Here is a 57,671-nt window from a genome sequence, read left to right as displayed (position 1 = left end):
TCAGTATGTTTCATCGTCTCAGAAGGTTTCAATGAGTTGGTAGAATGTTTGTTGTCCATGATTCACCTTTACATGACTGGCCACTACGCACAATTGCAAATGATATGGCCTACTTCAATACTGTTTTTTGGTCGCCAACACCGTTTATCGATCATGTCACAATATGCAGATTAGCTATTATTGGCTAAAGCCAACTCTGCGCGCATCTCATCAATAGCCGCTTTATAGTCTTTTTGGTTGAATATCGCAGAACCCGCGACAAACATGTCAGCCCCTGCTTCAGCAATCGCACGAATGTTGCTGGCTTTGACACCGCCATCTACTTCTAATCTGATATCTCGACCACTGGTGATGATACGCTGACGTACCTGACGTATTTTGTCCAATGTGTTATCGATAAACGACTGACCACCAAAACCAGGGTTAACACTCATCAATAAAATTTGATCCACTTTATCCATCACACAATCTAGATGGTGTAATGATGTGGCAGGATTGAGTACCAAACCGCACTCTGCCCCACCATCTTTGATAAGCTGAAGAGAGCGATCAACGTGATGACTGGCTTCTGGATGAAAGGTGATGATACTCGCCCCCGCTTCCAAAAACTGCTCAATCATACTATCGACAGGTGATACCATCAAATGGACATCAATTGGCGCTTCCACACCATAGTCACGCAATGCCTTACAAATCATGCTACCAAACGTCAAATTAGGTACGTAATGGTTGTCCATTACATCAAAATGAATCACATCAGCACCCGACTCTAATACCCTCTCCACTTCTTCGCCCAACCGCGCAAAGTCAGCTGAGAGTATCGATGGGGCAATAAGATAAGGTTTAGCAGGACTGTTCATAATTGGGCTACCTAATTCATGTTTATATAAGATATGGATAGATTAAAAGAAAATTCTAATTGGCTCACATATGCTGCGAGCCTTTGACATATTGGTACTAAATACTTAGTTGTTTAGCGCTGCTTGTATTGGGTCTTACAATAAGCACGGCCAATTTCGAAAGAGCGCTTTGCTTCATGCTTGGTGGCACGGTTACTCACGCGCTTGCGCCATAAACGAAAAGACGATGGCTTTAACGTTTGGCGCATGAGTTTGATAACTCCAGTCTCATCGAGACCATAGCTATGCTCTATCGCACCGAATGGCGTTCTGTCTTCCCATGCCATCTCTATCACGCGAGATATTTGCGCTTCATCAAGTAAGGTTTCGCCCGCATCGTTGACGGTTTTTGCGATACACTCTTTTGCTTTCGCTTCGGATACGTGGTCACTATCGACATCATGTTGCTTTTTTGCCAAAGCAGCGTCCATATCGGCTTGCATCGTTACCTTTGTAGAGCGTGCATCTACTGATTTATCTTTCACATTGGAAGCTGTCAAATCTTGATAACTTGCCATAAAAATCACCTTTTGAGCAGGAATGAGATAGCGAAAAACATATCACGGCCACCTGTATGGCAGCTTAGCTCATCTGAGCCATGTGCCAATGATGCTCGATATGATCATTAATCACTGTCTGAATAAAATAATAGCTGTGGTCATGCCCTGCCTGATAACGCAATGTTAAGGGCTGTTTGGCTTTTACACAAGCGTCTTGTAGTTTAGCGGTTTGTAGTTGCCCTTCTGCTAAGAAATTATCAGCAGCGCCTTGGTCAACCAAAATACTGGCATACTGCTGTCCCACTTTTTCGATCATCTGCGCCGCATCGGCTTGTGCCCATAATGAGTGATCATCGCCAAAATACTCTGTATAGGCAGCTTGTCCCCAAGCAGACTCACTGGCGGCACACACTGGCGACAACGCCGACACACTGACAAACTTACTCGGATACTTAAATCCTAGTAATAAGGCCCCGTGCCCACCCATCGAGTGCCCTGTTATACCAATGCTATCGATAGGAAACTCTGAGCGTAACAAATCATATAGCTCCTCAACGATATAGCTTTGCATGTTGAAATTGTCTGACCAAGGCGCTTGAGTCGCATCAACATAATAGCTTGCGCCTTGACCAACAAAATAACGCTCATCGTTTGGTACCTCAACATCGTCACTGCTGCGAGGCGAGGTATCAGGTGCAATCAGTATCATACCAAGCTCACTGCATTTCTGTTGGAAATGCGCTTTGTGAGTGACATTATCAGCGTTACAGGTCAGACCCGATAGATACAGTATCGCAGGACAGCGTCGTCCGGCCAACGCTTCATCAGGCAGATAAACACTAAAAGTCATGGTGGTCTTGGTCGATGTCGACTCGTGACTATAATAATGCTGCTCACCGTTGAAGCAGCGATTCACACTTTTTTGGGTAAGCTGTTTATGGTTAGACAAACTATGACTATAAGAATGATGCATGAGTGATATCCTTTTTATCTAAAATAAATCAATAATGATCGTTAATAAATACCCATAATATGATAGTAGTATTTGCAATAGATTAAATCATATTTCGTATTTACTCAGCGGCTATATTGACGTCTACTGGCAAGTCGGTAGAGTCATCCGATAAGACATTGACGGTTGTTGAAGCCGCATTATTTGTAATACTCGCTACCGATGGGCGCGACTTATTAAATAGTACTTGCTCAAAAGCAGGTAGCGCGGTTTCCATCAAACTACCGATCGCCATCTGCGGCTCTGATGGCTCAAATCCCATTGCGCTTTCACGCTCCGTCACTCGTATGCTGGCATCCTCAAAAGCATCCTCAAAACTGGTGTTGCCTCGCAAGCTTTCGGCAAAAAATGCTTGACCAAAATACGTCATCTCAGCGGTATTGGTGCAGCCAAATGAGGGCTTGTCAGCAGCCGATGCCGTAATCACTACCGTGGTTGGAGAAGCCAGCTCATCGATAAATGAGCCTGAGTAACAAGCCGAGAGCACAATCACGCGCCAGCGAATACCAGAGGCATCTAGCGCCTCACGAAGCCATGCAGCATCGATATTATCCATCGCAATCGGTGGATTGGCCAACTGAATAATATCTTGGTTACCATGGGAGGACAATGTGAGAAACAATACGTCTTCATCAGCATTCATCTGCTGACCAATCTTCTTTAGTCCACGTAGGATGCTGGTTTTGGTTGCGATTGGCTCATCCATCCAGCTATAAGTATTATTAATTAGCGATAGCGAGTGCCCACTGGTACCAAAGCGCACGTCAAACAGCTCACGTACCTTATTGATCTCAGAACGGAAAACGTTTTGACCCGAGAACCCTGCCACTCCCATAAAGTACCAGTCGGTTTTGCCATCGATACTTGGGTCTATACTATTTAATGCTTGCTGCAATAACCGTGGCTGCTCATATAGTGCCGCCTCCTCCAATACAGGCTCTATCGGAATTTGCTTAAAGATAGGCTGATCAGCGACATTGCGTTGCCAAATAGTCAATAACGCCACCGCCCCAACCAATATGATGATTCGCTCCCACCATGGTAGACGCAGACGACGAGAAAAAATCCATAGTAAAGCGAGCGTCTGCCATAAAAACAGAACCAAAAACAATATCGGTAAAAACGAATAGCTCCAATCAGGCAACCAACCATAACTACCAAAAAATTGCACCAAGCTTTGTAGTAGCGCTGACAATGTATCAGCCACTAACCATAGGACGACTGGTACAAATACCAACGACTGATTGCTGGCCCGCCGTGCCAAAATAATACCGCTTAACAAAATGATCATCGGCCAGATCAAATAGCTGACCAGCCCCTGCTCATTGAATATGCTGCCACTCTCAGCAGCCAACCACGAAAACAGGACATTACTGCCAAGTGCTAATAGTGAAAATACAGCAAACTGTATAAAAGTGGGCTTTACCCAAGAAAACGCTCGCGTTGAGCCGACTAGCATCCACAAGGTTGCAATAATATTGGCAGCGAAGTTGAGCGAAAAACGCTGAAGCGATACGGTTTTTAACGACGTAAGTGACAAAGACTTAGACCTCTAGCCAGTCGAGAAAAATAAAATGACCCAATGATAATTGTCTGGATATAACCGCCACTTGATGCAATCGACGTACGATTTCCTCACAGCTCTAGACATCTATTTATATTGAATTCACGACGGAATGTTTATAGAAGATGATTAACCATGCCTAATAGTCTAGCTCGCTAATCTATCGCGATTGTAACGGATTGTCAGTCAAGACGATAAGTATGATTTGTAAAATTCATTCAAATACGACCATAAATCTAAATAAAAAAAGGAGACCTTACACACAAGGCTTCCTTTTATATCAATAATCAGACATTATCTCATCAATAGCTCATTAACGCGTTTTAGATAAGCGGCTGGATCGTCTAACTGACCGCCATCTGCTAACAATGCTTGATCAAAAATCACTTGTGCCAAGTCGTCAAATTGCTCACTGCTCTCAAGCTTTTTAATCAGCGGATGATCTGGATTGACCTCTAGTGTTGGCTTACTCGCTGGTACATCTTGACCCATTTGCTGGAGCATCTGAATCATTTGTGGCGATAACTCACCTTCACCAACAACCAAGCACGCAGGGCTATCAACCAAACGCGTCGAGACTTTGACATCTTTAGCACGATCACCCAGTGCAGTTTTGAGCTTATCAACGACAGGCTTTAGAGTTTCTTCAGCTTTTTCGGCTTCGGCTTTTTCGGCTTCATCCTGCAAGTCACCCAAATCTACCGCGCCTTTTGCGATGTTTTGTAGCGGTGTCTCATCGAATGAGGTCAAGAAATTCATTGCCCATTCATCGACACGGCTGGTCATCAAAATAACTTCGATGCCTTTTTTCTTGAATAGCTCGAGCTGCGGGCTGTTTTTTGCCGCGGCTAAGTTATCAGCCGTTAGATAATAGATCGCTTTTTGCCCTTCTTTCATACGAGCTTTGTAATCTTCAAAGCTGGTCTCAAGACCGTCTTGCGTGCTGGTTGCATAACGTAATAGCTTAGCAATACGTTCTTTATTGCCGGCATCTTCGCCCAGACCTTCTTTGATGACATCGCCAAACTCTGCATAGAACTGCGCAAATTTTTCTTGCTTATCGCTGTCTTCGCTATTGGCAAGGCTTGCCAGCAAAGTCAAGATACGGCGCGCGTTACCATCACGGATAGATTTTACATCACGTGACTCTTGTAGTAGCTCGCGGCTCACGTTCAGTGGTAAGTCGGCAGAATCGATCACCCCTTTCACAAAGCGTAAGTACATCGGTAATAGCTGCTCAGCATCATCCATAATAAAGACGCGCTTTACATAAAGCTTTAGACCGTGCTGCTGCTCGCGAGTGTATAGATCCATCGGGGCTTTTTTAGGGATATATAAAAGCTGGGTATACTGTACGCGGCCCTCGACACGGTTGTGCGTCCACGTAAGCGGCGCGTCCATGTCATAAGTGATGTTTTTATAAAAATCGACATACTCATCATCTTCGATTTCAGAGCTTGAGCGTGTCCATAGCGCACTGGCTTTATTAATGGTTTCCCACTCATCCGTCAGTACCATCTCACCGCCAGCAGGTGTGTCGTCGCTTTCGTCTTCTTTTACATCTTCTTGCCAGATCTCTTTACGCATCTGAATGGGCAGACTGATATGGTCAGAGTATTTATTAACCAAACGCTTTATCTTGCTGCGATCTAGATAGTTGTCTTCACCCTCGCTATACTCTTCTTTTAGGTGCAAAGTGATCGCGGTACCGCGCGTGTCTTTGGTAATTGGCTCAACCGTAAAGCTGCCTGTACCATCTGATACCCAGCGTACGCCTTTATCCGCAGGCTCGCCCGCTTTACGTGATTCAACACTGATGGTGTCTGCTACGATAAAGCCAGAGTAAAAACCAACACCGAATTGACCAATTAATTGTCCGTCTTGTTTTTGTGATTCAGACAATTTATCCAAAAAGGCTTTGGTACCTGATTTTGCAATCGTACCTAAGTTTTCGATGGCATCGGTCTCATTCATCCCAATACCGTTATCAGTAAAGGTAAGGGTTTTGGCGTCTTCATCGACAGCAATGCGGATCTTTAATTCGCCATCATCTTCATAAAGGCTATCATCATTGGTGGCTTCAAAGCGCAACTTATCGCAAGCATCCGACGCGTTAGAGACGAGCTCACGGACGAAAATATCAGCGTTAGAATATAGTGAATGCGTGACCAAATGCAGCAACTGCGCCACTTCCGCTTCAAACGTATGTTTTTTTAATTCTGGATTCAGACCTTCAGCTTGAGTTGCTTCACTCATAAAAACTCCTTTAAATTCTATGAAAGACCTATTATAAGATAACGATATACTCACTAAGGCCGCTCTCATAATGTTAGAGACCCCGCCGTATGTGATACCGTTAAACTGTCTATACTAATAGGGGCATCCAAAAAAAATTCAAGCTCAAAAGTCTTATTCCATAAAAAACACCGCGCTTGTTTACCAAGGCGGCGTTCTGGTATCAGTCATTTTTTAGCGCAAGAACAAAAGCTAACCACTATTCTGAATAAACCTCTATTAATAACTCCCAAATAGTCGTCAGTTTTTTGGAAAATTGAGTATATGCTTTCATAGTAACCTCTATGTCGATTGATATCGCCTTGTTGGCAATATCGTCTTATTAGTTACTATTAAAACCATTTCTCCAATATTTGTACAATTAATCGATTACAACATATGGTTTCGTTTTCCAAAATTACTAGATAGTTGATTCTTTCTCTTTTAACGTGGCATCGGACGAATGGTTAGGATTTGCTCGCTACGGCCAAAGGGTCCATATACGTCATGTAGTACCGCACTGGTCAATCCAATGCCATCATTGCCATATTGTTGTACGGCTTCAAGACCCAACCAGCGCCCTTTGGGTGCGCGGTGCATGTGGATTTGCAAATCGGTATTGGGAAACATCCATTCTAACTTAGATAAACCAAGGCCCAAGCGGGGTACCACGCCATTGGCCGTATCGACCATCCCTAATAAATGTACCAGATCATCCGTTGGTATGCCTTCTATCATCTCAACGTCATTGGTGATCCATACCATACCTCGACCAGGACGACGATCCTCTGTCGCTACCAAACGCACGCTTTCGATAAAACCGCCCGGCCAGCCTTTCATCTCGTCCCAAACAGGCAGATCATCAGGCTGATAAATGGCCTTTTGGTCCTCAAGCCCTGCAATCTCACTGGTATCTTGCGTAATGAGTCGCCATGCTCTTGCAATAATGGCATCACGGCCACGGCTACTCATAACCGCTTCAATCAGCTCAATCGTCTTGCCAGGACGAATACAGCGAGTACTAATGGTAAAGTCATCGAGCGGTATCAGGCCTAAAATATCAAGACCGACACGAGCAATACGGGTATTGGCTTGTGGCGCAAAGTTATTAATCTCAGCTGTCAGAAGACCTGTCGCTGGTGCCATATGCTGCTCATGCTCATTCCAAGCGCCTTGTGCATGCTTGGTTGGCTGGTAATGCGCCACACTGACGCCATCGTCTTGCTGTTCACGTTTGATAAATTTGTAATAAGCAGTCATAACTATTCTCTATTTCCTATATTTGGCACTTTCACCTGTATTTTTTATTTATGCTTGTATTTTCTATTTATGGGTAAGCTCTTGTTTTCTTAGTATGAGAATACCGCGAGCTTTTTGTATAAAGAACAGTAAGCAAATCATTATGATTGCGAGTACAGCGTAAAGAACGCTTTTTTCTGCCATAAACTTCATGATATTCATAAATAGTACAAAGACCACTGCCACCATGACAAGCATATTGAGTTTCAGTTGCTTATTCACTTCAGCGAGCGTGGCTTCTGCCAATACAAATCTGGCTTTTGGTTCTTTCATGCGAGCTTATCCATATAAATGATGATTCATACAAATACGAGGGCGTATCCTAATTACTTACCAACTTGGGTGACAGGAATCCGCAAGGCTTTCGGCAGACTAAATATGACGTTTTCCTCAATACCAGAGAGCTCGCTTGGCAAATCACCGCCCCAATCTTGTAGCTGCTGCAAGACTTCTTGGATTAGTACCTCAGGCGCCGATGCTCCAGCAGTCACGCCAATACTCTGCACGCCATCAAGCCAGCCTTGCTCCATCTCACTGGCGTTATCAATCAAATACGCGCGGCAATTCATACGCTCAGCAAGCTCACGCAGGCGATTAGAGTTTGATGAGTTTGGTGAGCCGACCACCAAAACCACTTCACAGCGACTGGCCAAGTCTTTGACTGCATCTTGGCGGTTTTGGGTGGCATAACAAATGTCATCTTTGCGAGGGCCCTGAATATTAGGGAATTTCTCACGTAATGCATCAATAACGCGCGCGGTATCATCCATTGATAGTGTTGTTTGGGTCACAAAAGCCAAACGCTCGGCATCTTGTACCGTCAATGCTGCAACATCACTTTCATCTTCAACCAGATGAATCTGTCCACCATGACGACGATTGAAGCGTCCCATTGTACCTTCGACTTCTGGATGACCTGCGTGCCCTATCAGCACCGCATCCATACCATCTTGGGCAAATTTTGCCACTTCGATATGTACTTTGGTGACCAAAGGACAAGTCGCATCAAACACTGTCAAATCACGGCGCTCAGCCTCATCTTCAACCGCTTTGGAGACGCCATGGGCAGAAAAGATAACAATGGATCCATCTGGCACTTCATGAAGCTCTTCAACAAATACTGCACCGCGATTTGCCAAATCTGACACCACAAATTTATTATGGACAACTTCGTGACGGACATAAATGGGTGGCTCGAAACGTGTCAATGCTTCGTTAACAATCGCTATCGCACGGTCCACGCCAGCACAAAATCCGCGGGGATTGGCAAGATAAATTTGCATAAGAACGCCTATCGTTGGATAATTTATATATAAAGCTTATGCCTAACAGCTTTGATGTAAAATGTGGGGCAAAATCGATGCTCTACTTTAGCATAATTTACTTTTATTGCCCTCAAAAATAGCAGCACACGCATCGCAATATGCTACATACACATATCAAGATATCAATACCGTATTGCAAAACTCGCTTCTACTCGCATAAAAGCAGTTTATAATGTGCACCTACTATGATTTCTATCGCCATACATGATGGCGTTTTTTGTTTTTTCCAGTCTGTGTCTCTGACTGATACGTCTTTTGGTTCGTTATTAGGACATACTTTACTCGCACATATTCCATTAGGATACTTTGTATGACAGGTTCATTATTTATTATCACCGCCGCGTCTGGCACTGGTAAAACCTCATTGGTCAAGCAGTTGCTAGTCACCACCAATGATCTTTCAGTGAGCATCTCACATACCACTCGTGCGCCTCGTCCAGGTGAGATCGATGGTCAGCACTACCACTTCACAGACATCGACACTTTTACCCATGGTATCAATGCAGGCCAGTTTTTAGAGCATGCAGAAGTGTTTGGCAATTATTATGGCACCTCAGAGCAAAGCGTACGCGCTCAGCTTGCAGCAGGCATTGATGTGATTTTGGAGATTGATTGGCAAGGGGCCACACAAATCAGAGAAATCTTTGCCGATGCTATCATGATTTTTATTTTGCCACCCAGCTTGACCACCCTACGCCAACGCCTCTCAACCCGCGCTCAAGACAGTCTAGAAGTCATCGAGCGCCGTCTAGCTGGCGCGGTCACCGAAATGGCACAATACGTAAATGCCGATTATGTGGTTATCAATGACAACTTTGATGTGGCACTCGCTGAGCTAAAAGCCATTATTGTGGCAGATAGACAAACCCTTGCTCGCCAGCAGCAACGTTACCAACGCACGATCAGCAACTTGTTGAACGATCAGGTAGAAGAATAAGAAGTAAAAGAATAAGAAATGGCGATTGACCCTTAGCTGATATTTATCCGATAGGCTGCAAAAAAAGCAACGACGCAACTCGGCAAAAAATGCTATAATGTCTGGCTATTCCCTTTTATGTATTTGATATTATTTTTATTATGTGGCGGGCACGGTCGGTCACAAATAAAACAACCGAGGTAGCTATTTATGGCACGAGTGACGATTGAAGATTGTTTGGGTAATGTGGATAATCGCTTTGAGCTAATTTTGGTCGCAAGTAAGCGCGCCCGTCAACTGGCCAAAGGTATCGCTGAGCCAATGGTTGACGTCGACAATGACAAGCCTACTGTATTGGCCTTGCGTGAAATTGCTGCTGGCAAAATCGGACACGACATCCTAAGCCAACCAGAACACAATTTTGCAACAAGTTCATTAGATTTAGCATTGTCAGGTGATCACAGTTTTTAACAGCCGATTTCAGGGAAACTTGTATCTTTAAATTCTCAAAGCTGATCATGGCTTTGTGATCAAGAACAAGCTTCTAACTGACAATAGAGACCACAGCATAGGCTGTGGTTTTTTGGTTGTAACTGTATTGTATTTGCTGTTTTGATAGCCATTTATCTATCAAAATAGCCCACTGAGTCAAATTTTTTCATCGCCTACTCGCTTATCAGTTGACATTGAATGCGATTTGCGATTAATTAGAGAATGGCCTATCCCTACTTAAGTTTCGTATGGTTGGTCAATATTCAGTCACCATTTACTGCTTACTTCAATCCATAATCAAGTCAGTCAGTCATGGAAAATAGGATCGTCATTTATGAGTCAAACCCTACCCAAACTCAGTCATCATCTCGTCGATGACGCTCAATATAACTTGCTGCGTTCAGTCGGTTATCTCACTGCTGCTGAGCGCCGTGACATTGTTGATGCCTGTGAGTTCGGTGATATTGCGCACATTAAAGACAAGCGTAAATCAGGGGAACCTTATATCACTCACCCTATCGCAGTGGCTGAGATACTGGCGGGCTTTCGCTTAGATCGAGATACAATTATTGCAGCGATTTTGCATGATACGGTCGAAGACACCGACGTGAGTGACGAGCAGCTCGAGCAGCGCTACGGCAAGATAGTGGCTAGGCTGGTCGATGGTGTGACAAAACTAAAATCCTCCTCTCACAATAAGCAGCAAAATAAAGCCGCGACCTTTCACAAAATTTTGACCGCCACACTCGCAGATCCACGGGTACTCATTATTAAGCTTGCGGACCGCCTGCATAATATGTCCACGCTTGATGCCGTGCGCCCTGAAAAACAACGTACGACAGCACAAGAAACGTTAGATTTTTATGTGCCATTTGCACGCTTGATGGGTCTTAATGATATCGCCGATTATATTGAGGTGCTGTGTTATCGTAACCTTGATTCTGATATGTACAACAAGATATCTGACAAACTGCTACAGCATGGACTTGGGCGTAATTTCCAAAGAGAAGCCATTCATCGTTATCTGAGCATTGTGCTCAATAATTTGGGGCTCAACGGACTGGTCAAAGTGTTAGACAATCGCGTGGTCATTTACCGTCAGTTTTTCCGCAATCGCGGAGAAATTAACACGCTGCTACGTCACTATGCATTTGAGATTGTCCTCGATAATATCGAAGCTTGTGACAAGTTGGCGTATTATCTTATTAAAAAGTATCAAATTGATGATACCCATATCGCGGATAATATTCGCAGGCCGTTACCAGGTGGCAATCAATCACTCACGCTCATTTATGAGCGCGACAACGATGTCGTAAAAGTGACGATTTTGACCAAGCAAATGCAAAGTGCCGCAAGACTGGGCGTTATCGGTGCAGAGCACGCCTCTGAAGTCAGTCAATCCGTTATCCAAGCCTCGCTGCGCAATATGAAAGATTTGGTCGATGAAGACAACCTCAACGAAAATAGCCCGAACTTTTCTGCAGCAGTCTCTACCATTAATGACCTAATGGATTATCTACATTCAAGTAAAATCATTTGCTACAGTCCAAAAGGTCGAGCTTACGAATTATCACAAGGGGCAACGGCACTAGACTTTGCCTATGCAGTCGGGCCCATGGTCGGTAACGTCGCTGTTGGGGCCAATATCGATGGCAAACCGGCAAAGCTCGGTACAGTATTAAAAAACGGCCAAGCAGTTGAAATCGAAGTCAATAGCCACTCAGAGCCAAAAGCCGAGTGGTTAGGATTTGTGGTGACCAACAAAGCGCGTGAAGAGATATTACGTTGGTTCAAAGACTTATCTACCGCTGACAAGCAGCATCATGGTCGTCAAGCGTTAGATCGCGCCCTCAAAACCTATCAAAAAACGCTCGATGACCTAACAGAGGATGATTGGAAAGATCTGACTGAATGGCGCGGTGTGACTGAAAAAAATGCGCTGTTTGAACAAATTAGCTCTGGTACATTGTTACCTCAATTGGTGGTCACTCGCCTATTCAGCGATGAAGTGAGCGATCTGCAGGACAAAGCACATCACGATGACATGACTCAGCCTCAACAACTGATCGCCAACGCCTCGGGAGTGGAGCTTGATTTTGCCAATTGCTGTCATCCCATCTATGGCGACCCTATCGTTGGACATTTATCTCGACACGGTTTGGTCGTCCATCGACATAAATGCTTCTCTCTTGATGATATTCGTAAAGACAATCCCTATCAGGTTATTCAGCTGCGTTGGCGCAGTGATAACGCTGTTACACAAGGGGACACGGAGGATAGCGACATACAAAATAGTGGCAAAATCCGCTTCCCCGCTTACCTAAAACTCTCTGTTGCGCTTAGTGATGAGCAAATCAGTGAGGTGATCTACCACCTCCGCCAGTTGAATATGGGGGTTGAAACGGTTGACGTTCGTAATAGCGATACCATCATTCATATCATTGTGCGTAGCCGTAAGCATCTCGCTCAAGGCATCCGTGAGCTGCGATCATTATTAGGCTTTCCTAACATCATACGGCTATATCAATTATAATAACCCAGTCCGTCTAGCGATTTTACTCGCTGATCCGGACTGAACAGCCAATGTTGTGATTCTAATATTTTCTAGAACAACGATACGGAATATTGCTAAGCGTTTAGTAGTACATCCGTCCATAAAATACCAAAAGGACATTATATGACTCGTCAAACGATTCAAACAGATAAAGCACCTGCTGCTGTAGGCACTTACTCACAAGCTGTCAAAGTTGGCAACACTGTTTATATTTCAGGCCAGCTTGGTTTTGATCCTGAAACGATGGAGTTAAGAGAAGGTTTCAAAGCGCAGGCTGAGCAGGTATTTGAGAATATCAAAGCAATCTGCGAAGCAGCTGGTGGTAGCCTCAATGACGTGGTTAAATTTAATGTATCTTTGACTGACTTGAGCGACTTTGCAGTCCTAAACGAAGTGTTTGTGGCGAACTTGAGCGAACCGTATCCTGCACGCGCTGCTGTACAAGTCGCAGCCTTACCTAAAGGTGGCGTGGTCGAAATTGAATCTATCTTATATATTGAATAAGATAGATCGTCAGTTTTACTCAGACAGATCCCTATAAGTCAATCTACCATAAGCTTAGCATCATGCTAAGCTTATTTGTCTCTACCTTTTATATCACATTAACCTAATAAGACTGCGAAGCTATTTATGTTGGTACAAGTTGCGCTGCCCGTACCCCTTTATCGGGTATTTGACTATGGCTTACCTGCAGATATGCTGGATTCGCCAGACAGTGCGATGCCGCCAATTGGGAGCCGCGTTGAAGTTTCCTTTGGTCGACAGACCTTGATTGGCATTGTGATTGCTCATGTCAATAAAGAGGAGAGCCTTGTACCCGTCAATAAAATCAAACCGATTAATAAGTGTTTGGATGCTGTCCCTATTTTAGATCCCAGCATGCTCAAGCTGGCTTATTGGCTCGGCCGCTATTATCACTACCCACTCGGTGATGTTTTGGCTGTTATTTTGCCGAGCCTTGTGCGCCAAGGCAAACCACTAGACCTACTGATTACCCATTGGCGAATATTGCCGCATATTACTGATGATGATTTTCATGCCAATGCAAAAAAGCAAAAACAGCAGTTTGATATGCTAAAACTGCATGGTGAGCGCGGTGCCAGTGAAGACGTTTTATTACTAGAAGGGATGCAACGAGCATTTTTAAAAACGCTCGAAGACAAAGGCCTCATCGAGCGCTATATTCAACCAAAACAAGCCCCTTCTCCTGTCAGATTGGCAAAAATGCCGCTTGATCTCAATGAGGAGCAAAAGCAGGCCGTCGATGCCATCATTGCTGCTCATGAATCTGAGACTTATAGCGGGTTTTTGTTAAATGGCATTACTGGTAGCGGCAAAACAGAAGTCTATCTGCAAGCGATGCAAGCGGTCTTAGAAGCTGGCAAACAAGTGCTGATCTTGGTGCCTGAGATTGGACTGACACCGCAGACGCGCGCCAGATTTGCCAGTCGCTTCGCCGCTCACATCGTTTTGCTGCATTCAGGCATGACCAATACTCATCGTTTGCAAGGCTGGCAAGACTGCCGCACCGGTCATGCACAAATTATCATCGGCACACGATCAGCAGTGCTCTATCCCTTTGCCGCTCTGGGGCTGATTGTCGTTGATGAAGCGCATGATGGCTCATACAAGCAGCAGGACACACTGCGTTATCATGCCGCCGATGTGGCGCTCTACCGCGGTCTGCAACACAAAATCCCAGTGATACTGGGGACAGCAACGCCTTCTCTTGAGCATCTAAAACTGGTTGAGGATGGTAAGCTACTAGAGTATCAATTGCTCACGCGCCCTGGTAACGCCAAGCCTGCAACCATGCAGCTGATTGATGCGCGTTTGCAGAGTACTCACCAACAAACACAAGATAATGGCAATCGCTATGACACCGGGTTGACAGACGCCATGATTGGCGCTATCAAGCAAACGCTAGAAGCAGGTGATCAAGTACTGATATTTTTGAATCGCCGCGGTTATGCCCCTGTTTTGTTGTGCGAGGCTTGCGGTTGGCAAGCAGACTGCCCGCGTTGTGACGCACATTTGACCGTTCACTACAACAGCCAATCTCAGCGAAACAGCCAATCAGGTAGCTCTTATTTAAAATGTCATCATTGTGATTGGCAAGCCTACATTCCTACGGTCTGTCCTGATTGCGGCAGTCAAAACTTAGATGCCAAAGGTATGGGTACGACAAGGCTCAGCGATAATCTGCATGCGATTTTTGCCAATCCCCAAACCAGCAAAGTGATTTATCCAATTATCCAAATCGATCGTGATACCACAAGACGAAAAGACAGCTGGGAAAATATCTATCAGCAAATCAATCAAGGCGATCCTGCCATATTGGTGGGTACACAAATGGTGGCTAAAGGCCATCATTTCCCTAATGTGACATTGGTCTGCTTACCCAACGCCGATCGCGGGTTTTTGTCGGCAGACTTTCGCTCACCTGAGCATACAGCGCAGCTCATGATACAAGTAGCTGGCCGTGCTGGTCGAGGTGACAAAGCGGGTCGCGTCTTGATACAGACCCTACAGCCTGATAATGAATTACTCTTAAAGCTGGTCAAAGATGGTTATTTATCGTTTGCCCGCGAGCTATTGCAAGAGCGTAAAATGATGGGCTTACCGCCTCACAGTCATGCCGCCCTGATACGCTGTGAAGGAAAAACACTGGCAGCCACCACACAAGCGCTCAAGGATGCCATTGCTCACTTACCCAGTGCGCACCATCTTGTGGTTCTCGGTCCTATTGATGCCCCAATGAGTAAAAAGAACAGCCGCTATCATGCGCAGCTACTACTCTTAGCCAAAGATCGTGCGCACTTACATCATGTATTAAACCAATGGTGGCAGCCAGTGCTGGCTCTACTGAGTGCCAAATATCTCAAGCTAACCTTAGATATCGACCCCATTGGTTGGTAAGCTCGTTCCCTTGCAGGTGCTTTTCATATGGCATATTGCTCTATTTACTTCGTCGTTACAGCTTCTCAGGCGTGGCTATGTTAGATTTATAACCACTATTAGGTGGTATGCATCCAAAAGCCTCCTGCTACCCGAACCACAATGGATATTGTTTACTGAACCTCGCTATTAGCTGACTTGAGTGTTGTTATGAATCAAAATAATCTTAGCACTGACGAGCACGATCATAATCACCATAGCCATGAGCACAGTCACGACCATGACGACCAGTTAGAATCGTCATCATCGCAAGATACCAAAGGTTATCAGCGCACCTTGCTGTTTAGCTTTATTATCATCACAGGTTATATGTTTATAGAGGCTATTGGCGGCTGGCTTACTGGTAGCTTGGCGCTATTGTCCGACGCAGGTCACATGCTGAGCGATGCGGTTGCTTTGGGCGCGACCTTGATGGCATTCAAAATTGGTGAAAAATCAGCCACGCACCAAAAGACATTTGGCTATAAACGTTTTGAGATTTTGGTGGCAGGAGTCAATGGCGCAACTTTAGTGATCATCGCCTTGATGATCTTTTATGAAGCCATCAAGCGCTTTAACTCCCCGCCTGAGATTGCGACGCAAGGTATGCTGATTGTGGCAACGGTCGGTATGTTGGTCAATATCTTGGTGGCGTGGCTCATGCACCGCGGCAGTCATGCGGCAGAGGATGACGGACACGAGCACAGTCATGGTAGTGATACTAAAAAAGAGTGTAAAAAACCTGCCAACTTAAACATGCAAAGCGCGTACTTGCATGTGCTTAGCGATTTGATGGGCTCTGTCGCCGCGATCATCGCCGCCCTATTGATGATGGGGTTTGGCTGGGTATGGGCAGATGCCGTGGCATCGGTGATTGTCGCCATTCTCATATTAGTTAGTGGTTACCGCGTGGTGCGCGACTCAGTACATATTTTGATGGAGGGCACGCCTAAAGGTATTGCTTTAGAAGATATCGAGCAGCGCATGGTCGCCCATACTAAAGTACAAAAGGTCCATGATTTACATATTTGGAGTATTACCAGTGGCCTACACGCCCTATCCTGCCATGTAGTAGTCGATGGAGACATGAGTATCTTAGACGCCAGTATCTTAATTGCAGAACTGGAGCAGGGTTTATTAGACTTGGGCATCAGTCACGCCACCATTCAGGTCGAAAGCGCTGCTCATTCACATGCTGGCGCGCATGCTGATACGTTGATTTGTGACATCTCAGATCGCATGCCTGCTGGCGCTGGGGGACATATTGGGCACAATCATTAATAGCTGCCTGCTACTGGTGATGTTTTATCCAACCATAGACAATACGTAGCAGGTGCCAGATACACCACATAATGACTAATATCCACAGACTTATACCAGCAATGAGCAGCGTCATTCTAATCCACATATCGAGGCAGCCATTGCAGACATTTGGCAAATAAGCAGGCCCCATGTTTGACATCATCAGCAACCAAAACCCAAGTGCGACTATCATTCCTGTATAAATAGTTCTGAGTATTATTTTGCCAATCATCTTCAATGAAGCACGCCGCTCAGAAAAAACAGTCGAATCTGATAAATGTTTGCTCATAAAAATGATACTCGATAAGCTGTGTGACAAAGCCTGTTAATTACTAGACACGGTGTCAAAGAACAAAAGACATATATCGATAAAAAATGAATATTGACCTAAGTTTGCCTAAAACTTGTTTCTACGATTGTAATCGCATGTTAAAAGTGATGAAAAACCCTATCTCTCGACCATATTTTTGATATAAATTCTGTATACTTAAGACTGACTACCCCTTTTCACGATCTATTGATGATATAACATTATGTCTAGACGTTCAGCACCCTTTGTCGCCCCAGACTATATCGATGATCCTACGTCAAAAGACGGCAAAAAACACGCCAAAGTTTTGCTATCGACGCTGCAAGAGGATATTGCAAACTTTCGTCATGAGCAATTTCCGCCTGATATTTTGCGCCAGATTCGCGATATGCCTATCTATGAAGGCAACTTAGCGGAGGTACAGGCTTATCAGCAACGTTGGCAAAATCTACTTGAGCGCGCCAAGGATTTTTATCCAGCGGCCAATATGCCACCTGATTATCTGCCGCTTCCAGCCAGTCTTGAGATACCGCAGTTTATCTACCATGTTCAGCGCCTACATTTAACCAAAACGCGAGCCAAGGAATCTAAAAGCTTTGGCTCAGTTGGTGCATTGACTGATAAATGTGGTGACTACACTGATGATGAAGTCGCTCGCATGACAGCGGTACTGGATAATGATGACGAAGCGCGTTTGGTCGCTCATCGTGAGTTTATTGATCTGCGCGCTTATGTTTTTTGCCGCGATAGCAAGGGTGAGATGCTAGAGCCTGAACGGGTACGTTTTTATCGTACTGGTCTTATCGTCCATGCTTTGCCTGATTTTAAGATTGTCGACAGCAGGCAAACACCGCGCAAGCGCCGCAACGACGCTTATAACAATCCGCTTGCAGATAATGGTGTTTGGAAGATTTATCGCAAAAAATAATGTATGTTGATGCTATATTTTTTCGCGAGTCTAATGTTAGTTATACCCGTTTTAAATTGCTTATTTTGTCCTAATTTCTGAGGATTCCAGATGTTCGCTGCCGCCGCCGGCTCACCAAATTTAATGTTACAAGCCACTATCTTTTTGGGAGCAGCGCTGCTCTTTGTCCCCCTTGGTAAACGCTTCGGTATTGCAACGGTCCTAGGCTACCTCATCACAGGGCTTATATTGGGTCCAAGCGGTTTGGATGTGGCGGGTGATGCTGAAAGTCTACTGCACTTTTCAGAGTTTGGCGTGGTCATGCTGCTATTTATCATCGGGCTTGAGCTGCAACCCTCGCGGCTTTGGGCGCTGCGTCGCTCTATATTCGTTCTTGGCGGTCTACAGGTTGGGCTGACTGGTACACTATTGATGGGGCTATTGCACCATTTTTTCGCCTTACAGCTAGATACTGCTTTTATCGTTGGCTTTGGTTTAGCACTCTCCTCGACCGCTTTTGTGCTACAGATATTGACCGAAAAACAGCAACTTTCGAGCACACATGGCCGCGAAGCTTTTACTATCTTACTATTCCAAGACATCGCGGTTATTCCTTTATTAGCAGTCATTCCGTTCCTATCGGGGGTTCGTGAGCAAAGTTACGATTTACTGTACTTTGGGAAAGTATTCGCAGTCTTTGCTGGTCTCATTTTTGCCAGTCGTTATGTGGTTCGACCATTCTTTAAGTTTGTGGCCTCAAGCGGTGCTTCAGAACTACTAACAGCGGTCGCGTTGTTTATCGTCATGGGCGTGTCTATTTTGATGGGTCAAATTGGTCTATCAATGGCACTAGGTGCATTTTTGACAGGCGTGTTGTTAGCTGACTCTGAGTATCGACACGAGTTAGAGGCCAGTATCGAACCGTTTAAAGGATTGCTATTGGGTCTATTTTTCATGTCAGTCGGTATGCTCACTGACGTTAAACTCATTTTGGCCAAGCCGATATTTATCATTGGCTGTGCCCTCGCCTTAATGTTTATCAAATTTGCAGTGATTGCAGCCATTGCCAAAGTATCTGGCAACCGCTGGCCAACCAGTATCAGATTGGGTGTGACCTTGGCACAAGGCGGTGAATTTGCCTTTGTTCTGTTCAGTGTCGCCACCGCCCAAAGTGTCTTACGTCCTGATCTTGCCAATACGCTAAACCTTGTCGTTACGATCTCAATGGCACTGACACCATTAGCCTTTTTGTTGTTAGAAAAAATAGGCGAACCATTATTTGCCAAACGCAAACCAAGTCGAGAATACGACACCATTCCTGATCATGAGCATCAGGTAATTATCGCAGGCTTTGGCCGAGTCGGTCAGATCATCGGTCGTGTGCTTCGTATGCATAATATTGAATTCACAGCCATTGAACGTTCTGCCAACCGAGTAGATTTCGTGCGTAAATTTGGTAACCAAGTCTATTACGGCGATCCAAAAAACCCCGAGATTCTACGAGCTGCAGGTATTCAAAAGGCGCGTGTCTTTATTTTGGCCATTGATGACCTAGAGCGCTCCATCACTACCGCTCAGTATTTACGCAAAAACTATCCTGAGTTGATTGTATTAGCCAGAGCGCGTGATCGTCAGCATTACTACCGCTTACGCGAAGTTGGTGTGCGTCACATTTGGCGTGAGACTTACTTGTCATCTTTAGATATGTCACGTGAATCGCTACAGCTACTCGGTATCTCTCCGGAAAAAGCTCGAGAGACAGTAAAAACATTCCGTGATTATGATGATGACTTAATTGAGCGTCAGCAAGCCATTTACGATGATGAAGCCAGCATGATTGAGTCCGCACAATCAGCGATGGCAGAGCTTGAAAGCCTATTTGATGAAGATATCGGCAAAGCGCGCAAGATGGATTTGACCGATTTCTACGAAGCCTTGAAGAGCCAAGCGACGCCAGTTGACGAACCAGACGATACCGCAACAGACTCTAAACACTAGCAAAAACTAGATAGGTATAGCCCCTAGTTAGACAGGCAATTTTTAGGGGCTTGTTTTTTATTTAGTGAGCTTGTGCAATCCCAGTTATCACTGTCTGGTATATGATAAAAAACCAATGTCTGCTCGTTCAGATAGCGGATTGGAAATGTCACGTTCTGGATCGTAGCAATCACCGCGCAATCCGTCTCTAGCACACCAGCCGCTTGACTATCGACATGCATACGTACCTGTTGCTGCTCGGTACTGAGTGGCAAATCTACAGGACATCGCCCAGTCTGCTGATAAATCAATGCCACTCGGTTTTGGGCATTCTTGGCAATATCATAAGCATCAAACAACACTTCATTTTCTTTTGGTTTGGCAATGATGGGCAAAAACTGAACCTTAATCACCAGTAACGCAAAAGCAAAAAAGCCAAACCCTAGTGCTAAACCGAATAGACTGACGCCGCCCTCTTTTTTCAAATGCGCTTTTTGGGCAGCCTCATCACGTGGATAATCATTAATCACATCCGCAATCTCACGTCGCGCCATCCGGTAATAATATGCATCTGTCCAGCGTGCCACCATAGCAGACCAAAACAACCAAATAATCGCAGCAATACCAATCCGCGTTGCCATTTGATAAGCGTCTGGCACATAAGACATCGCCACAAACTCAAAGGCAACAAGCACAATGGCGACATTAAGCTGAATAAATGACCATCCTGCTACGCTATACACAATGGCATCCATATAGCGCTTACGGTATAACAGCCAAGGAAACGTCATAAAAAATGCAGCCCAATGCCACTTAGGTGACAGATAGCCTTGCTGATCAAACTGCTCAAAGCGCTTGAGATAATAGCGCTGGGTACGATCACCGATAAACCATTGATCCAGTTGCTTGCGTTTAGCAGGTGTTAATGACTCTTGATAAAACGGTGGCGGTGAATCCGTCTCAATAAATAGCATGGCAATACGCTCTACTGACTCTTAGGAAAAATATCTCTTAACGATGACACTATGATAACGCTAAAACCCATATCTAGGATAGAGAAACGACAGAACTGAGCAGCAAACGCGCTAAAATAGGATTGTACGTTCACAGTTGTATGGATTTAACTTATAATGAGCCAACATCACTCACCTAATTAAGCCTTACAAATCCTATGAGTCAACATTCTGATATCAATGACACCATCAATAGTAATAATACTACTGATGAGCAAACCTCTAATAACACTCATGCGCCTATCGATACGGATACAAACGCTAGCCAAGAGATTGAACCTAGCTCTGACAAACATATCCGCATCGTTAATACGTTTATGAAGCGGCGCACGCACATGAACAAAAACGCTGAGCTTGCGCTGACTGCACCAGAGTTTTCTGAGTATCTGGTCAATAACAGTTTCGGCGATGGCGACCTTTCAGGTATTGATGACCTGCGAGCGCTGTTCGCTGATAGCCCGAATGGTTCTGACGCACCGCTGACCTTAGAGATTGGTTTTGGTTTGGGTGATTCATTTATTGAGATGGCAGCCGCAGAGCCCGCGCGTAACTTCGTTGGCGTCGAAGTACATGAGCCTGGTATCGGTAAATGTGCTTACATGGCAGGCACTCAAGACTTGAGCAATGTCAAAATTATCAATGGCGACGCTATTCAATTGCTGAAGCAATTACCAGAGAATCATATTGACCGTATCCAGCTCTACTTCCCTGATCCATGGCAAAAGAAGCGTCATTACAAACGTCGCTTCGTCAGCCCTGATCGTATGACCATCGTGACCCGCAGTCTAAAAAAAGGCGGTTGGTTTCATACAGCCACGGATTGGGAGCATTATGCATTTTGGATGGTTGAAGTTTTGGATGGGTTTGCTGGATTAACCAACAAAGCAGGCGCAGGCAACTTCACTGACCGTCCTGACTTTCGTCCAATGACTAAGTTTGAGCGTCGCGGTATTGATCGCGGTCACGGTGTGTGGGATTTGATCTATATCAAAGACTGATAAGTAAAATTGCACTTGTAATCATTTCAAAAAAGCGGCTAACCAATTGGCCGCTTTTTTATGCTTGTCTATAAGCTTGCCATAACACCTATAAATATGTTTAACGATTTGTTAGGCGCTTTGATTACGTCACAAACCTGACTTTAAAGGCCTGTAATATGATAATCGCGAAAAACTATAAATGGTTATTATGTGAAACATAGCGCCAACCATGATATTTTTTGGTAAAAAATCGCCTCTTCTCTTTTCAAGCAATCAATATTCGTCAAATCAGATATAATAACGTCCCACGCAAACATAGATGCTATAAGGGCTTCGAGAGTTCTCCCCATAAGCTGTGGATAACCCTGTGTATAAGTGACCACTTGACAACCATGTGCCTAGGTAACTTAAAGGTTAAGATAAAATCGTTCATTTTTTGTACAATTTTAAAAACCTTTAAAAACAATAACTTAATTAAAATAAATCGACACAAGAAATTATTTTAAATATTTTTTAAAATAATTCAGTTGTTTTGGATGTTTCACAATCGATAAAAATTATTCTATCTTTTGTTGTGGACAACTCATAATTCTATTGACAAATAAGGCACTTATCAGGTTCAAAAATACATTTGAACAGATGGCTATCTTCACGAATCCTCACTCTTATATTGTACGACATTCAGTGTCGTTTAGCATCGTCCAAGACTCAATATAGCGCTTGGATTTTGTTATAATTACTTTATCAAATCAATAGCACTACAGAGATTCAGATAGCTATTAGTCGTTAATATCCGACTCAAAAGCTATTGTAACTGTAATTGATTATGAACTTATTTTTACTTCTCTCGTTATTTAATTTTACTGTATAGTAGAGCGATATCTCGATATTACTACTGATAGCAGTTATATGACAACCTGTGTATTTAAGCCAGTTGTCAGAGCGCTAATAGCTATATGATTTGTCTTATTAGCGCTGCTCAGTATGCACCAGTTATCACTCTTAGACGTATAAATCTTTTATCTATAGCGCCAAATCAATTATCAAAAAAGGAATCCAGTATGGACGACAATAAAGCCAAAGCCCTAAAAGCGGCATTAGGTCAAATTGAAAAGCAGTTTGGTAAAAATACCATCATGCATCTGGGTGATGATTCAGCCATTCTTGATGCCGATGTGGTTTCAACAGGTTCTCTTGGTCTAGATATCGCGCTTGGTATTGGTGGATTGCCAAAAGGTCGTATCATCGAGATCTATGGCCCTGAGAGCTCAGGTAAAACCACAATGACCTTGCAAGCCATTGCAGAGTGTCAAAAACAAGGGGGCACCTGTGCGTTTATCGATGCTGAGCATGCGCTTGACCCTGTGTATGCACGCAAGCTAGGCGTCAATACCGACGATTTACTACTGTCGCAGCCTGATAACGGTGAGCAAGCGCTTGAAATTACTGACATGCTCGTGCGTTCAGGCGCAATCGATATGATCGTTATCGACTCGGTCGCAGCTTTGACTCCGCGTGCAGAAATTGAAGGCGAGATGGGTGACTCACATATGGGTCTACAAGCGCGTCTGATGAGCCAAGCGCTACGTAAGATTACTGGTAATGCTAAACGCTCTAATTGTATGGTTGTGTTTATTAACCAAATCCGTATGAAAATTGGTGTTATGTTTGGTAGCCCAGAGACTACAACTGGTGGTAATGCCCTTAAGTTTTACGCCTCTGTACGTATGGACATTCGCCGCATTGGTGCGGTCAAAAATGGCGATGACATCATCGGTAATCAAACTCGCGTTAAAGTCATCAAGAACAAAATGGCACCGCCGTTCCGCCAAGCTGAGTTTGAGATTACTTATGGCGAAGGTACCAACCACTTGGCCGAAGTGATTGACTTGGGTGTCGAGATTGGTGCCGTTGGCAAGGCTGGCTCTTGGTACAGCTATGGCGATGAAAAAATCGGTCAAGGTAAAGCCAACTCTGTGCTTTTCTTAAAAGAAAACCCTGCTATCGCCAAAGAGATCGAAGACAAAATTCGTGATGAAAAGCTTGGTAAGAAAAAAGATAGCAAAGCGCCTGAAACTGACGATGCAGAACTGGCACCTGACTCTGTACAATAATGGTTCACTAGTAACCATTATCATTGACCGCTATAAATAATCATGACTTATTATGAAAATTAAAACATTGGCTGAAATCTTAGCTGAGTCGAAAACCGGCTCAGCTAGTTCTGTTGATAGCAAACGAAAAAAACCTACTAAACACTCCTATCAAAACACATCTAACAAATCAGGTAAATCTAGCAAGCTTTCTAAAGACCCAGATCAAGATCATTCAAGCACTAGTGAGCCTACTGTTGATACATCATACTTTGAAGAATCTTCTGCTAAGATAAAAAAAAACTCTAAATCCAAAAAACGTAAAAAGCGCTTTCATCCAGCCGCGAGCTTTAGCCCTGAGCCTAACGACGCACCTGCGTATCAGCCACCAAAGGCGCAAAGTATCAAAGAGATGCTGGCCGAGGTCAAGAACAGCGTACATAGTGGTGATGCAGAGAATGACGTAGCTGAAAACGACAACTATGCCCCCTCGTTTGAGCAATCAGAATGCGGAAGTGAACGTTCATCATTTGATGATAGTGAAGTAGAAAACCAAAACGATAATATACCAACCGCGCTTAAAGCTTATTTGCGCACCCCTGAACAAAAGCAAGCAGAGATTGATGCTATCAAAGCTGAGAGCCGGCTACGTTGGCTTGCCTTCTATTACTTGTCACGGCGCGAATACGGCAAGGCTGAGCTCAAGCAAAAGCTAATCGACAAAGAACAAGACCCAGAAAAAATCGATGCCCTACTTGATGAGTTTGAGGAAAAAGGCTATCAAAGTGACTACCGCACCACCATTATGCTGATACGTGAGAATATCCGTAAAGGTCGGGGACGCGGGCGTATCAAGCAAGCGTTTTATCAAAAAAAAATAGCCATGCCAGACAACATCGATGAGCTGATCGATATGGCAAATGCAGAGTCTGAGGAGTTTAGCGAATTTGTCGAAGATGGTGATGACAATCTGGTCGAAGGCGTTGACTGGCTAAAGCTAGCGGTGACCGCTCGCACCAAAAAATACGGCAATACATTGCCCCGTGAGCCAAAAGACAAGGCTCGTCAATTACGGTTTTTGCAGTATAGAGGCTTCAATACTGATATCTGTTTCGCTGCGCTCAACTACACGCTTGAGACATTAGATGAGCGGTTTTAACCGTGACTCATCTAACACTCAGATACCTATTAATAATAGCCAAGCACTTTCCACCATATCATACCTGCCCCTATCCAAATCACCAGATTGACCACACTCATGATAGCGCCGATGCCCCACCACTCTTTTAAGGTCACATACCCTGAGTTAAAGATGACAGGGGCGGTGCCGGTCGCATAATGAGTTAGGGTCATCATAATGTTGCCCGCTGCTGCCAAAATCAGCGCATATAGCATGGGCGGCGCTCCTAAGCTCAGCCCGACGGCATAAAAGGCGGCAAATAAAGCGGTGATATGCGCAGTCGTACTTGCAAAAAAGTAATGAATGTACAAATACACCAGCGTCAAAATCGCCACGGCACCTACCCAGCCCAGACCCGTCGTACCAATCATCGCTTCGATATTGTCAGAAAACCAGCGAATCAAGCCAAGCTCATTCAGATAAGCGGCCATCATAATCAAGGCACCAAACCAGATGATGGTATCCCAAGCAGATTTTTCTTTGAGAATATCCTCCCACGTTAGCACCCCAGTCAATATCAAAGTCGTCAGACCGATAAAAGCTGTCGTAGTGGCATCGACGCTGTATTGCTCACCCAATAGCAGCGCCGGGATATTGGCCCAGAGTAGTAGCATCAGGCCAAACACACCGAGCATGATTTTTTCTTGGCGGCTGATGCTACCCATGTCTGCCAAATTGTCTTTTGCAAAACCTTTAGCGTCGGGCGTGACTTTGACATCAGGTGGATAGATCAGATAAATCACCAAGGGCATCACCACCAAACACAGGATGCCCGGCACAAACATCGCCACCGCCCACGTTGTCCACGACAGCTGAATGTTACCGCCTGTAGCTTTATTTACCAGGTCTACCACTAAAGGGTTGGGCGCGGTGGCGGTGATAAACATCCCTGAGGTAATCGGATTGGCGTGGTAATTGACCATCGCCAGATAGCGACCAATTTTATTTTGCGTGCCTTCCTCTGGCGTTGAATGAAAGCTTTGGGCAATAGATTTCATAATAGGATGAATAATACCGCCACCACGCGCGGTATTCGACGGCGTGATAGGCGCTATCATCAGCTCAGCCGCCGTCAATGAGTACGCGACTCCGATGGTTTTTTTGCCAAAGATAGAAATAAAATAATAAGCAATGCGGCGACCAAGACCGGTTTTGATAAGGCCGCGCGATATCATCACTGCGATACCAATCAACCATATCAGCGGGCTTGAATAGCTAGAGAGCGCATCATTAATGGCTTGTTTTGGGCTGTCACTGGTCACACCCGTCAAAGCCACGAGCGTCACGGCGATGACCGCTATCGCCCCGATGGGTAGCACTTTACCAATAATGGCAACGATGGTGGCAATAAATAAAGCCAGCATGTGCCATGCGTCAGCGGTGACGCCCGTCGGTACAGGAATGACAAACCAGATGATAAAACCTACGACGATGGCAATAGCGGCTTGGATCGGCTTAAACGGCATGCGTCAATATCCTATGCAGTGGCTGATACCCTCATCTTATAAGATTACCAGCACCGTTGCGCATTTGTTCACCATTTTTAACATATCTATGTAGCATGTATTATTGAATTCCTCACAACAAAAAAGAGCACGCTATACAAACGTGCTCTTTTGGCCGCTATCAGCTGTCTGCGTAAGTAGCAGCAGACTACACAGCTAAAGGTAGCTATAACACAAGCATGGGGCCATTATCGTAAAGTGCCTAGACGGTTGGATAACTGGCTGATGATTTGATCAATTTCTTCGTTAGCCTCCGCTTCGGTATCTAAATTACCATTGGGCGTTAGCTGGTTCATCACCTCGGGCAGTAATTCAGCCAAGCCTTGACGCACTTCTGTTTCATTCGCACCTGTACTGGCTGCTACTTGCTGAATCTCACGCTCATCAAACAGCTGATTTATCTCACTTTGGTCTAGATTGTCATTGATTTCATTGGTACTCATCCAAGAGCGTGCTTGGTCGCCATGGCCCATGCCAGTGATTTTTGATAGCGCACCACCGATACCGCCATTACGCTTAATCCAGCTCAATACCATTGGCATAAGGACAGCGATAAGCATCCCCTTACCGCCAAAACCACTATTGCTACGCTGACCCCCTAATACACTGCCTAAAATATCGCCCAGTCCACCAGCACCTGAGCTGACGCTACCACGCTGATTACCACCAGCCAGACCACCAATGATATCATCCAAACCAAAGCCATTGTCAGGTTTGCGATCATACTGCTGAGGATTGTATCCACCTGTCTGGTTGCTGCCGCCTAACACACTGCCTAGTATATCCCCTAAGCCACCTGTACGACGTGGATTGATACGCTGATTCACTGGATGGCGTTGAGCATCCTCTGGATTCATCGCACTACGGGCCACTTGGCTCACTAAATTCCCTAATAAACTCATGATCTCTTCCTCTTATCGTCATATTATTTATGATACAAGCTGACTGCCTACCGTTGTCCATACTGGTTTTTCATGGCATAAACTGGAAGTACAATGCAGTTGGTTCATATACTTTATTCGTGAGTTTCAATATAACAAAACTCTTTGGAGACCAAGATAGGTATTTTGTTATGACATGTAGGCATTCGTAAGCCTATAACAGATGAGTAAGACTAAATAGAAACGTGAATATCAATCAGTATATTTTACCCTGTTTCTGTTTAATCCTTATTAATATTGGCTAAAACACTAAGCGTTCGCCATTTCTCTGGGCTTACTTGATCACGAAATATGGTGATAGATAGAGGGCGCTGATAAGGCTCTACTATGTTGAACTCAAGATTTATCGCCCATTGATAGTAATGTGTAGAGAGTAGCTGTGCTTGCCACAGCTCATCACCTCGACTTGTCTGAATCAACAACTGCCACTGTTTATCCATACGTTGATCAAGTGGCGGCTGACTCAGATGTCGTAGTGTCAAACGTGTCAGAAATAAATAGCCAGCAATGGCTAGCGAGACAGTCAAAATCAGCAAATATTGCCACCATGCCAAAGCCGCAAGCCACGCTAAGACAATCATGATCGCAGTTAAACCCACATAGAGCAGACAGCGTAGCCGACTGGTAGAATGAATAACTGTATCAATGCGCAGTGCCGTTGCTAGGGTCATATGGGCGCGCCATGAGAAATCATCAGTATTGTACCTATCAAATACAAAGCCTCTAAACCAAGTCTTTGGTGTGTCGCCATGTTTTTATTTTATTAACGAGTGCCCATATATCATCCTCTGCTGGACGATTTTGATTGGTAAAATAATCCAATAAATCAGGGTCTTCATGCGTGAGCATCTGAGCAAATGTCTCTTGCTCTGTTGGATCTGCTATCAGATATCGCTCTTTGACATAAGGATCAATATAAAAATCCAGCTCTTTCAAACCGCGACGGGCTTGATAAATGATACGGCGTTGTTCATTTGTCGGTTCTGGCTGAGGGATATTCGTCATAGAAATACTCTTGTTTAAATGTTGGTTAATATGATGTTAGTGACAGGCGGATAGTTGATGCCATAATGCCACTGCTTGTTGCATCATCGCGACATTGTGCGTGCGAATAATGCTCGCGCCTTGTTGCAACGCAAATATCCCAGCAGCAGTCCCCACTGCATCTCGTTCTGTCGCTTGAGTGGTCTGCACTGCTTTGACACCGCTATTGGTCAATACTTCTGCTAAAAAGCGCTTACGTGAAATACCAAACATCATGGGTAAGCCCAATGCCTGTAGGCTATCCAACTGACTTAATAAAGCACAATGATGCTCATAGTTTTTAGCAAAACCAAAGCCTGGATCGATAATGATTTTTTCGTGCTTGACGCCAAGCTGTGTTACCTCTTCGATTCGTGTACTCAGCTCTGTGCTCACTTCCTGAACCACATCGTCGTACTGTGCCAGACTATTCATCGTCGTTGGCTCACCGCGCATATGCATCAGCATGACAGGGATATCAAGGGTAGCGGCTAGCGCTGCCGCACCTCTACGTTTTAGTGCTCTGACATCGTTCCAAATATCCGCACCCGCATCAAACGCTGTCTGCATAACCTCCGGATTACTGGTATCAATAGATAACCACACATCGTTGCCAAAATACTGACGAATGGCTTGTACAACTGGTACCACGCGCTGCATCTCTTCAGCAGTCGCGACAGTATCTGCATTAGGACGGGTAGATTCGCCGCCAATATCAATAATCGTTGCACCGTTATCCATCATCTGCTGACAATGAGCAACGGCACTCTCTATTGCATTAAACTGTCCACCATCTGAGAATGAATCTGGCGTCACGTTAAGAATACCCATGACATGCGGCTGCGACAAATCCAACGTTTTATCACGGCTCGATATTTTATAATGGGGTAAAGGCTGAAATAATGACATGAGCAATCCATCACGAATAAGGTGTATACAATAGCTTAGGTAGCGCTCCTCTGTGCTTATGATACCAGTAAATCATAAGTCGTCCTAAGCCCTTAAAAGAATGATGACAATAAAAAGGCCCTTTATGATAAAGGGCCTTTTATTAAACTTCAATCAGAACTGCCTTACATCGCTGGTAATGGTGGCGGCGTAGAAGTAGTCGTTTTGACATCATTTTTTGACAAGTTTACTTCATTGGGCTGATAGACTCTTGGTGGACGTGGCTCTTCACCTGCCAAGATGTCTTGCAACTGATCCCGATCAATGGTTTCCCACTTCATCAAAGCATCAACCATCGCATGCATCTTGTCTTGGTTGGCTTCGATCAGCTCGCGAGCGATGTCATATTGCTCTTCTAGCATACGACGCACTTCTTCATCGACCTTTTGCTGTGTGGCCTCTGAAATCGTACGGCTGCTAGAGCCAAAATAACCTTGTGAACTATCTTCATCTTCATACACCATGATACCTAGCGCATCAGACATACCATACTTAGTGACCATCGCTCGTGCCATTTTGGTAGCACGCTCAAAGTCGTTGGACGCGCCCGTTGACATCTGATTGATAAAGACTTCTTCAGCGATACGGCCACCGAATAAAATAGCAATATCATTGAGCATTTTTGACTTATACATGCTGGTCTGGTCATGCTCAGGTAGCTGCCAAGTCACACCAAGGGCAAATCCGCGCGGCATGATCGTTACTTTATGCACAGGGTCGGTACCTGGTAGTAGCTCAGCAACCAAGGCATGTCCTGCTTCATGATACGCAGTTGCTCGGCGCTCTTCTTCGCGTATTACCATAGATTTGCGTTCAGGACCCATATATAGCTTGTCTTTGGCATCTTCAAAGTCATTCATATCGACGCTGGTTTTGTTGCGACGCGCCGCAAATAATGCCGCTTCATTGACAAGGTTTGCTAATTGCGCACCACTAAAGCCTGGCGTACCACGAGCAAGAGAGCTGGCATCGACACTGATAGTGTTTGGCAGTTTTCTCAAATGCACTTTTAAGATTTGCTCACGGCCTTTGATGTCTGGCAAACCTACTTGTACCTGACGGTCAAAACGACCTGGACGCAATAGCGCTTTATCTAATACGTCAGCGCGGTTGGTCGCCGCAATGACGATAACGCCTTCATTGCCCTCAAAGCCATCCATCTCAACCAATAACTGGTTCAACGTTTGCTCACGCTCATCATTACCGCCGCCCATACCAGAGCCACGATGACGCCCGACCGCATCAATCTCATCGATAAAGATAATACAAGGGGCGCTCTTTTTCGCCTGCTCAAACATATCGCGTACACGTGATGCACCCACACCGACGAACATCTCAACAAAGTCAGAACCTGAGATTGAGAAGAATGGCACTTTGGCCTCACCAGCAATGGCTCTTGCTAGCAATGTTTTACCAGTACCTGGCGGCCCTACCATTAAGATACCACGAGGAATCGTGGCACCAAGCTTGGTAAATTTGTCTGGGTCACGTAAAAAGTCAACCACTTCAACGACTTCTTCTTTGGCTTCTTCACAACCAGCAACGTCTTCGAAGTTTACATTGATTTGATCTTCAGTCAGCATCTTCGCTTTTGACTTACCAAAGCTCATCGGGCCGCCGCCTTTACCGCCTGCGCCGCCCTGCATGTTACGCATAAAGAATAAAAACAGACCAATAATCAGTAAGATTGGGAAACTGGCTATCAGTAGTTGCATCAATACGCTTTGGCGCTTTGGTGCTGTTCCTTGAACTTCGACTTGGTTCTCACGTAGCATTGGCATTAGCTGATCATCTGACACAGCTGGTCTAATGGTCTCAAAAGTTGAGCCATTTTTCTTTTCGCCGGTGATCTGTTCGCCGTCGATTTCGACACTGGCTACTTGGTTTTCTGACACAGCGGTCACAAACTCAGAGTAGTTAAGATTATCCGGCTCAGAGGATTGATCAAAGCCGCTAAACACCAGCACTAAAACGCCGATTACCACCAGCCACAATAAGGTATTTTTTACCATGTCGCTCACTAGTTATTCCCATCCCTTACTTATTGGTGTGTTTATTAAACACGTGACGTCTATAAGCGTATTGCTCATCATTAACGCTCATCTCGATACTTAAACAACTGCTAACTTAAACTTATATGATTTATGAATAGCCTAAAAATTGTTTTTATAAATAATCAGTATGAGATAAACATAGATATACGATCGTTGAGCTTGTAAAACGCTTATTATCAGACGACTTTGCCTAAAACATATGCTAAAAACAAAGGTAATATACCATGATATGCGGTACGGGCCCGCATAATTCAAGCAGGTTTCACGTTTATTCAGTTAATGATTGTAGCGCTTTTTATAAGACCATAATGATAGTTTATGGTGACTGATTAACTCGCTTACAATAGTAGCAACTTATTGATGTTAAAACTATTTAATCGCCACCCAAAACATCTCTTTTGAGCGTGGACGTGAGGCCCCTGGCTTGATACTACGAATCTTACTAAAATCCTGCTGCATCTGCTTGCGTAATTCTTGTGTACCTTCGCCTTGAAACACTTTCATAATAAGTACGCCACCTTCTGGTAAGGTTGACAAAGCAAAGTCCACTGCCAGCTCGCATAAGTACATCATACGCGGCTGATCAATCGCACTGTTTCCCGCTGTATTGGGTGCCATATCAGACAATACAACGTCCACTTGTCTATCGCCTACTTCTGCCATAATCGCCTCAAACACCTCAGCTTCACGAAAATCACCTTGAATAAAGGTAACATCAGGCAGAGCATCCATTGGCAAAATATCCGAGGCAATCAAGATACCATCGTCACCAACCAACTGTCCCGCTACTTGTGACCAACTACCAGGGGCACTGCCCAAATCTACCACCGTCATGCCTTTTTTGATGAGATTGGTTTTTTGGTTTATTTCTAATAACTTATAGGCAGCACGGGCACGGTAGCCCTCTTTTTGAGCCTTTTGGACATAATGATCGTCAATATGCTCTTTCATCCAAGCACTGCTACTCTTTGACAGTTTTTTATTTTCGATACGCGTGGCCAAAATACCTGCTCCTATTACTTTACAAGACCTGAGTACCCTCTCTTTGATCTTTATATCACAAGCACACTCATTTGAATGTGATGACAATTACGCAAGAGGTGTCATCAATCAGGCTATTTATTCATTGGTGGTTGCAAACTGACTAAATACTATTGGTTAAATAACTGTTTTATAAGGCAGTAGCGTTTATAATATACCAAACATTCAGTTTAACATTTTCGTCACGTAAAATCGTGCAAAATCCTGCTGATCTCATGCAAGATGGTTACAGATTATCTATAATGATCCATAACTGTTTTGACAGTACCGTTTTTATTTTTATTAATACTTAGGAATTCTATGCAACTCGATAATGCTACTATCAAACGCCTAAAAGGCATCGGTCACGAGCTAAAGCCTATCGTTATGATTGGCAATAAAGGCATTACCCCGTCTATCACCGAAGAGATTGATCGCGCTTTATCAGATCATGAACTTATCAAAGTAAAATTGCCTGCTGGCACGAAAGAAGATCGTGACGTCGTTGGCGCTGAGCTTGCCGCCGCCGCTAATGCCACTTTGGTTCACTCTATTGGTCGTATGGCACTATTACTACGCCAAAACCCAAATGCCAACCCAAAATTGTCTAACCTAGCCCGTTATGCACAATAATAAATTTTGCCAAGCTTAATTTGAGCAACCCTATAGCAAAATAGCTCATATTACCGCCAGATGTAACGATACATATAAAAGCCGCGATACATTTTGCTCGCGGCTTTTATATTGCCTAATATTTTTGATTTGCTGTAATTTGCTAAATTAGCTTCGTTGATTAATATAATGTGACTCACCTTTAATTTCTTATAAACACTCTTGAGCTTTATAAACCATGAATCAATCTTTTGAGCTTTCTATAGCCACTAATCTATTGGAAGATGATGCCAAACAGCTGGGCGTACCTATAGATGACTTACGGCATATATCTATCACCGTAACCGCTAACATTGTCAGGCAGCCAGCTTTGCAATTACAGTTATCCTATCAAATCGACTTACCTAGTCAAGCCATAGCGGACCAATTAGTATGGTCAACTTGGCAATCAGCCCAAGTCGGATTTGCTGATTACTTGTGGCAGGAAACTTGCCTTGAGTGTTTTATCACAGGCAGCACTATCATTAATAAAGAGCTGAAGTCACTCAATCATACCGAGTCTTATATTGAAATCAATGTGAGCTCTGATGGCCGTTATGCGCTTTATAAATTTGAAAGTTATCGCAACCCTACGACCTTACCTCCACCCCCTCTATACCAAGCTAATGGACGTACACGCATCGCTATTGATTGGGCTTGTAATGACAGGCAACAGCCGATCTCTTTCACAGATGGAATGTCGACAACACCTGTAATGCCTTTGTCTTATCACCATGAGCGACGCTTTGGGATTGACTTGATCGAGCTGCCCAATCAGAAATACGCTATTGCAGACATGCTGATTGAGCAAATACATCCTTGTGTTATCTTGCAGCTTGGCGAACGCTCGCTGTACTTTGCCCCAGACCACGCCTCTCCGCCTGATTTTCATAATCAAGACTATTGGTCAAACTTCGCGCTTTAATGCTAACTCACAGGCGATAGGTACACGATAAGCATAACGATTACCATATTAAGTTTGACTGTAATTATCATCAGATCGCCTGATTCAAAGCACAAAAAAAACCCAGCAATGTCATAAAGAGCATTACTGAGTTTGGAGAAAACTTTTAATTCGTTTAACTGATACTTATTTATCAGCCATTGCAAGGTAGATACCACGGTCTGATGCATCATCAACATACTGCGAGTCACGCCATGTGGTATAGCTGTAGTTACCGCTATATGGGCTAATGCTGTTTTGACGGAAATCAGATACCCAGTCATTGCCATCAAAAATCTGAATATGACCATGTGGACGGCTTGATGTGCGGTTATAGACAACGACGTCACCAACTTGAGGTTCCATATCGTTACTGATTTTGGTAAAGCCTGCTTGGGCTAGTGTGCCACGAGAGGCATATTGATAAGCTGAAGGATTAGGCGTAAATTCGTAACCTGCTGACTGTAGTGCTTTACGTACATAGCGAGCACAGTAGCCAGAACTTCTAGATAGTGCGACTCGTGATGCGTTTGCCGCTGCGATAGCAGGAGCAGAATTGCGATCAGGGACACGACTTGCTTGCTGTTGACGCTGCTCATATGACAAACGGCTAGTGAGTGACGCAAGCTGATATTCTTTTTGTTTAGCATGAGCGCTTAGGTTGTCAATGGCTTGACTGATCTCATCGTTGCTATATACATGAGCACCACTGTTAGTGCTGTAGATGTTGCGACTAGAACCATAGTTCGCAGAAGTAGAGATATTTGTGATGGTATAACTCAAGGTATTATTTGGTTGAAAGGTTGTTTCGGCAGCACCACTCGTCTGTGCGATACCCATTCCCAATACTGACAAAATTAATAAAGCTTGTTTCATAAATTTACTACCTATTGTTAATACAAGTCTGCTCGTCATCCGTGACGAAACATCAATTAATTTAGAGGATATAATCATTAAAAAACATGATAAAATCCTTATCACAACAGCTCGTTCTTTTATAGTGACTAACACCAGTATCACCACCCGTTTAGTCAACTACCTCATAAAATTTTGCTATATATCGCTTTTAGCATGTCTATTCTACATATCGAGTTTGTCACCTAATAGATGAGTCATCACGATGTCAAAAAAACAGCCTAATCGGCTTGCCCAGCTTATAGATCATCAAGCTTTTGCTGGTAGTGCTCTACCTAAAACTCTTGCTGATAACATGCGGCTATATCTAAAAGCGACCAATGAGGTAAAAGAGCTACTGGTAGACTGTCTACCTGAGGAAATCCTCAATACCTGCTGGGTCGTAGGCTTAACATCTGAGCAGTTGATACTCAGTGTGGGCTCAATGACGGCGGCCAACCATGTTCGTTATTTACAGAATGCGTACTTGCAAGTACTAACAGAGCAGTCGATTACATTTAAACAACTCAAGCAAATTCGCGTTGTAGTAACTAAAACATCTGCTAATAATCATTCATCTAAACAATCATTAGCGTTATCGGCAAACTTATCGAAACCTTGTAAAGCCAATGAAAATCAGGCTCTTAGCCAAAACACAAAACGGACTATATCACAGGCTGCAGAGCATGTCACCACTGATGAAAATCTAAAAAAAGCCCTTTTACGCTTAGTGAATAACTAAAAATACAGATATTACAATGTAAAGTTATGTAAATAAAAACTTATAATAAACTTGATAACGCTGCGTTTTTGTAATGTCACACACAAAAAAAATCATCTACTGTCTCCATTCATAAATTGAGGGGAAACAGTAGATGATCAAAAAATCATCTGTATCTTTTATCTGTTCTGCCTTAGAACAAAATTCAAAAAGCTATATATACTTTATATTCAAAATATAGAATATTATAAAAATGTAATTATAGCGTCACTATGTAATATTGCGTAAATGTTTCGATACTTCGTGTATACTCCTGTATTTATCCTTCAACTGCCAAACCATTCAATGGCAAATACTCAATTGGGCAAGTTACATTGTCATCAAAAGTTACAATTTCAAAGTTATTCTCGTCAGACAATATCTCACGAACTAATAAATTGTTTAATGCATGACCAGATTTATAAGCGTTGAAACGACCAACGATAGGATAGCCAATCAAATATAGATCCCCTAAGGCATCCAAAATTTTATGGCGGACAAACTCATCATTGAAGCGCAAGCCTTCTTCGTTTAACACGCTCATATCGTCAATGACGATAGCATTGTCCATACTACCACCCAAGGCCAGATTGTTTTGGCGTAATGCCTCTATATCGCGTAAAAAACCAAATGTGCGCGCTTCGCTCAATTGCTCGATAAAGTTCTGAGTAGAGAACTGTAGCTGAGCATGCTGGAAATTCTTATCTATAGCAGGATGATCAAAATCAATCTCAAAATTTAATTCAAAGCCGTCATAAGGGCGCAGCTCTGCCCACTTATCGTCTACTTTTACACGGATTGGACGGACAATCTTGATGAATTTTTTGAGCGCCTCTTGCTCACAGAATCCTGCATCGAGTAATAAAGCCACAAATGGTGCAGCACTGCCGTCCATGATCGGTATTTCTGAGGCAGACACACGAATCAATAAATTGTCTACACCAAGTCCAGCAATTGCACTTAGCAAATGCTCCACTGTACCTACTCTTGTGCCACCAAATACCAAGTTTGATGACATCATTGTATCCTGCACCAAAAAAGCACTCGCAGGGATAGGCTCGCTGCCTACAATATCAGAGCGCTCGAAAACAATACCAGTATCTACTGGCTGCGGATGAAACTCTAAGTCAACAGGTTGACCACTATGGAGACCAGTACCTGTAACGGCTATCGCTGTCTTTATAGTTCTTTGGTTCATGTCTGTTTTCTCACATATTTTGTTACAATTGACATAGTGTACCATTACCTTACCTTTATTTGCTACAAATAAAAAGTATTAGTTTGCTTATCTCCTTGATTGATAACACTTATCGTCATGACCTTTTCATTTATTTTGACGCTTTCTTATAGTGATTATTGCCTAAAAAATGTCATATTTAGACACACTTTTGCCTTGTGGATGAGGTTACTCACCTAACTTTCGATGAGAAAATTTTCGATAGGCACAAAAAAGCCAGCGTTTGAGCGCTGGCTTTTTTTTAATTTAATATTAAAAAACTATTTGTTCTGTTGACGCTTCAGATAGTCTTGAATGCTATTGGTTTTAGTTTTTGTCTGCTCTTGAGGCGCGCTTGGACGTGCAGTATTAACGTTATCTTGATGCAGTTGAGCTTGTGATTTCTTCTGACTATTTAATGCACTGGTATGTACATTAGGGTCAACAGGTTGTGTACTATTCACAGAAGGAACCGGCTGCTCCACTACTTCTGGCTCTTGACCTGCATTTTCATCTAATGTCAGACCCGTTGCAATAACGGTCACATGCAGATCGTCACCCATTTTTTCATCAATCACAGAACCATAGAAAATATGAGCATCGTCAATATCCGTAATCTCTTCGACTATAATACTGATTTTACTCATCTCATCCAGTGATAGTGACTCAGAAGAGATCACGTTCACTAGTAAGCCTTTGGCATTCTCTAAACGCAAATCATCAAGCAATGGTGATCTGATGGCTTTTTCGGTGGCTTGACGCGCACGATCATCACCACTTGCACGGCCGATACCCATCATTGCATGACCTTTAGCAGTCATCGCGGTACGGATATCATTAAAATCAATGTTGATCATACCTTCGCTGGCGATTGTCTCTGCAATACCTTGAACTGCATGTAGCAACACATCATCTGCTTTTTTGAAAGCGTCTTGCATAGAGATGTTGCCGTATACGCTCATAAGCTTGTCGTTTGGAATCGTGATAATCGAATCAACGAAATTAGTAAGCTGCTCGATACCTGCTTTAGCCGCTTTGATGCGTTTGCCACCTTCAAACTTAAATGGTGTGGTCACAACAGCAACCGTCAAGACTTCCATTTCTTTGGCAATACGTGCAACCACAGGCGCTGCACCAGTACCCGTACCGCCACCCATACCAGCAGTAATAAAGACCATATCTGAGTGTTCAAGCAACCCCCGGATGGCTTCTTCTTCGCTTTCTGCAGCTTCACGACCCACTTCTGGATTTGCACCCGCCCCTAGACCACGGTTTGTTTTTGCACCAAGTTGTAGCTTGTGCGGTGCCGTTAGACGATCTAGCGCTTGCTTATCTGTATTAGCACAGACGAACGTTACACCTCTAATTCCTTGCTGTACCATATGTTCAACCGCATTACCGCCGCCGCCGCCAACACCGAATACAGTGAAGCTCGCTTGGCCGTTGTTTTGAAGCTGGTTATCATCTGGCATGGTGTATTTTGACATAAAAAAGATTCTCCAGTTGCAGATAGCGTGTAGATCGATACGTAGTAACGCACTCATGCGGTGCGCTATCGACATACTATATATAAATGTATTTAAATAAAACAGGGCTATGGATCAAATAATTCAGCGTAGACAATCATATGTCATTACCGCTTAAAGTGTCACTTTTCTTGTTTAGCGCATTACGCTTAATATAGTTACAGATGTCTCTTGCCTATCTCAAATGCATCTTGCAAAATGCTTGCGCCGTATCTGTGTTAATGCGTAAATCGTCTACAATATTTTTTTCAATACATCAGCAAAACGTTTGCCTGCGCTTTGAAAGACACCTGTCACGCGATTGGTCTGAATCGCATCAGGCTCGCTTTTTTCACTGCGGCGAAACTGCTCACTTTGACTATACAATAGCGTCCCAAAGGCCGTTTGATAAGCCCGATCATTGACCTGACTATTAAGCTGCTTAAACGAATCATCATTATCAAAATGATTGTAAGCACTGATAGCAGGGTGCGTATTGGTCAATACCACTGGCATTTTTAGCAATCGTTTAGCAAACGGTATCATACCTTTGATAGTACTGCCGCCACCTGTCAGCACGATACCTTTGTCAATGTAACCTATCAAACCAGCCTCATGTAATTGACGAGCCACTTCAGTGAATATCTGCACATAACGCGCTTCAATGATGCGCGCTAAATTGTAGATACCAATATTGATTTCATCACCCGACCCATGGGGCTTAAACAGGAAAAACGAGCTTGGATCCACGCTATTGGCATCAGCGGTCCCATGAGATTTTTTCAGCTTTTCAGCTTCAATCATCGATATACCAAAATCAGCTGAGATATCCATGGTGACCTCGTGGCTACCAGTAGCAATACAGTGCGTAAAAATCAATTTATTTTCTTTATAGACACAGATACTGGTCGTACTAGCACCAATGTCTACCAAGCATACGCCTTGCTGGCGCTCTTCAGTCATTAAACTATATTCAGCACTGGTCACTGCATCAAATACGATATGGTCAATACCGACATCGCAGCTTTGTAATAGTTTTTGAATATTTTGGCGGCTAGCAACTGGCATCATCATCATGTGGTACATCACAGTGATGTTATGCGCCATCATCTCAATGACATCATCAACCATGAAATCCTGATCATCAATATAGATGCCTTGCTGGCAGCAGTGCATCAAATAATAATCAGAGGGTAGGTCACGCGATTTTGCATTGGATAATGCCTGCACCATGTCTTTGGCACTTACGACCTCGTCCTCAACGTTTACTTCTCCAGCACTGTTCTTGCTAGAGAGCTCGGGGGTCGCTAGGGTCAACCACACGCTATGAACACGGCAGTTAGCAGTGTCTTCTGCTTCTTGTATGGCTTGCTTGATAGCACCTTGTAGACGTTCACGATGCTTGATTTGGCCTTGATAAAAATCACTATTCTTAACTTGTCCCACACCTAAAATACGAATGTCTTTTGCAGAGACGACGTTGCCAATAACGACATATACTGCCGTGGCACTTAGATGGACAACAACCAAATTTTCGTTATATTTCATGGTACCAGACAAATTATTACTAAATAGGAGAGCAGATACTGCCACCCTATTGAATCATTAAAAAAAGCGTTATTAATACGCTATGATGTTGTACATATACTATTCATCTTGAGCAAATCGTTTTGACTCAAGCACTATTTCATTTACTACTACCTACGATTGCTTAAATCATTCATGCTCATCAGTTTTTGGCGCTGACATATCCCACGCAATCGTAAAACCGTTTTTGTAACGCAAATCTACCGACTGTATTTCACCTCGGCGTCCGCTCAATTGATTTCCCAATAACTGGCTTAGATTCAGTAATTTTTGTGCCGTGTTTTCATTATCAACAATAACACGCAGTCCATTATCAAAACGAATCAGCCAAGTCATTCTGGGTGATAAAATGATGTCTTCAACTTGCATATCAAGTGGCGCATACCAATCGTTAACTTGCTGCATTTGCTGCATAATGACTGGCGCTTGAGCCATTTCACCTTGCAATGTAGCAAAGCGATCTTGCGTTAAATCGTTACTATCAGCAGGTACAAACACAGAGCCTTTGGCATCAACTAAGCGCTCTGTCCCAAAATTAGCCACTGCTTGCTTAGGTAAGGCGGTGACTACAATACCACGTTGCCAATCTCGTGAGATGCTCACTTGGTCAACCCAAGCCAAGCCTGTCGTAATATCTCTCAAGGCTTGTAAATCAGAAGTAAAAAAGCTACTCACCTTTTGCTGATCCATCACTGCCTGCAACGAGTTGTATTGAGCAGTAGATAATCCTTGGTTACTAACATGGATCTCAGCTGGCGGTGCATCACGTAACGCTTTACCGCCCATTATCAGTATCAACACGAGCAATCCTAATACCAATATCATAAAAAGATATTTGACCGAAGACGGTACTTGGAATTTAGATGCTGGGCGACCGGCTTTATCACTCATCAAGTCAGTTACCTCGTTGACAGTTTGAGCCATAACGACCTTTGTCCCTATATTTGCATAAAACTGATCATGCACATTATTGATGTAAACCTGCACATAATGTGCAGAAACCGATTGAGGCAATATATTATCAAAAACTATCAATAAAACGATTGATGACCTTTAATTATTCTTATTTAAACGTAACATTTTTCTTAGGTTATGAAGAACTTACCGATCCACTTTCCAAAAAATGCCAATCTTACTAAAACAAGACTGTTCTTACAATATTAACGTATTTTATAGTCAAACAATAGCGCAACCCTCACTCGTAGCCTTGAATTTACACAAGTTTACATGAAGCTGTGTTATAGCAGCTCTAGCGACACATTAACGACTTTTTATCGCTATCATTAACTGGCTAAAAAGATTATAAGCATGCGTCTATAAATGGATTTTCAGCCATTGCTTTAATGACGCTATTTAGTGAGGTTGTGTCTTATGATATTTGTGTCAAAAAATAATCATGGCAACCAGATTGACTGCATCAAAAATTATACAGTCTGCGATAATATGTGCCAGCATAAGACATCAAAGTCCATGCCTCGCGCTTTGGCTGCCATCGGCACTAGGCTATGACTGGTCATACCGGGCACAGTATTGATCTCAAGTAACCAAAAATTGCCAGCTTCGTCCTGCATGGCATCAATACGTCCCCAGCCTTTTGCATCTACTGCACGAAATGCCGCCAGACTTAACTCTTGCAGATGCTTCTCATCAGCAGCACTCAATCCACAAGGAATATAGTAGCTGGTATCGTTACGATTGTACTTGGCTTCAAAATCATAGAAATTGGTGATATCTGCAGGCTCAAGACGAATAACAGGATAAGCCTCATCATCGATAATCACGATCGTAAACTCACGTCCAGTAATCCAGCGCTCAGCCATCACCGCGTCGCCACACTGTACGGCAGTAGCATAGGCCGCAGGCAATTCATCGAGATGATTGACCTTGGTCATGCCAATACTTGAACCTTCGTGAACAGGCTTGATGATAAGCGGCAGTCCTAGCATATTGACCACTTGCTGCCAGTCAGTGTCTGCCGTCAATAATGAAAACGGTGCCGTTGACAAGCCGCAACCTTGCCAGAGCTGTTTGGTACGCACTTTGTCCATGCCAAGCGCTGATGCCAAAATACCTGAGCCTGTCTGCGGTATATCAAACCACTGTAGTACACCTTGTAGCAACCCATCTTCGCCGCCGCGACCGTGCAAAACATTGAACACACGGTCATATTCACGCAGCTCAGTAATATCTTGGTACTTGGGGTCAAAATGAGTGGCATCGACACCTTGATTTTGTAGCGCTTGCAAGACGGCCGCCCCACTATCCAAAGACACGCTGCGCTCATTACTACTACCACCATAGACCACAGCGACCCTGCCGAACTGACTCGCGTCTGTGACATAACTAGTTGGTGCATTGATAGACGTCTCGTTGTCTATATTATTTGACTCACCGCTCGCCTCACTCTTATTTTTTTTTGCTTGGGCAGCCGCGACTAACGCTGGCTCTGGATTGGTAATTGCTTGGCTTTTTTGCTCTGGATTATCTTTACTATTCGTTGTCATGAAGATGGTTCCTAAATTTGAGCTTGGTGGTAGCTTACTTGATGTAAAGGTTATTGGCTGCCAAATCAACAGCAACCTGCCCTACATTACCCGCACCTTGGGTGATAAGCATGTCATTGGCTTTTAATAAACGCTGCATAACTGGCGCAAGATTGTCTTTATCAATAATCGTCGGTTCAACTTCACCGCGCAAACGGATACTGCGTGCCAACGATTTGGTATCAGCCCCTGCAATCGGACTCTCCCCTGCTGAATATACATCCAATAGTAGCAGCTCATCAACACTTGATAGTACGTCGACAAAATCGTCATAACAATCACGGGTACGGCTATAACGATGCGGCTGGAATAGCATGACCAAACGGCGATCAGGGAAGCTTTGGCGAGCCGCTTTGATCGTAGCGTCTACTTCTTTTGGATGATGACCATAATCATCAATCAACAAGACATTGCCATCATCGATATCGACAGAAGCAAGCTGCTCAAATCGGCGGCCGACCCCTGCAAACTTCTGTAGGGCACGCTCAATCGCTGCGTCATCTACGCCTTCATCCGTGGCCATGGTGATGGCTGCCAGTGCATTGTAGACATTATGCGTACCAGGTATGTTCAATGTCAGACGCAGCGGTTCACGGTCACGGCGCAATACGGTAAAGTGCGTCTTAGTTCCCTCTGATACCAAGTCGACGGCTTGTACATCATTAAAAGGCTCAAGGCCAAAGGTCAATACTGGGCGACCAATATCATCAATCATCGCATACAGTTCAGGATCATCACCGCATACCACGGCCAACCCGTAAAACGGCATGTTTTGCAAAAACTGAATATAAGCAGCTTTTAACTTATCGAAGCTGTTCTCATAGGTTTCCATGTGATCTTGGTCGATATTGGTCACAATCGCGGCCATCGGATGTAGTGACAAAAATGACGCATCAGACTCATCCGCTTCTGCTACCAAAAAACGGCTACTACCTAGCGCTGCATTTTTACCAGAAGCGTTTAGTTTACCGCCGATCACATACGTGGGATCCAATTGCCCCTCTGCCATCATCGTCGTCAGCAGACTGGTCGTCGTGGTCTTACCATGAGCGCCTGCAACCGCGATACCATGACGATAGCGCATCAACTCGCCAAGCATATCGGCGCGGCGTACGACTGGTAGGCGAGCTTCAAGCGCGGCTTTGACCTCAGGATTGCTACGGTCAATCGCTGATGAAACGACGATCACGTCGGCGTTGGCAATGTTTTTGGAATCATGGCCGATGGATATCTCGATGCCAATCTGTTGTAGACGCTTGGTCACCAAACTTTCTGCAATATCAGAACCACTGACCTGATAGCCTTGGTTGTTCATTACCTCAGCGATACCGCACATGCCTGAGCCACCAATACCAATAAAATGTAAATGCTGGATACGGCGCATCTCTGGTATTTCAATCAAACGCTTAGGTAGGGCTTTGGCAGAGGTAGACATAAAATTTTCTCTTTATTAAGGGATAATAAAAATTGAAGGACAGTAAAATATGATCAGTAAAAAAGAACGAGTGGCAAAAGCCGAAACTATAAGGCTTGCCAAATAATATCAGCCACTTGTTTACTCGCACTCCGATTGGCTAGTGCATGACCTTTTTTGGCCATCTTAAGGCACTTATCTCGATTGAGTACGCTAAGCTCATCGCTTAAACGTTTGGCCGTTAGCTCAGGCTGCGGTAACAATATCGCCGCCTCATGATCAGTCAGGGTGCGCGCATTCGCCGTTTGATGATCATCAACGGCATGTGGTAGCGGTACAAAAATAGCGGCAATCCCGACATTTTGGATTTCAGTCACCGTCAACGCACCTGCACGGCAAACAATGATGTCTGCCCAGTTATAAGCTGCAGCCATATCATCAATAAATGGCTGTACCGTAAACTGGTGCTTGCTTAAATCTTGTTCGCTATAAGCCGATTGAGTAGCGGCTTCGTTATTGCGTCCACACTGGTGCAGCACTTCAAATGGCTGGTTGAGTAACGCCAACGCTTTTGGCACGGTCTCATTCAATACTTGAGCACCAAGTGAGCCGCCAACGACTAAAAGTTTAAGCGGTGAGCGGTCACTCATATCGTAGCGCGTTGTTGGCTCTGTAACTCCAGTGATAGCGTTACGCACAGGATTGCCAACTGTTTCAAGCTTGGCATCTTGCTCACTATTGGCAAAAGTGTTCTCAAAGGCTTGTAATACTTTGGTAGACAACTTTGATAGATAGCGATTACTCATGCCAGCGATGGCGTTTTGCTCATGAATAATCAATGGTGTATTGGTCAAGCGCGCAGCGAGTCCACCAGGCGCACTCACGTAGCCACCGAACCCAACGACCACATCGATCTGGTTACTGCGAATCACTTTCACCGCAGCCATCGTCGCTGACAGTAAAGTGACTGGCAGCTTCAACAGTCGCCCCACACCTTTACCGCGCAGTCCTTGCATATTAATAGCATGAAACGGATAGCCAGTCGGCTCAACCAAACCGTTTTCCATGCCATTTGGTGTTCCAAGCCAATGAATCACTGCACCGCGTTTGGTCAGCTCGTCACTGACTGCAAGCGCTGGGAAAACATGCCCACCAGTACCAGCTGCCATCATCAATATATGCGGTGTTTTCATGCAGATCTGCCTATCTTTACTTTACTGATATGAAGGGTTGTCCCACTACTGTCATGTCATGAGCCAAAAAACGACACTTTTAGAGCCCGCATAGTATAGAGGAAACCCTCATCTTATATACAGCACTTTATGTAGCGAAAACCATAAAAAAACCAAGCCATGATCTGGCACGACTTGGCATTACTTACCACTCAAAAACCACTATAAAAAACAATACGACTCAACTGGCTATATGGTCAATTTATTCTCAATTGCCATGATAAAGTCTGTCGCGATATCGGTACCGCACTGATCATCAATCTCGCGCACACAGGTAGGACTGGTAACATTAATCTCAGTAATACGCCCGCCAATCAAGTCCAAACCCACGAACATCAGACCTTTTTCTTTGACAATTGGTGCCACAACTTCTGCCACTTGGCGTTCGATATCAGTCAATGGCATGGCAACGCCGCGACCACCTGCGGCAAGGTTGCCACGCGTCTCGCCTTTGCTCGGTATACGCGCCAAGCTATAGTCGACCACAACGCCATCAACGATAAGTACGCGCTTATCGCCATCGACGATCTCTGGCAAATAACGCTGCGCCATAATTGGCAAGGTTTCAAGCTCTGTGAGCATCTCAAGCGTCGCCCCAATATTTGGGCTATCCGCAGTCAGACGGAAAATACCCGTGCCGCCCATGCCATCTAGCGGTTTGACAATGACATCTTGATGCTCAGCGATAAACTTGCGAATGTGAGCCTGTTTGCTGGTCACAATCGTTGGGCTCATATACTCACTAAACCACGTCGCAAATAATTTCTCATTACAATCACGGATGGCTTGCGGATCATTGACCACGAGCACGCCTGCTGCTTTGGCATGATCAAGCATATAAGTGGCATAAATAAAGCGCATATCAAACGGTGGGTCTTTGCGCATCAAAATCACGTCATAGTCAGCAACTGAGCCTGTCGTTTTATCACCCAGTGTATAAAAATCTGCAGGATCACGCTTCACCGTAAGCGGCTGAGTATCGACCATTAATTGTCCACGGTCCAACCACAAGTCATGAATCTGACAGTAACCAAGCTGATGACCACGGTCTTGAGCGGCCCACATCATAGCGAGACTGGTGTCTTTTTTATAATTGACCCGCTCGATAGGATCCATAATGACGAGTATTTTTAGCGATTTTTCTTGGTTTTGTTGGCTCATTGTTTGACTCATAGTAGGGCTCACTTACGTTATATTATTGGTATAAAACAGGCTCAGTGCCTAACTATACGCCGTACTGCTCACGGTAATGTTGCATTTTGGCTAACTGGGTCGCGTCTTTATATTGGCTATTTTCGTCTGCCAAATAGCTGATCAAATCATCGATATCGACCAATGCCCGTACTGGTACTGCTAGTGTTGCTGCAAGCTCTTGGATAGCAGAATGCTCAGCTTGGCCTTTTTCTTTGCGATCAAGCGCGACGATAATCCCAGCAACACTTGCCCCTGCTTGCTCTAAAATCTCGACCACTTCACGCATCGCTGTGCCTGCTGTGATGACATCGTCAAGCACCCAAACAGCCTTGCCACTTACGTCAGCACCGACCAAATTGCCCCCTTCACCGTGGGTTTTGGCTTCTTTACGATTGTAACCCCATTTTGCATTGATGCCATGATGTAGCCATAACGCTTGCGCGGTCGCTGCGACAAAAGGAATACCTTTATAAGCCGCACCGAAAATGACCAGCTCTTGCTGATCTGTGCCATTATTTTCCGTACTCATTTGCTCAGCCAAGGCATCAGCGTAACCACGTGCTAGCAATGACAACATCTCACCCGTGGCAAGTAACCCTGCATTAAAAAAATATGGACTGATACGCCCAGATTTGAGAACAAACTCGCCAAATTTGAGGACTTGGTTGTCTAAAGCCAATTGAATAAATTGATGAGATGAAAACATTGGATCTTGCGGGCGTTGTACATGAGGCATTACGGCATTCCTATCAGCAAAAAGAGGGACAAAAAATTTGCATTATTGTACGCATTATTGATCAGCTTGACCAACCATTGATCTCATAATCTTGCATATTGGCATAGCGAGTCAGCAAGCCACTGCGCGAGGAGATATTAAAATAGCTCTGATTGTCTGCTCGCACTTGTATCTCCCAGCCTAAATGATAGGCCGCAACAATAATGTGACCGGCAAAAACTCGGATCTGACGATACGCATGGCGCTGCGTAGGCTCACAGACAATCTGACTGAGCAAATAACTACGTACGTGCTGGCAAATTTGTGCGGCGCTATAGCTATGATTGATACTTTTGCGGGTACTGCATTGCTTTAGCGCATGAACGGCAGCGCTACACGCCATAATATCCGTTGCCAAACTGCCCTCGCCTGTCTCAAATTGCTGCGGTTGCAACATTACTTGCCAATCATCGGCATACAGACTGCTTAGTAGCTCATCAGGATTGTAACGCTTGGTCAATGCGCGCAGAGAGGCTAAAGACTCGTTAACTTTGTCATTGTTATTTGGCTCAGCCATCTCGTCGCTATCAGCAGAGCCAAACCCATAACGATTGAGTTTTGGATAGGTACGAATCGCCTGCTGGATATCTGACATATCTAATAATGTCATCTTTGATAATGGCGATAATAAGGGCTGATCACTGTGATTTTGATAAAAACTATCAGGCAATTCGACAAGCTGTGCCGCCTTGAGTAACGATAGATGGTCCGCCAAGGCTTCTGACGCAATCAGTGACCATTTGGATAAGCTGGCCTCAGTAGGCTGATAAAAACGCGTCGAATTACCATAAAGCCGGCGCAGCTGACCATCTAGGCGACGAGCAGGCTCAGGAATATCACTCAATGGTCTGGCAGGATCAAGGGGGGATCGTTTGGGATCAAAGTTCGGATGTACGATCGCAGGTTGCTGTGAATCAGCTAGCATAGAAGACTGCCCAGCATCGCCTTTTGTGAGCTTGCTACCTTCTGCTGCCAGACTAGCATGAGACAAACGGTCATCAGAAGTAGAAGGCTGGGTCATGAAATCTCCATAAACTATCACATATAAAACGAACAAAAACGTTCAAACCGAACAATGATCTTAACGCTAAAAACTACGCTTGATGGTCTAAAATATCACGATAGCCTGTCTGCCAATCAGCATACTCAAGCCAAGCTAACGGAATGTTGCTATGCAAACGCTTTCCTGTCACTGACGTCTTTTTGTCATCAATAGTAGGCGCGGCTTCACCGACTTGTTCACTCAACCAAACGCCAAGCTCAAAGGTGGTCACAGGTCTGTAGTCTGTCGCAAGATAGAGTGGCTTTGGTGCGTCTATCGTCAATACATTAGCGATAATAGTGACCAAGTCGCGATCCATAATACGATTGCTCCAATGCGCCGCTGGTACTAGATCTTTATTTGTCTCGCGCGCTTTACGCACGCGCATGAGGCGCTCACGTCCATAAATGCCGCTAGGACGAATGATGATGGCTTTATCACCAAAGCTTTGTTGCAGTGCTTGTTCGGCTTGCAATATGACCTTTGATGCGTCGCGCTCAGGTGTCATCGGTGTCGTATATTCATCGATCCATTCGCCATTGTCTTGACCATAGACGCCAGTAGAAGAAATAAATACGACGCGCTCAAGGTTCACCAGATTAGCAGCAAGCGTTGCCAAATGCTGACTAATCGCTAAGTAACTGTCATGATAACCGCTGGTCGAGTATTCATCAGGTGTGACGATAATCGCAATATGGGTAAACGGTTGCAGCTGCTCGGTCGTCAGAGTCAGCGCATCAGCTTGCAAAAAATGGGCGCTATCCACTAATGCATAGTGATCACGCTCACTACGAGCCAGCCCTGTCACAGAAAAACCGTCTTTTGCCAGCTTATTGGTAACAGGCAAGCCGATGTCACCTTGCCCGATAATGAGTATATTTGGTGCATTCATAAAGCATCTTTCCTTTTATACAACTTATACCACTTATACAACGATTACAGCGCTAAGAGATAACTCTATAGTCAATCAATATTAAAAGTGGTACAAGGCAGACGAGTGCAAGTACTACAGTAGTAGGCTAAACGAGTCTAACGCTGTAACACTTTAATAGTGGTTCGACTATACTTAAAAATACCGTCTGTATGACAGCTGTATATCCTCATTCGCATCGACGCGCTCTTGCCAGTCGTAGCTGGCATTGATCCGTAACGCTTGTTTTTTATCAATGTCGTATTGTAGACCTAGGCTTGAGATGGGTTGCCAGTAATGACCACGGACGTTAGACTCATCGCTGCTGCCATGATACCAATATGGTAATTGCAATTCAGCTTGCGCGCGTAACTGATTGTTAATCTGATAACGACAGCCTGCATTAACGCCTGCTCCTACCCGAAAGCCTTTATTAATACCGCGCCCTGCTTGCGCGGTCCCGGCCAAAAACGTATAGCATAGTTGTGGCGGCATCTCACCAGTACCACTGCTTGGCGTACCAAACGCCCACGACCAGCCCGTCTCATAACCCACACTACCCACCAGATGATCACGCCCGCCCTCTTGTGAGCCATCATTCACTCGCGTCGCCTCGATACTTGCGCCCCACGTTTTGCCTTTTTTGCCAGCATTGATAGGATTAAAAGAGCGCCCCTGAATCAAAGTCGCATTTTGTAAGACCACGCTGTCTGGTTGATTTGGCTTATCATCATCTGTGTCATATAGACGTAAGGTCGCAGCCAACCCTTCTAAATTAAAAAACTGTGGATACCCTGACGCGTGGTCAAGCGTATCATGAAACCCTGCTCTAAACCCAATATCGATATAGTCATTGTCACCGCGCTGACCGATAGCTATCACTCCCAACTGTAGTGGATGCCTATCTATTGGGTTATTATCCGATACCTCGATTTGACGTTTGCGTAACCGTTGTCCATCATCTGACAGGCTTGATACAGGATTAAGCTGTGCCGATTTTATCTCATTTAAGGTTTGCTTGGCGTTGTTATGATAGCCCAGCTGCGCGCCTTGTTGCTTAGCGTCATTAAGCTGAGCTTGACGCAACGTATTGTCGGCAGGGGTATAAGTGGTATTTGCCAAAAGATTTTGACTGTTCAATAACTGAATGACATCAGAGGGCACGACCACATAAGCCAGTTGCTTCAATAAATTCTGCTGAGGACGAATAACGTCTATCAGGCGCAGAATCTCAGAAGCACAATTATCCGTGGTGAAGTAATATGGCATTTTTAGCGACTTGGTCTCCCAAACATGGCGCATAATCTGCTGCATCTCGCTTGAGGTTAGATTCAATGAATACGTCCACGTATCACGCTCATCGTCTTGTAGATATTTTGCGATCTTTTGGGGATAAGGATCAATCTCGATAACACTGTCATAACTGCCAATCATGGATTTGGTCGCGTAGATTGGAAAGCTATCGTCTGGATCACCGTCCACCGTATAATTAAGCGCATACGCCTGACTGATTTGGTTGGGGTCTGCTACGCTCGATTTTGAGTCAATACGCAATAAGGTATGTCCAAAAGCAGAGAGTGGATTGTCCAGATACTCCTCAGCAAACACAATGGATAACTGCTCAGGTGCCAATGTTGACATCCACTCATCCAGCTCTGGACACTCAGCCGATAGACTCGCATCATCGATAGCTAACTTTTCTTTTAGCCATGCCGCTCGTGCTGGGAAACGGCACAGAACGGAATTATTATTTGCTTGAGTTTTTATATGAATGTTTGCTTGGTTATTACCAGTTGTCTGCGATGTGAATTCTTTTGCCAGTGCGACTAGTGTCGCGTCTAATTCTGCGGCTGAATCCTGCTGACCGTTATCACTCAAAAAAAAGCGTGGATCATCGACCAGACTCTCCGTTTTCTTTTTAGATAAAATGCTGCCTTGATCATCGTAAAAATACAATAAGCGTCGCCATGTTGTATGCTGTGCTAGATTGTCAGTTTTTGCCTGTCGACGCCATGTTGCCAGTAACTGCTCTGTCGCCATATCTGACCCAGACGCAGTATTATTTTGAGTATTGTTTCCAGTATCACTGAGAGTAGATGTCTCAATGCGAACAGCATCTTCAGCGTCACTAGGTGACGTACTATCTGATAATTCAGATGAGAGCGCTCCTTCGGTGACCAATAAAGGCGTCGGTAAAAATGCCTGCGTGTTTGCAGAAAACAATAGCGCCGCTATCGCCAATGGCAGTCGCGCTCGCTGACCAATGGTTATTAGAGTATAAGTTCCAGACGTAGACATCGGTTTTATAGACATGAGGCAGGCTCTCACACGTTATTATTTATACGCTATTCGCGCTGTGAAGGTTTATTCTGCTAGAAACTCAAATGATATAAGCAAGCTGCGACCATCTAACTACTTTGATAGACTTTCTATCACAACATCACCAATACTGTTATAAAAAGAGAGCTTTATGCCCAATTCATCATTATCTACATTGCCAATGACAATCACAGATGGTTTGCTGTCAGCCGCTACTTGGCTGGCCTCACCAAACTACAATATCAGGCCAAAAGGTCTAAGTATTGATGCAATCATTATTCATAATATTAGCCTACCACCCAATGAGTTTGGTGCGTGCGACTCTAGCGGCACGCATTATGTAAAAGCATTATTCACTAATCAATTAGATTGGGATGCGCACCCTTATTTTCAGACAATCAAAGGCGCAGAAGTGTCAGCGCACCTGTTTATTGAGCGTGACGGGGCTATCACTCAGTTTGTCAATTTTAACGAACGCGCTTGGCACGCTGGACGCTCTAGCTACTTAGGCCGACCTGAATGTAATGATTATAGCATTGGCATTGAGCTTGAAGGGTCAGATTTTGTGTCCTTCACTTCTGCTCAATATGAGAAGCTCGCAGCGGTAATTGCGGCTATTTATAAAGCCTATCCTAAAACGCATCGACATTTGACAGGGCACAGTGATATTGCGCCAGGGCGTAAGACGGATCCTGGTGATTATTTTGAATGGGCAAGGTTGCGGGAGCTAGTTGCAGGGTTATTACGAAATAACTCTTTATCACTGCAAAAATGATTTCCACATCCAATCCATTTATCTCAGTGATGAAAGTGATATAATTCGTCAGTTTTTCGTCCACATCACATCAGTACACCACCAGTGTACAACTTGGTAAGATAGGTTCACATGGCAAAAAGTCGATTATTTCGTTCAACCATGGTGGTCAGTAGCATGACCATGTTGTCACGTATTTTGGGTTTGGTACGTGATGTGGTACTGCTAGGGGTTTTTGGTGCAGGTGGTTTGATGGATGCCTTTTTGGTTGCCTTCAAAATCCCAAACTTTTTGCGACGACTGTTTGCTGAAGGAGCCTTTAGCCAAGCTTTTGTCCCTGTACTGTCTGAGTACAAAGAAAAGTACAGTTTACAGCAGGTACAGATTTTGGTCAGTCGCACCTCAGGCGCACTACTGCTGGTGTTGTCGATGCTGACGGTGATCGTTATTTTAATTGCACCTTGGGTGGTAACCTTGTTTGCCCCTGGGTTTGCCGATCAACCTGACAAGTTTGCCATCACCGCTGAGTTACTACGACTGACCTTCCCCTATCTGCTATTTATTTCTATGACGGCTTTTGCCAGTGGCATTTTGCAAAGCTACGGCCGTTTTGCCGCGCCCGCTTTTGCCCCAGTCCTATTGAACTTATGTATGATTGGGGGTGCGCTGATTTTTGCGCCCATGTTTGATACCCCTATTATGGCGCTTGGCTATGCCGTGGCAATTGCAGGTTTGCTACAGTTTTTGATACAACTGCCGCAGCTATGGCAGCAAAAACTACTGGTCGCGCCCAAGATTGATTTTCAGCACGAAGGCGTTCGTCGTATATTAAAATTGATGTTGCCCGCCATCTTTGGGGTATCGGTCACTCAGATTAACTTATTGCTAAATACGGTGTTTGCCTCATTAATGATTGGTGGTTCAGTCTCTTGGCTCTACGCCGCTGAGCGCATGAGCGAGTTGCCGCTGGGGTTGATTGGTGTGGCAATTGGGACCGTTATATTACCGAGTCTGTCAAAAAGCGAAGCACAAAAAGACGATGTCAGCTTTAAAAAGACCATCGATTGGGCCGCGCGGCTCATTATCTTGGTCGGTGTACCCGCTGCTGCTGCGCTGTTCGTTCTCGCAGATGTGCTGATGCAGTCATTGTTTTTACGAGGGGAATTTACCTTACGTGATGCGCAAATGAGTGCGCTGGCATTACGTAGTATGGCGGGCGGCATCTTAGGGTTTATGTTGATCAAAATCTTTGCGCCGGCTTTCTTTGCGCGCCAAGACACAAAAACCCCCGTCAAGATCGGTATCGTCTCTGTCATTGCCAATATGGTATTCAGTGTCATTTTTATCGGGATATTTTATTTCTTAGAAATGCCATTACATGGTGGCTTGGCCTTGGCAACGACAGGCGCGGCATTCGTAAACGCAGGCTTGCTGTATTACTTTTTGCACAAGCGCGATATTTTCAGATTTGGTCCGCACTGGAAAAAACTGTTTACTCAGTTTGCCATATCGACTGGCTCCATGGTTGGTGTGCTTTATCTCATACTGCCTTACTTCCCAACTGATCAAGCCCAGTGGCAACGCATCATCGCACTCATTATTATGTGTATCGTAGGCGCGGCTGTTTATAGCGTGGTACTACTAGCGACAGGTTTCCGTCCTCGCCAGCTCAAACACGGATAGGCCATATTGCAAAGATTTATAGCACTGGCTTACCAAACCAAAACAAGCCTTATATGAGAAATGATAGTGCGTGATGCGGATAGTTGACACAATTGATAATTAACGAATACATGATATTTGAGGTTCAATATGACAATGAAAAAGCCCCTCTTCAAACGCTTACCGTACTTTCTTGCAACGGGCGTACTAAGTACGGGACTACTGCTTAGTGGTTGTAACAGTAATGAATCTGCTGAGACTGACACCGCAGCTGTGGATAATGAGTCTGTCTATACAGCAAATGAAGCCGCTGTGGTTGATTCATCAGAAGAAAGTATGGCTGAGCAAAAGACGATTGATAGCACGAGCGATACGACTCAGATAACAGACGATCCTAAAGACACAACCATTGATAACGATACCATCAATCCCGTCACCGCTTCGACCAACCAAAAAAGCTTAGTGACCAATCCGACCGAAGCGGGTACACCAGAGGACACGGTCAAAAAAGCTCTAAATAGCTTGTACTATGGCGATGTGAAAGAAGCCGCTGACTACTACCGAGTAGATATGGCAAATTTTGAAGAAGAGCTCGCCAACACCCAATCTGCCTTTCAGCAAACGGTTGATGGCGTCACTATTACTGACACCAAGTACAACGATGATAAAACGCGTGCCACCATCACAGGCGAGCTGATGCTTAAAGGACAAAGCGATCCTGCACCACTGACCTATCAATTACAGAAAATTGATGGTCAATGGAAAATCTTGGGCTAAGTTTTTCGCTTATTTGTTTGAAGTGCCCTCTGATGTCACCGCTTTGCCAAGCATCACAACATCCGCGATAAATCCGTCCATATCGCACACTTCTGGCATGTATCCCCATTGCTCAAAGCCAAGTTTACGGAACAGTCCCAAACTTGGCTGATTATGAGCAAAGATAAGGGCAACGATATTTCTGATGCCTAAGCTGGGTGCCTGCGTTAACATCCAGCTTGTCAGCGAACTGCCCAATCCTTTGCCCTGATACTCTTGGCTCAAATAGATGCTGATTTCGGTACTAATGTGATAGGCTGTACGCGCATACAAATCACTAAAGCTGCCCCATGCAACGATTGGTAACTTTGTACTGTCCACCTCTATCTTATCTTCTGGTAAAGCTTTTACGACGTAAATGGGCCGCGTCATGCTGTCCAAATGTTCGTCAAACCAAGCCATGCGCTCATCGAGCGTCACTAGCGCCAAATTTGCCGTCGCTTGCTTGCCAGGGACACTTTGGTTATAAATTGCTAGGACTTGGGCTAGGTCCTCCTTACTGGCACGCTGGACTATAAACTGATCCGTTAGCGGCTGTGCCAATAAAACAGTTGGTATGACATTTAAAGAAACATCGGACATAGAGTCTCCATATTTGATTGCATGATTATTGGTATTGAGAATAACAGTGAAAGCGCGTCATACTAATAATAAATGTCAGTATAAATCGTTCAACTCATAGAGAATAATTCATACTTGCATTATCCGTAGACTATAGGGTGTGAGTGTGGCTATTTTACTTTATAATGGCTAATTTTCGACACATCAATTTTGACCATAGATGTGTTTTTTCGTTTTTTATCTGGTCTCATCATAGCTGAACATTTATGAAAACCTATTTTCTTGAGCAATTGATTGCATCACCAAAAGCTGCGTTTCTTACTGATGGCGCAGTAGATCTAGCCCCTTGTGTGCTCACTATTGGCAATTTTGATGGTGTGCACCTTGGGCATCAGGCGATGCTTGCCCAAGTCCGTGATATTGCGCAGGCCCAAAACCTTGGTGCAGCAGTCATGATATTTGAGCCACAACCACGTGAGTTTTTTGCGCCAGCTAAAGCCCCTGCCCGCCTAACCAATTTGGCAGAAAAGCAAGCACTTCTAGCACAATATGGGGTTGAGACGTTGATTGTGGCAGGTTTTGATACGGATTTTCGTTCATTATCAGCACAAGCCTTTGCCGATATATTAGCCAAGCGCTTAAATGTAAAAGCGCTGGTGCTGGGTGACGACTTCCGCTTCGGTCATGATCGTACTGGCGATAGTCAGTTTTTGCGCGATTATGGTTTGGATGTGACTAACCTACATACCATCACTGATAGCAATATTGACAACGACCACTTGAATGATGTCAATAATAAGGCTGCACGTATTAGCTCTACTCGCATCCGTGACTTGCTATTGGCAGGTGATATTCATGCTGCCAACATACTGCTGGACCGCGACTACACCATTACAGGATCGGTTGTTCGTGGCGATCAAATTGGTCGTACCATGGACTTTCCTACTGCCAATATTGATTTGCAGCGAATAAAACCTGCCTTGCATGGTATTTTTGCCGTTGATGTTGTCAGCTTAGATGAGAATGGCGATGTCATACCCGATGGTGTAACAAAACTGGCTACTGATGGCAATATGGGGGTGGCAGGTTTGCGTCCGCACAGTTTGTTCGGTACAGCCAGCATTGGCATCAGACCCTCTGTCAATAAGGGTAGTGATTGGCGCTTGGAAGTACATTTCCCAAAATTACAGGCAGATTTGTACGGTTTGACCCTACAAGTACGTTTCTTGCATTTTTTGCATGGTGAGCGTCGTTACGATGGTTTAGAGGCTTTAAAAGCGGGTATTCACCAAGACGTGACTGACCTCCTTGCTTGGCGTGACGCTCAAATTTAGTAGATATCTCAACCTCAGCTACTAAAAAACCCCACGATAGAGAGACTATCGTGGGGTTTTTGGTATGATCTCATCAACTATTAAGCATCTGGATGCATACGTACATTTAGATCATCAATGACTTCTACCCATGCTGCATCTTTTTGCCATTCTTCTTGTAAGAACATGCGCTGGCTATCGGTCCAAACGTCAGCTTCTATCAATTTCTCTTCACTTGATAACTGGTTATCTGCAATAAACTTATCAATCGCTTCATCAGAGCTGTCTAGTCCCAACTGCGCGAACAGCTCATTCATATTATATTCTGGCTCACCCAACATACGTTTCTCCTTAAATGGTATGACTGTCATTATTATTCAAATTAGACCACTTATTGTAGCAAGCTTTATGCGAATAGCTGTTAATCAACGTTTACCTAACGTTATCAATTGTATTGATAGCAAACAGATATTCCCATTTCGAAAGATGTAATAAATTACTTGGTGGTGTTCTAAAAAGTATGCTGGCATCAGACATAGCCATAATTGACATAGA

At 44.3% G+C, this 57,671-nt stretch carries 51 protein-coding genes (1 of these 51 running past the window's edge); 18 read left to right on the top strand and 33 right to left on the bottom strand.

Annotated features, from left to right (window positions below; genetic code table 11):
- The 9 genes from L0G63_RS03595 to ispH all read right to left on the bottom strand — a co-directional run.
- Positions 1 to 14, bottom strand: partial view of a hypothetical protein gene (locus L0G63_RS03595; RefSeq protein ID WP_301449403.1) — the 5' end (the start) only. It extends 316 nt beyond the left edge of the window; the window shows 14 of its 330 coding nt (coding positions 1-14); the start codon lies at positions 12 to 14; its stop codon lies off the left edge, out of view.
- 156 nt (positions 15 to 170) lie between these two features.
- Positions 171 to 860 (bottom strand): ribulose-phosphate 3-epimerase, encoded by a 690-nt coding sequence (rpe, locus tag L0G63_RS03590; protein ID WP_301449400.1) that lies wholly within the window; start codon positions 858 to 860, stop codon positions 171 to 173.
- Between the two features lie 113 nt (positions 861 to 973).
- Positions 974 to 1,204 carry a TIGR03643 family protein gene (locus L0G63_RS13680; protein ID WP_367618352.1) on the bottom strand — a complete coding sequence of 77 codons (231 nt, stop codon included), beginning with the start codon at positions 1,202 to 1,204 and terminating at the stop codon, positions 974 to 976.
- A gap of 277 nt (positions 1,205 to 1,481) precedes the next feature.
- Positions 1,482 to 2,372 carry an S-formylglutathione hydrolase gene (gene fghA / locus L0G63_RS03580; protein WP_301449398.1) on the bottom strand — a complete coding sequence of 297 codons (891 nt, stop codon included), beginning with the start codon at positions 2,370 to 2,372 and terminating at the stop codon, positions 1,482 to 1,484.
- A gap of 100 nt (positions 2,373 to 2,472) precedes the next feature.
- The gene (locus tag L0G63_RS03575; protein WP_301449397.1) at positions 2,473 to 3,951 is read right to left on the bottom strand and encodes a C13 family peptidase; all 1,479 of its coding nucleotides are present in this window, start codon (positions 3,949 to 3,951) and stop codon (positions 2,473 to 2,475) included.
- A gap of 318 nt (positions 3,952 to 4,269) precedes the next feature.
- Entirely contained in the window at positions 4,270 to 6,231 is a 1,962-nt protein-coding gene (gene htpG / locus L0G63_RS03570; RefSeq protein ID WP_301449396.1) for a molecular chaperone HtpG, read from the bottom strand.
- Between the two features lie 462 nt (positions 6,232 to 6,693).
- On the bottom strand, positions 6,694 to 7,509 hold the full coding sequence (locus L0G63_RS03565; protein WP_301449395.1) for a thioesterase family protein: 816 nt from the start codon (positions 7,507 to 7,509) through the stop codon (positions 6,694 to 6,696).
- A 63-nt stretch (positions 7,510 to 7,572) separates the two neighbouring features.
- Positions 7,573 to 7,821 carry a hypothetical protein gene (locus tag L0G63_RS03560; protein ID WP_301449394.1) on the bottom strand — a complete coding sequence of 83 codons (249 nt, stop codon included), beginning with the start codon at positions 7,819 to 7,821 and terminating at the stop codon, positions 7,573 to 7,575.
- Between the two features lie 53 nt (positions 7,822 to 7,874).
- Complete coding sequence (gene ispH, locus L0G63_RS03555; RefSeq protein WP_301449393.1) at positions 7,875 to 8,831, bottom strand: 4-hydroxy-3-methylbut-2-enyl diphosphate reductase; 957 nt, start codon at positions 8,829 to 8,831, stop codon at positions 7,875 to 7,877.
- Between the two features lie 352 nt (positions 8,832 to 9,183).
- Here ispH and gmk point away from each other — a divergent pair, with 352 nt between their 5' ends.
- From gmk to L0G63_RS03525, 6 genes are all read left to right on the top strand, one after another.
- Entirely contained in the window at positions 9,184 to 9,810 is a 627-nt protein-coding gene (gene gmk / locus L0G63_RS03550; protein WP_301449392.1) for a guanylate kinase, read from the top strand.
- 189 nt (positions 9,811 to 9,999) lie between these two features.
- Entirely contained in the window at positions 10,000 to 10,260 is a 261-nt protein-coding gene (gene rpoZ / locus L0G63_RS03545) for a DNA-directed RNA polymerase subunit omega (protein WP_301449391.1), read from the top strand.
- A gap of 355 nt (positions 10,261 to 10,615) precedes the next feature.
- Positions 10,616 to 12,814 (top strand): bifunctional (p)ppGpp synthetase/guanosine-3',5'-bis(diphosphate) 3'-pyrophosphohydrolase, encoded by a 2,199-nt coding sequence (locus L0G63_RS03540; RefSeq protein WP_301449390.1) that lies wholly within the window; start codon positions 10,616 to 10,618, stop codon positions 12,812 to 12,814.
- A gap of 144 nt (positions 12,815 to 12,958) precedes the next feature.
- Entirely contained in the window at positions 12,959 to 13,339 is a 381-nt protein-coding gene (locus tag L0G63_RS03535) for a RidA family protein (RefSeq protein ID WP_010201437.1), read from the top strand.
- Between the two features lie 126 nt (positions 13,340 to 13,465).
- The gene (locus L0G63_RS03530) at positions 13,466 to 15,754 is read left to right on the top strand and encodes a primosomal protein N' (RefSeq protein WP_301449389.1); all 2,289 of its coding nucleotides are present in this window, start codon (positions 13,466 to 13,468) and stop codon (positions 15,752 to 15,754) included.
- A gap of 189 nt (positions 15,755 to 15,943) precedes the next feature.
- Complete coding sequence (locus L0G63_RS03525; protein WP_301449388.1) at positions 15,944 to 17,053, top strand: cation diffusion facilitator family transporter; 1,110 nt, start codon at positions 15,944 to 15,946, stop codon at positions 17,051 to 17,053.
- A 10-nt stretch (positions 17,054 to 17,063) separates the two neighbouring features.
- Here the strand turns inward: L0G63_RS03525 and L0G63_RS03520 are convergent, their stop codons facing one another.
- Complete coding sequence (locus L0G63_RS03520) at positions 17,064 to 17,363, bottom strand: hypothetical protein (RefSeq protein ID WP_301449387.1); 300 nt, start codon at positions 17,361 to 17,363, stop codon at positions 17,064 to 17,066.
- Between the two features lie 244 nt (positions 17,364 to 17,607).
- On the opposite strand from L0G63_RS03520, the gene L0G63_RS03515 reads away from it, so the two are divergent.
- A complete protein-coding gene (locus L0G63_RS03515) occupies positions 17,608 to 18,312 on the top strand; it encodes a hypothetical protein (RefSeq protein WP_301449386.1) in 705 nt (234 codons plus the stop codon).
- A 90-nt stretch (positions 18,313 to 18,402) separates the two neighbouring features.
- Entirely contained in the window at positions 18,403 to 20,289 is a 1,887-nt protein-coding gene (locus L0G63_RS03510; protein ID WP_301449385.1) for a monovalent cation:proton antiporter-2 (CPA2) family protein, read from the top strand.
- 23 nt (positions 20,290 to 20,312) lie between these two features.
- Here the strand turns inward: L0G63_RS03510 and L0G63_RS03505 are convergent, their stop codons facing one another.
- Complete coding sequence (locus L0G63_RS03505; protein ID WP_301449384.1) at positions 20,313 to 21,242, bottom strand: DUF2628 domain-containing protein; 930 nt, start codon at positions 21,240 to 21,242, stop codon at positions 20,313 to 20,315.
- A 197-nt stretch (positions 21,243 to 21,439) separates the two neighbouring features.
- Here L0G63_RS03505 and trmB point away from each other — a divergent pair, with 197 nt between their 5' ends.
- From trmB to L0G63_RS03490, 3 genes are all read left to right on the top strand, one after another.
- Positions 21,440 to 22,279 (top strand): tRNA (guanosine(46)-N7)-methyltransferase TrmB, encoded by an 840-nt coding sequence (trmB, locus tag L0G63_RS03500; protein ID WP_301449383.1) that lies wholly within the window; start codon positions 21,440 to 21,442, stop codon positions 22,277 to 22,279.
- Between the two features lie 1,043 nt (positions 22,280 to 23,322).
- Positions 23,323 to 24,375, top strand: a complete 1,053-nt coding sequence (gene recA / locus L0G63_RS03495) for a recombinase RecA (protein ID WP_301449382.1) — start codon at positions 23,323 to 23,325, stop codon at positions 24,373 to 24,375.
- A 52-nt stretch (positions 24,376 to 24,427) separates the two neighbouring features.
- Positions 24,428 to 25,513 (top strand): regulatory protein RecX, encoded by a 1,086-nt coding sequence (locus L0G63_RS03490; RefSeq protein WP_301449381.1) that lies wholly within the window; start codon positions 24,428 to 24,430, stop codon positions 25,511 to 25,513.
- Positions 25,514 to 25,542: 29 nt separating this feature from the next.
- On the opposite strand, the gene L0G63_RS03485 is transcribed toward L0G63_RS03490, so the two are convergent.
- The 7 genes from L0G63_RS03485 to L0G63_RS03455 form a co-directional block, all read right to left on the bottom strand.
- The gene (locus L0G63_RS03485) at positions 25,543 to 27,000 is read right to left on the bottom strand and encodes an anion permease (protein ID WP_301449380.1); all 1,458 of its coding nucleotides are present in this window, start codon (positions 26,998 to 27,000) and stop codon (positions 25,543 to 25,545) included.
- Positions 27,001 to 27,227: 227 nt separating this feature from the next.
- Positions 27,228 to 27,941, bottom strand: coding sequence for a YidB family protein (locus L0G63_RS03480; protein ID WP_301449379.1), 714 nt, complete (start codon positions 27,939 to 27,941; stop codon positions 27,228 to 27,230).
- Positions 27,942 to 28,201: 260 nt separating this feature from the next.
- Positions 28,202 to 28,651: a hypothetical protein gene (locus L0G63_RS03475; protein ID WP_301449378.1), complete on the bottom strand. Its 450-nt coding sequence runs from the start codon at positions 28,649 to 28,651 to the stop codon at positions 28,202 to 28,204.
- A gap of 52 nt (positions 28,652 to 28,703) precedes the next feature.
- Entirely contained in the window at positions 28,704 to 28,985 is a 282-nt protein-coding gene (locus L0G63_RS03470) for a succinate dehydrogenase assembly factor 2 (protein WP_301449377.1), read from the bottom strand.
- Between the two features lie 36 nt (positions 28,986 to 29,021).
- Positions 29,022 to 29,912: a dihydropteroate synthase gene (gene folP / locus L0G63_RS03465; RefSeq protein WP_301449376.1), complete on the bottom strand. Its 891-nt coding sequence runs from the start codon at positions 29,910 to 29,912 to the stop codon at positions 29,022 to 29,024.
- Between the two features lie 164 nt (positions 29,913 to 30,076).
- Positions 30,077 to 31,972, bottom strand: coding sequence for an ATP-dependent zinc metalloprotease FtsH (gene ftsH, locus L0G63_RS03460; protein WP_301449375.1), 1,896 nt, complete (start codon positions 31,970 to 31,972; stop codon positions 30,077 to 30,079).
- 402 nt (positions 31,973 to 32,374) lie between these two features.
- Positions 32,375 to 33,007 carry an RlmE family RNA methyltransferase gene (locus L0G63_RS03455; protein ID WP_301449374.1) on the bottom strand — a complete coding sequence of 211 codons (633 nt, stop codon included), beginning with the start codon at positions 33,005 to 33,007 and terminating at the stop codon, positions 32,375 to 32,377.
- A gap of 339 nt (positions 33,008 to 33,346) precedes the next feature.
- On the opposite strand from L0G63_RS03455, the gene L0G63_RS03450 reads away from it, so the two are divergent.
- Positions 33,347 to 33,658 (top strand): YhbY family RNA-binding protein, encoded by a 312-nt coding sequence (locus tag L0G63_RS03450; protein WP_301449373.1) that lies wholly within the window; start codon positions 33,347 to 33,349, stop codon positions 33,656 to 33,658.
- A 217-nt stretch (positions 33,659 to 33,875) separates the two neighbouring features.
- The gene (locus L0G63_RS03445; RefSeq protein ID WP_301449372.1) at positions 33,876 to 34,601 is read left to right on the top strand and encodes a hypothetical protein; all 726 of its coding nucleotides are present in this window, start codon (positions 33,876 to 33,878) and stop codon (positions 34,599 to 34,601) included.
- 165 nt (positions 34,602 to 34,766) lie between these two features.
- Here the strand turns inward: L0G63_RS03445 and L0G63_RS03440 are convergent, their stop codons facing one another.
- Complete coding sequence (locus L0G63_RS03440) at positions 34,767 to 35,495, bottom strand: CHAP domain-containing protein (RefSeq protein WP_301449371.1); 729 nt, start codon at positions 35,493 to 35,495, stop codon at positions 34,767 to 34,769.
- 244 nt (positions 35,496 to 35,739) lie between these two features.
- Between L0G63_RS03440 and L0G63_RS03435 the strand changes: the two genes are divergently transcribed.
- Positions 35,740 to 36,255: a hypothetical protein gene (locus L0G63_RS03435; protein ID WP_301449370.1), complete on the top strand. Its 516-nt coding sequence runs from the start codon at positions 35,740 to 35,742 to the stop codon at positions 36,253 to 36,255.
- Positions 36,256 to 36,553: 298 nt separating this feature from the next.
- Here L0G63_RS03435 and lpxC read toward each other — a convergent pair whose 3' ends face one another.
- From lpxC to L0G63_RS03375, 12 genes are all read right to left on the bottom strand, one after another.
- Positions 36,554 to 37,471: a UDP-3-O-acyl-N-acetylglucosamine deacetylase gene (gene lpxC / locus L0G63_RS03430; protein WP_301449369.1), complete on the bottom strand. Its 918-nt coding sequence runs from the start codon at positions 37,469 to 37,471 to the stop codon at positions 36,554 to 36,556.
- A gap of 299 nt (positions 37,472 to 37,770) precedes the next feature.
- The gene (gene ftsZ / locus L0G63_RS03425; protein WP_301449402.1) at positions 37,771 to 38,976 is read right to left on the bottom strand and encodes a cell division protein FtsZ; all 1,206 of its coding nucleotides are present in this window, start codon (positions 38,974 to 38,976) and stop codon (positions 37,771 to 37,773) included.
- Between the two features lie 273 nt (positions 38,977 to 39,249).
- Positions 39,250 to 40,587 (bottom strand): cell division protein FtsA, encoded by a 1,338-nt coding sequence (ftsA, locus tag L0G63_RS03420; RefSeq protein ID WP_301449368.1) that lies wholly within the window; start codon positions 40,585 to 40,587, stop codon positions 39,250 to 39,252.
- Positions 40,588 to 40,710: 123 nt separating this feature from the next.
- Positions 40,711 to 41,505: a cell division protein FtsQ/DivIB gene (locus L0G63_RS03415; protein WP_301449367.1), complete on the bottom strand. Its 795-nt coding sequence runs from the start codon at positions 41,503 to 41,505 to the stop codon at positions 40,711 to 40,713.
- Positions 41,506 to 42,005: 500 nt separating this feature from the next.
- Positions 42,006 to 43,085 carry a D-alanine--D-alanine ligase gene (locus L0G63_RS03410; protein ID WP_301449366.1) on the bottom strand — a complete coding sequence of 360 codons (1,080 nt, stop codon included), beginning with the start codon at positions 43,083 to 43,085 and terminating at the stop codon, positions 42,006 to 42,008.
- Between the two features lie 34 nt (positions 43,086 to 43,119).
- Entirely contained in the window at positions 43,120 to 44,559 is a 1,440-nt protein-coding gene (gene murC / locus L0G63_RS03405; RefSeq protein WP_301449365.1) for a UDP-N-acetylmuramate--L-alanine ligase, read from the bottom strand.
- An 86-nt stretch (positions 44,560 to 44,645) separates the two neighbouring features.
- On the bottom strand, positions 44,646 to 45,731 hold the full coding sequence (murG, locus tag L0G63_RS03400) for an undecaprenyldiphospho-muramoylpentapeptide beta-N-acetylglucosaminyltransferase (RefSeq protein WP_301449364.1): 1,086 nt from the start codon (positions 45,729 to 45,731) through the stop codon (positions 44,646 to 44,648).
- 228 nt (positions 45,732 to 45,959) lie between these two features.
- The gene (gene gshB / locus L0G63_RS03395) at positions 45,960 to 46,931 is read right to left on the bottom strand and encodes a glutathione synthase (RefSeq protein ID WP_301449363.1); all 972 of its coding nucleotides are present in this window, start codon (positions 46,929 to 46,931) and stop codon (positions 45,960 to 45,962) included.
- A 64-nt stretch (positions 46,932 to 46,995) separates the two neighbouring features.
- Entirely contained in the window at positions 46,996 to 47,700 is a 705-nt protein-coding gene (gene pyrE, locus L0G63_RS03390) for an orotate phosphoribosyltransferase (RefSeq protein WP_301449362.1), read from the bottom strand.
- Positions 47,701 to 47,761: 61 nt separating this feature from the next.
- Positions 47,762 to 48,760 carry a hypothetical protein gene (locus L0G63_RS03385; protein ID WP_301449361.1) on the bottom strand — a complete coding sequence of 333 codons (999 nt, stop codon included), beginning with the start codon at positions 48,758 to 48,760 and terminating at the stop codon, positions 47,762 to 47,764.
- Positions 48,761 to 48,833: 73 nt separating this feature from the next.
- Positions 48,834 to 49,673: an SDR family oxidoreductase gene (locus L0G63_RS03380; RefSeq protein ID WP_301449360.1), complete on the bottom strand. Its 840-nt coding sequence runs from the start codon at positions 49,671 to 49,673 to the stop codon at positions 48,834 to 48,836.
- 174 nt (positions 49,674 to 49,847) lie between these two features.
- On the bottom strand, positions 49,848 to 52,004 hold the full coding sequence (locus L0G63_RS03375) for a DUF4105 domain-containing protein (protein WP_301449359.1): 2,157 nt from the start codon (positions 52,002 to 52,004) through the stop codon (positions 49,848 to 49,850).
- A gap of 157 nt (positions 52,005 to 52,161) precedes the next feature.
- Between L0G63_RS03375 and ampD the strand changes: the two genes are divergently transcribed.
- The 3 genes from ampD (at position 52,162) to L0G63_RS03360 (ending at position 55,203) form a co-directional block, all read left to right on the top strand.
- Complete coding sequence (gene ampD, locus L0G63_RS03370; RefSeq protein ID WP_301449358.1) at positions 52,162 to 52,785, top strand: 1,6-anhydro-N-acetylmuramyl-L-alanine amidase AmpD; 624 nt, start codon at positions 52,162 to 52,164, stop codon at positions 52,783 to 52,785.
- A 111-nt stretch (positions 52,786 to 52,896) separates the two neighbouring features.
- Entirely contained in the window at positions 52,897 to 54,447 is a 1,551-nt protein-coding gene (gene murJ, locus L0G63_RS03365) for a murein biosynthesis integral membrane protein MurJ (RefSeq protein ID WP_301449357.1), read from the top strand.
- A gap of 135 nt (positions 54,448 to 54,582) precedes the next feature.
- Complete coding sequence (locus tag L0G63_RS03360) at positions 54,583 to 55,203, top strand: hypothetical protein (protein WP_301449356.1); 621 nt, start codon at positions 54,583 to 54,585, stop codon at positions 55,201 to 55,203.
- 9 nt (positions 55,204 to 55,212) lie between these two features.
- Here L0G63_RS03360 and L0G63_RS03355 read toward each other — a convergent pair whose 3' ends face one another.
- The gene (locus L0G63_RS03355) at positions 55,213 to 55,824 is read right to left on the bottom strand and encodes a GNAT family N-acetyltransferase (RefSeq protein ID WP_301449355.1); all 612 of its coding nucleotides are present in this window, start codon (positions 55,822 to 55,824) and stop codon (positions 55,213 to 55,215) included.
- 245 nt (positions 55,825 to 56,069) lie between these two features.
- On the opposite strand from L0G63_RS03355, the gene ribF reads away from it, so the two are divergent.
- Complete coding sequence (gene ribF / locus L0G63_RS03350) at positions 56,070 to 57,137, top strand: riboflavin biosynthesis protein RibF (protein ID WP_301449354.1); 1,068 nt, start codon at positions 56,070 to 56,072, stop codon at positions 57,135 to 57,137.
- A gap of 80 nt (positions 57,138 to 57,217) precedes the next feature.
- Here ribF and L0G63_RS03345 read toward each other — a convergent pair whose 3' ends face one another.
- Positions 57,218 to 57,457, bottom strand: a complete 240-nt coding sequence (locus tag L0G63_RS03345; protein WP_238037890.1) for a DUF2789 family protein — start codon at positions 57,455 to 57,457, stop codon at positions 57,218 to 57,220.
- Between the last annotated feature and the right edge of the window lie 214 nt (positions 57,458 to 57,671).

Source organism: Psychrobacter sp. (genome assembly GCF_030454045.1).
GTDB lineage: Bacteria > Pseudomonadota > Gammaproteobacteria > Pseudomonadales > Moraxellaceae > Psychrobacter.
The sequence above is the reverse complement of the archived record's forward strand: the minus strand, read 5'-3'. Positions and strand labels throughout refer to the sequence as shown.

Coding starts and splice junctions, on each gene's coding strand:
- L0G63_RS03380 (WP_301449360.1), bottom strand. CDS start 49,673: ATGAATGCACCAAATATACTCATTATCGGGCAAGGTGACATCGGCTTG.
- L0G63_RS03440 (WP_301449371.1), bottom strand. CDS start 35,495: ATGAAACAAGCTTTATTAATTTTGTCAGTATTGGGAATGGGTATCGCA.
- fghA (WP_301449398.1), bottom strand. CDS start 2,372: ATGCATCATTCTTATAGTCATAGTTTGTCTAACCATAAACAGCTTACC.
- L0G63_RS03355 (WP_301449355.1), bottom strand. CDS start 55,824: ATGTCCGATGTTTCTTTAAATGTCATACCAACTGTTTTATTGGCACAG.
- L0G63_RS03415 (WP_301449367.1), bottom strand. CDS start 41,505: ATGGCTCAAACTGTCAACGAGGTAACTGACTTGATGAGTGATAAAGCC.
- L0G63_RS03525 (WP_301449388.1), top strand. CDS start 15,944: ATGAATCAAAATAATCTTAGCACTGACGAGCACGATCATAATCACCAT.
- recA (WP_301449382.1), top strand. CDS start 23,323: ATGGACGACAATAAAGCCAAAGCCCTAAAAGCGGCATTAGGTCAAATT.
- L0G63_RS03520 (WP_301449387.1), bottom strand. CDS start 17,363: ATGAGCAAACATTTATCAGATTCGACTGTTTTTTCTGAGCGGCGTGCT.
- L0G63_RS03540 (WP_301449390.1), top strand. CDS start 10,616: ATGAGTCAAACCCTACCCAAACTCAGTCATCATCTCGTCGATGACGCT.
- gmk (WP_301449392.1), top strand. CDS start 9,184: ATGACAGGTTCATTATTTATTATCACCGCCGCGTCTGGCACTGGTAAA.
- L0G63_RS03510 (WP_301449385.1), top strand. CDS start 18,403: ATGTTCGCTGCCGCCGCCGGCTCACCAAATTTAATGTTACAAGCCACT.
- L0G63_RS03515 (WP_301449386.1), top strand. CDS start 17,608: ATGTCTAGACGTTCAGCACCCTTTGTCGCCCCAGACTATATCGATGAT.
- rpoZ (WP_301449391.1), top strand. CDS start 10,000: ATGGCACGAGTGACGATTGAAGATTGTTTGGGTAATGTGGATAATCGC.
- rpe (WP_301449400.1), bottom strand. CDS start 860: ATGAACAGTCCTGCTAAACCTTATCTTATTGCCCCATCGATACTCTCA.
- murJ (WP_301449357.1), top strand. CDS start 52,897: ATGGCAAAAAGTCGATTATTTCGTTCAACCATGGTGGTCAGTAGCATG.
- murC (WP_301449365.1), bottom strand. CDS start 44,559: ATGTCTACCTCTGCCAAAGCCCTACCTAAGCGTTTGATTGAAATACCA.
- L0G63_RS03490 (WP_301449381.1), top strand. CDS start 24,428: ATGAAAATTAAAACATTGGCTGAAATCTTAGCTGAGTCGAAAACCGGC.
- pyrE (WP_301449362.1), bottom strand. CDS start 47,700: ATGCCTCATGTACAACGCCCGCAAGATCCAATGTTTTCATCTCATCAA.
- L0G63_RS03345 (WP_238037890.1), bottom strand. CDS start 57,457: ATGTTGGGTGAGCCAGAATATAATATGAATGAGCTGTTCGCGCAGTTG.
- ispH (WP_301449393.1), bottom strand. CDS start 8,831: ATGCAAATTTATCTTGCCAATCCCCGCGGATTTTGTGCTGGCGTGGAC.
- L0G63_RS03445 (WP_301449372.1), top strand. CDS start 33,876: ATGAATCAATCTTTTGAGCTTTCTATAGCCACTAATCTATTGGAAGAT.
- L0G63_RS03560 (WP_301449394.1), bottom strand. CDS start 7,821: ATGAAAGAACCAAAAGCCAGATTTGTATTGGCAGAAGCCACGCTCGCT.
- gshB (WP_301449363.1), bottom strand. CDS start 46,931: ATGAGCCAACAAAACCAAGAAAAATCGCTAAAAATACTCGTCATTATG.
- L0G63_RS03505 (WP_301449384.1), bottom strand. CDS start 21,242: ATGCTATTTATTGAGACGGATTCACCGCCACCGTTTTATCAAGAGTCA.
- L0G63_RS03470 (WP_301449377.1), bottom strand. CDS start 28,985: ATGACGAATATCCCTCAGCCAGAACCGACAAATGAACAACGCCGTATC.
- L0G63_RS03485 (WP_301449380.1), bottom strand. CDS start 27,000: ATGCCGTTTAAGCCGATCCAAGCCGCTATTGCCATCGTCGTAGGTTTT.
- L0G63_RS03435 (WP_301449370.1), top strand. CDS start 35,740: ATGTCAAAAAAACAGCCTAATCGGCTTGCCCAGCTTATAGATCATCAA.
- L0G63_RS03530 (WP_301449389.1), top strand. CDS start 13,466: ATGTTGGTACAAGTTGCGCTGCCCGTACCCCTTTATCGGGTATTTGAC.
- L0G63_RS03410 (WP_301449366.1), bottom strand. CDS start 43,085: ATGACAACGAATAGTAAAGATAATCCAGAGCAAAAAAGCCAAGCAATT.
- L0G63_RS03385 (WP_301449361.1), bottom strand. CDS start 48,760: ATGACCCAGCCTTCTACTTCTGATGACCGTTTGTCTCATGCTAGTCTG.
- htpG (WP_301449396.1), bottom strand. CDS start 6,231: ATGAGTGAAGCAACTCAAGCTGAAGGTCTGAATCCAGAATTAAAAAAA.
- L0G63_RS03475 (WP_301449378.1), bottom strand. CDS start 28,651: ATGACCCTAGCAACGGCACTGCGCATTGATACAGTTATTCATTCTACC.
- ampD (WP_301449358.1), top strand. CDS start 52,162: ATGCCCAATTCATCATTATCTACATTGCCAATGACAATCACAGATGGT.
- ribF (WP_301449354.1), top strand. CDS start 56,070: ATGAAAACCTATTTTCTTGAGCAATTGATTGCATCACCAAAAGCTGCG.
- L0G63_RS03480 (WP_301449379.1), bottom strand. CDS start 27,941: ATGAGTTTATTAGGGAATTTAGTGAGCCAAGTGGCCCGTAGTGCGATG.
- ftsZ (WP_301449402.1), bottom strand. CDS start 38,976: ATGTCAAAATACACCATGCCAGATGATAACCAGCTTCAAAACAACGGC.
- murG (WP_301449364.1), bottom strand. CDS start 45,731: ATGAAAACACCGCATATATTGATGATGGCAGCTGGTACTGGTGGGCAT.
- L0G63_RS03535 (WP_010201437.1), top strand. CDS start 12,959: ATGACTCGTCAAACGATTCAAACAGATAAAGCACCTGCTGCTGTAGGC.
- L0G63_RS03450 (WP_301449373.1), top strand. CDS start 33,347: ATGCAACTCGATAATGCTACTATCAAACGCCTAAAAGGCATCGGTCAC.
- lpxC (WP_301449369.1), bottom strand. CDS start 37,471: ATGAACCAAAGAACTATAAAGACAGCGATAGCCGTTACAGGTACTGGT.
- L0G63_RS03360 (WP_301449356.1), top strand. CDS start 54,583: ATGAAAAAGCCCCTCTTCAAACGCTTACCGTACTTTCTTGCAACGGGC.
- L0G63_RS03375 (WP_301449359.1), bottom strand. CDS start 52,004: ATGTCTATAAAACCGATGTCTACGTCTGGAACTTATACTCTAATAACC.
- trmB (WP_301449383.1), top strand. CDS start 21,440: ATGAGTCAACATTCTGATATCAATGACACCATCAATAGTAATAATACT.
- L0G63_RS03565 (WP_301449395.1), bottom strand. CDS start 7,509: ATGACTGCTTATTACAAATTTATCAAACGTGAACAGCAAGACGATGGC.
- folP (WP_301449376.1), bottom strand. CDS start 29,912: ATGTCATTATTTCAGCCTTTACCCCATTATAAAATATCGAGCCGTGAT.